Here is a 57,671-nt window from a genome sequence, read left to right as displayed (position 1 = left end):
TACTAAATAATGGTGAGATAGATCTCCATAAGCATGTTCTCCATGGATATATGATCTCCATTGAGGATCGGATGTTTTCGCTAACGGAATAACACTCTCCCCTTCAACCGTTTCAGGAATAGGCGCCCCTGCCGCATCCAATAATGTTGGCATGATATCCCGTAATTCAACGACTTTATCGCAAGTTGTTCCTTTTTTTATATTTAATAGATTACCTGGGTCAGCAAGAATAAAAGGCACTTTTGCACTTCCTTCGTAAGCCAACGCTTTGCCCAAAAAGTGATGGTCACCAAGTAGTTCACCATGATCGGCTACAAATATAACGATGGTATTATGATAGATTTGATATTCAATCATTGACTGAATAAATCTACCAATTTGATCATCCAAATGAGCAATTAACGCATAATATGCAGCTCTCGCTCGTTTCAAACGTTGTTCCGGAACGATCCCATTTCTAGTTGTCGGCAATAATCCATTTGCAGTCTCATCTGTCTGCTTCGCCCAGTCGCCAATTACCGGGTCATCTATATCCTTGCTCATATAATAATCAAAATAAGCTTGTGGCGGATCAAATGGCGGATGTGGACGAACAAATGACATTTTCAAGAAAAATGGTTTGCGCGGATCACGTCGACGCAAAAAGTCGATCGATTGTGTGACAACCCAATTTGTTGGATGATACTCTTCTGGCAGATGCCATGGCCGACTCATCGCTGATGCATTACAATCTAAACCAAGATCTATTAAATCTTTATGCCCACCTAATCTCTCTCTAAGCCATGGTAAATAATCATCTGTTTGTTCAAATGACTCTTGATATGGTGTGTTTTTGAATCGGTTATGATGTAAATACCCATCATGTAAAATCACGTTGTGAAATCCACATAAATTCCTCGATGGATAAACATGCATCTTCCCAATACTTTGAGTATGGTATCCAGATTGGCTCAATCTCTCTGGTAACATATGGGGATAATCCCACGGAACACCTTCTTGGTAACCAACCCGTCCATGTGATTGCTGTGACATACCAGTTAAGACAGCAGCACGTGCCGGAACACAAGTAGGTGTTGCTGAATAAGCGCTTGTAAATCTCACACCATCACGTGCCAATTGATCGATATTTGGTGTTTCTACAATTGGATGGCCAGCTGAACTTAAACAATCAAAGCGCATTTGGTCAACCATTACTAGTAAAATATTTGGTTTCATTATGTCCCCCATTGAACAAGTATTTAATCTATCTTACAAAGAATAATATAAACGATGGCCGGCATCTTTAAAAGCGCATACATTTATATTAAGAGTATAAATAAAGGGGACTTTGATCAAATCACCCCTTTTTTCAATATAATATTGGCATACTGAGCCGTTTCACTAGTAGCGACTACTGCATATGCGTTTTTAGTACGTTCATAGAATTCGAATCTATCAATCAGTTTAATTGGGAAGGAATAATTAAACTGCTCGTAAATAATTTCTTCATATTTCTCCCAAATAATCGGTTCTACTGTGTCCCCCGATACAACATCCATGCCAACTACAGGAAATTCAACATAAGTATCGATAGGAAGAAACTCTAAAATTGCTGTTAATAGTTCCGGTATTCCATGTCCATCACATCGAATAAGATGATTGGCATGGCTGGCAGATGGAAAATTTCCATCTGCCAACACTATCTCATCGCCGTGCCCCATTTCCATCAATATCTTGATTAAATCTGGTGAAATAATAGGAGGAATCCCTTTAAGCATCGCTGTTCAACTCTTTTCTTTAGTTTTCCTCTACAAAATAATTTGTTAGCGAACCTAGTTTTTCAATTTCAACTGTTACCTCGTCACCAGGCTGCAAATATACCCTTTGTTCTTTTGGAAGACCAAGCACCACCCCTTCAGGTGTTCCAGTTAAAATAATATCCCCAGGTTCGAGAGTCATATAATCAGAGATATAACTAACAATCTCAGCACAGTTAAAAATCATATCAGATGTATTCGAGTCTTGTCTTAGCTCTCCATTTACATATGTTTTTAAATTTAAATCATTAGGATTTCCAATTTCGTCCGCTGTAACAAGATACGGGCCAACAGGACTGAATTTATCACAGGTTTTCCCTAGTAACCATTGTGGTGTTCTCATTTGCAAATCACGAGCTGATAGATCATTTACTGTACAATAACCGAATACATAATTGAGTGCCTCATCTTTTTCAACATACTTTGCCTTTTTACCAATTACAATACCTAGTTCCACTTCATAATCTAGTTCCTCCGTCATTTTAGGTACTGCTATCTCACTTTTATGACCAGTTAATGTATTATCAAATTTATTAAATAAAATTGGCACCTCCGGATACGGAGCATTCGTTTCATCCGCATGTCTGCGATAATTTAATCCGACGCAAATAATTTTATGTGGCTTTGTGACAGCAGGCCCCCACGTAATATTATCTTCATCTACAAATTCCGCTTTATTCTCGGCGATTACTGTCTCAATAAAATCTTCCAACTTAGAAACTTCATCTGTATTAGAAATAACAGACATCACATCCGTCTTAATATCGGTCCTTCCAGCCTTCTTAACAGAAGCAACTATATCAACGATCCCCTGTTCCGTCTTTACCCCTAACTTATGTACCCCATTAACTTCCATATTCAATAGTTTCATAATAAAAAACTTCCTTTCTTTTTTATCTTCTTTTTGTTTGGGTGCTAGGTTTGTGTGGGTGCCAGGCACTCAAACAACTCTAATTGTGTGAGTGCCTGGCACCCACACAATTCGCACACATCTCAAACAACTCCGTTTATGCGTTTTTCCCGAATACTACTCCTCCGTCGATATAGAGCGGGGATCCCATCATAAATTTTGAGTCGTCAGATGCTAAAAATAAAGCAGCATCGGCAACATCTTCTGGTCTACCTAATTCACCGCTTAATTGTCTTGTTTTAATGTTCTCAATCGCCTCTTCTGGGTCACTGTAAGCTGTCTTCAAATAATTCTCTACAAATGGAGTCAAGATCGTGCCGGGAAGTAATGCATTGACACGAATATTATATGGTGCATAATCTACTTGCATCGCCTTTGTAAGTGAAAGAATCGCGCCTTTTGTAGCAGAGTACAATGCTCGTTTCATTAAGCCCATTTCTGCTGCACAGGATGACATATTAATCACACAACCACTTTTTCGCTCCATCATGTGTGGGATAATATATTTAGAAGGTAAATAAACGCCTTTCACATTTACGCTCATTACCTTATCCCAAACATCAGGCTCCACTTCATCGATACGTCCAACATTACTAATCCCTACATTATTAAATAAAATATCAATCTGCTTATATTCCTGAATCGCATACTCGGTCAAAGCTTTTACTGATTCTGGTTGTGTCACATCAGCATGAAAAAACGAGGCGCTTCCTCCATTGCCTTTAATATCTCCAACTGTCTTTTCTCCATTTTCTTGAGATATATCATTCACAATCACATGTGCGCCTTCATTTGCAAAGCGAAGTGCGGTAGCTCTCCCTATACCGCTTCCAGCTCCGGTAATTAACGCTATTTTACCTTCTAGTCTCATATACTCAACTCCCGCTCTGCTTCCATATGATCTTCCGGTTGTGCAGCTTTTACAGTTAGCCCACCATCTACCATTAACAGATGACCGTTTACTTGCATCGCTTCATCAGATGCTAAAAAGACGACCGCATCACCGATTTGCTTTTCAGTTCCTAGTCTTTTCATTGGATTAGCTTGAATCTCTTTTTCAAGAATCTCTTTATCTTCTAAATAATCATGGCACATATCTGTAGCGACTGTACTCGGTCCTACTGCATTTACATTAATATTATATTTCCCTAGCTCGATTGCCAAAGCTTTTGTTAAATGACTAGCTGCAGCTTTAGATGATATATAATGCGGGATAACAGGACTAGTGACTAGTAAGCTTGCAGTTGATGTAATATTAATAACTTTTCCATATCGCTTTTCTATCATTTTTTTGGCTACTCGTTGCGTTGTTAAAAAGATAGACTTCACATTCGTTTGATATGTTTGGTCCCATTTTTCTTCTGTAAGCTTCATAAATGGTTCGAATGGAGCAATACCAGCATTATTTATAAGTATATCAATTGCACCAAGTGTTTTTTCTACTTCATCAATCATTGTATCTACTTCTTGTTTGATGCCGACGTTGGCTTTTACAACCATAGCTTGTACATGGTATGTTTCTTCCATTTGCTTTTTTAATTGTTTTGCTTTCTCCAGTGAGCTCTCGGAAGTATAATTAATGGCAACATGTGCCCCTTCCTCAGCAAGCCTTTGGACAATTGCAGCACCTATTCCTCTACTACCTCCTGTTACAAGAGCCACTCTGTTTTCCAGTCTTTTCATATCTTTTCCTCCTTGACGTAAGCTCTCCATTTACAGACTAATCCCAATCCGACTAATACTAAATTCTTCATGACCTAAAATTTCTGCTTTTGTTTGCTCTCCACTCGCTACACTTGTAATAAATCGATATATATCTTCACCCGATTGTTCCAAAGTTTTCTTTCCTTTTAATACATCGCTCGTATCTACGTCCATATTATCTGCCATTCGTTTAGCAGCTACTTCATTTCCTGTTATTTTAATAACAGGTACAATCGGATTACCTGTTGGTGTTCCTCTTCCAGTCGTAAAACAAACGACGTGAACTCCGGCTGCTGCCATTCCAGTTACACATTCAATATCGTTTCCTGGTGAATCCATGAAATAATACCCCTTACCTGGAATCTCATCTGCAAAATCTACTATTCCTTGTAACGGGGCAGTCCCTGCTTTACTAATACATCCAAGTGACTTTTCTTCAATAGTAGATAATCCACCTTCAATATTGCCTGGGCTTGGATTTCCACCACGCATATCTACACCCATCCGCTCTATTTCATCTTCAAATTGTTCCACACAATGATATAACTTATCTTTTACAGCTTGGCTTACAGCCTTCGCAGCAACTAAATGTTCTGCGCCAATGATCTCCGTAGTCTCGCCCATTACGATTGTTCCGCCTTCATTAAGAAGCTTATCTGCGGCTTTTCCAAGGGCAGGATTACTACATAAACCAGAAGTAAAGTCGGAACCTCCACATTTCACTCCCACAATCAGCTCAGAAACAGGCATGTCTTCCAGAGGAGTATTTTCAATTAACATCATGAGCTTTTGTGCTTCTTCGATTCCCTTTTGAATCGTTTTAATCGAGCCCCCCTCTGTTTGAATATCAATCCAAACAACCGGTTTTCCAGTTTCCTCAATCTCGGCCTTTACGTCTTCCGCATTGATTACTTCACAACCAAGACTGACAATGAGCACAGCACCAACATTCGGATTTTTCCCCATGCCAACCAATACTTTATGTGTTCTGTCTTTGTCTGATCCAACTTGACTACAACCATGTTGATGAGGGATGGCAACTGATCCGGGAACTTGCTGTTGAATTCGTGAACATACTTGATTTGCACATACAACTGTCGGAAGGATTAATAAATGATTCCTGACACCAATTTTCCCATTTTCCCTGCGATATCCTTTAAATGTTTGCATTTAATTACTCCTTTCGCTTTTTATCTCCACGTCCTCTAATGCCTTCAATATTATGAATATGAACATGATCACCAACTGGAATCTCCACAGTTGCAGCACCGATTACTTCACCATATTTGACCACTTCTTCATGCGGCTGTATGTCCGTAATAGCAACTTTATGGCCAAAATTAATATCTTGATTCAAGATGACCTGATAAGTCTGATCTTTCTTTGTATACGTTAACATTTCTCCTTGTTTAAAATCCTTAAGAAGGGTTGCAACATTATCCTTTTCATCCATCACAATACTCGTTATTCCTGCTACGTAAGTTTGTTCTGCCATTATATTTACTCCTTTCTTAATTTTATGTTATCGATAACACAATAATACCAAATTAATAAATAATATGCAAACTTACAAAATATTAAAAAAGACATGAACACAAGGATAATAGATCTCTGTGTCCATGTTAACCATTAGTTTTTTAGAAAAACTTCCACAACAGGGACAATAATATTTGGTTTTTGTACTGGAAGTTCTAATATAACTGATCCAGGTCTTATAGTAGTTGACATATGCGTGTGTTCTTTATCTGGATCATGCTCTTTATAAAATATTTCAGAACCATCGTGCAACATTTGCGCGTAATCTATCTTCCCGGCCAGTCCATCTAAATGGATATGCTTAAATGGCCAAGAAAAAATATGAAGGTATAAGCTATTGCCCTTTTGAGTATAACGACAATCTATTGGTGCAGTATATTCACTATTCTTTGCACCGTATATCGAACGTGCGTTTACTCTCATCCACTCACCAATCTCACTCAAACTATTAAGGGATCTCTGATCCATTTCTCCGCGCCCATTAGGTCCAACGTTTAGGAGGAGATTCCCCCCTTTTGAAACACTGTCAATTAACATTTTAATAAGCATATCACCAGATTTATAATCAAGATTATCTCTATCGTATCCCCAGCTACCATTAAGTGTTTGACATGCCTCCCATATAACTGGTTCGCCATCTTCCGTCATTGCTTCTCTCGGTTGATATTGTTCAGGTGTTACTACTCCGCGTCCTAAATCAAGACGATCATTGAGAATGATGTCTGGCTGCAAATCGAGTATCATTTTCTCTAACTTTTCTGATTGCCAGTCATTTTTCCCCTTACCTGTTGACCAACCCCAGTTTCTATTTGCATAGGAAAAATCAAACCATAGATAATCAATCTTTCCATAGTCAGTTAATAATTCACGAACTTGACCATGCAGATATTCTGCGTAATTCTTCATATCTCTATTTAATGCTTCCTTTTTATACTCTTCATCATCACTTTGAGGATGTACCCCATCGATTGGAAATTCTGGATGATGCCAGTCTATTAAGGAATGATAAAAACCCACTTTTAAACCTTCCTCTCTAAATGCATTTACCATTTCTAGTAATAAATCGCGCTTAGCAGGCGTATTGGTAACCTTATAGTTTGTTAATTTTGAGTCCCAAAGAGCAAAACCTTCATGATGTTTAGTAGTTATAACAAAGTACTTCATACCTGCATTTTTTGCAGCTCTTGCCCAGTCTTTTGGATTATACAAATCTGGATTAAAATATTTAAAGTATTTTTTGTATTTATCTGGATGAATCTTCTCATGTTTCATGACCCACTCATGGCGAGCAGCATTGGAGTATAGCCCCCAGTGAATGAACAATCCAAATCGATCATGTAGTAACCATTCTGGATTTCCATAATTGCTTGGCCAATTTTTGGTATATGTAACTTCATTAATAACATTCATAAATGAATTCTCCTTTTTAAAATGTAGTTTATTTTTTAACTAATATTTCAAATACATGCCGAGATACCTACAATGAAATTGAGCTTGCTAATTTTATCCTTTTAAAGAACCAATCATAACCCCCTTTACAAAGTGCTTTTGCACAAAAGGGTAAATAGCTAATACTGGGACACTAGCAACAACAATTAGTGCATATTTCAATTGCTCTCGTAATCCATCTCGAGCCACCATCGTTTCTACGTCCACTAGCATTGTTGGATCCACTTCATTCTGGATAAGAATATCTCGTAAAATCAGTTGCAACGGGTATAATGATTCACTTCTAAGGTAAATTAAAGCTTGAAAATATTGATTCCAATGGCCAACTGCATAAAATAATGTCAATACAGCAATAATCGGTGCTGATAAAGGAAGCACTATTTTAAAGAAGAAACTTAAATCGCTACACCCGTCAATTTGCGATGCTTCTAACATCTCATCCGGAATAGAGGATTGAAAAAAGGTACGAGCAATGATCATATTCCATACAGACAGTGCTGTCGGTAAAATCATAGCTAAACGACTATCCAATAAACCTAAATCTCGGACCACCAAAAAATTGGGGATTAGACCTGCGCTGAAAAGCATAGTAAAAACAAAGAACATCATAAAAGTATTACGAAATGGAAAGTCTTTTCGCGATAATGAGTATGCCGCCATGATGGTAATAAAAACATTGAATAAAGTTCCAACTCCTGTATAAAATAAAGAGTTAACAAACCCTGTCCATATTTGTTTATATTCGAACACAGCTTTGTAACCACCTAGTGAAAAATCGACTGGCCATAACCATACCTTGCCTGACATAACTGCTCCTGGAGAGCTGAAAGATGCACTAACAATATAAATCAGGGGGTAAAGAATAATGACCATAACGATTGAAAGCAAAGTATAGTTGATAATCGTAAAAATCCTATCACCGAAAGAATCTTTAATTTTTGTTGTTTCCATTTATTCATCACCTCCATTGCTTCTTTACCAAAGACTAGCTTGATTCGTTTTTTTGGCTAACTTATTCACTGATATAAGTAATATCAGACTAACTATCGATTTAAACAATCCAATAGCTGTAGCGTATGAAAAGTTTCCAGCTTGTGACACCAGTCCGGTTTTATATACATAAGTGTCAATAATTTCGGAAGTTCTTACATTCAATGGATTTTGCAATAGTAGTACTTTTTCAAAACCGATATTAAGCATTTGGCCAGTATTTAGAATCAACAATATAATGGCAATAGGCATGATACCAGGAATGTCAATATGGAATACCCGTTGCAATTTTGATGCTCCATCAACGACAGCAGCTTCATGTAAAGATGGATCGATCCCAGATAATGCAGCCAAATAAATAATGCAAGAGAAACCTACACTTTGCCAAATACCAGACCAAACATAAATGGACATGAACAGCTCTGGATGAGCCATAAAATTAATTGCTTCAAATCCAAATAATGTTAAAAAATTATTGACTATTCCTGAGCGTGGATCAAGAAATTGTAAAATCATTCCGCCCATAACCACAACAGAGATAAAATGTGGTGCATAGGTAATCATTTGGACTGACTTTTTAAAAAAGTGTTGCCGGACATAGTTAATACTTAATGCTAATATAATCGGAAATGGAAAACCTGCGATTAATTCATATACACTTAATCCAAGTGTATTTCTCATAATTCTCCAAAAATCATATGAAGTGAAGAAACGTTCAAAATGTTTTAACCCCACCCAAGGACTATCCCATATCCCAAGTGTTACTACATAATCTCTAAATGCAATCTGCGCTCCATACATAGGGTAATAATGGAAAACAGCTATGTATATAATCGCAGGCATGATCAGCAAAAAGAGCTGCCATCTCTGTTTGACTTGTCTCCAAATGGATTTTTTCGGATTCAGAGTTAACTTTTTAAATTTTACTGGATTTTCAATAGATGAATTATTATTTATATTTGCCATTTGTGTTGCCGTCACCTCCATATCCATGTTTAATGTTTCATCGCTATGAAACATTTGCACTTATCGTTAACAGTTCTATATTTTCTATGATTAATAGCGAATTGGCTGTTGAAGTTGTTAGTTTACAAGTAAAAAGGAGATAATTTATTATCTATCCCCTTAATTTACTCCTTCATCCCTTGCGATTAATTAATTTCCGCTAGCATCATATACTGTTTGATAAAGCTCGAGATAACGACTTAAATTCATACTCTCCAATGTTTGAATATAGGTATCCCACTCACTATCAATATCTACATCACCGGTAGTAAATCTAGCGACCATTTCATCCACATATTCATCGATTGTCGTCTGGATATCCGTTAGTTCGGCACTTTGCTCGTCTGTAAAGAATAATGGTGGTAAAGCCATTTCTAAATCAGCATGATAAGGCTCACTATTTTCAAGTGTCTCTTTGTAAAGAATACTCTCTAAATCTTCTTCAGGATTGTCCGTTACCCATCCCAACCGGAATTCATTTGTTCTATAGGTAGGTGCAGCTTGATCCCAATGATTAGACTGAGTTGTTCCACCTGTGCCAATTATTTGAAGTTTAGCTGGATTTCCGTCGATGCCTATCGCTCCCTCTTCTGCTTCTTCCCAGTTTTCACCCGGAACACCATAATTCATTCTAAGCATAATTTCTTCACTAAAAAGTCCATCTGCCCAACGAAAAGCTACCTCAGGATGTTTCGCTTGATTAGTAATTACAAATTTTGTTAGACCGATTTGATAAGGTTCATAAACACTTTGCCGCAATCCGTTAGGTCCTTCTAATGGAGGTATTGTTTTGAATTCCTTAAACCTCTTACTCTCCCCTCCAAATTGAGTAAATGAACTAACCGTTCCAGCAGGCGCAGCACCTAGAATGGGAATATCAGGATTTTCAGCCATTTGTCTAAGCTGTTGTGTATCTTGCGTAAATGATTCATCTGCCAACAAACCTTCAGAATACAATTTATTCAAATACTTTAATCCTTCCTTCCAACCTTCTTGATTAAAACTTGCGTTTACTTTTCCATTATCTAAGTAGATGCGAGAAGGAGGGTTGTAGACAAATGAATTCATAATAAACTGTTCCACCTGCCCATTCCATGTTTGTGTATCTCCTGCAAAGGGAATTTCATCTGCTTTCCCATTCCCATTTGGATCCTTTTCTTTAAATGCTTTTAGCATTTCATAAAAGTCATCTGTTGTTGTAGGAACATCAAGTCCTAACTTATCTAGCCATGGCTGATATACCCACATTTTCACTGCCATTTTACAATGAAAACAGTCATTCTGCTCTGGCAAAGTATATATATTGCCATCAGGAGCTGTAGCTACTTCCTTCACAAGTGGTTCAGCTTCAAACATTTGATTGACATAATAACCATACTTATCAATATAATCGTTTAATGGAAGAAACATTCCCTGCTGTGCTCCGTAAATCATTTGCTGGGTTGGAGATACGCCCATATGTAATAAAACATCGGGCAAATCTCCACTCGCCAATCGTATATTAAGCACTTCCTGCACACTTTGGATAGGAGCAACTTCCCAGTTAATCCTTACATTCGTCAATTCTTCATACCATCTTGTAAATTCGTTATCTTCAAAACTCTCTACCGTAGCAATCCCAGCTACCAGTACGTTTAACTCAACTGGTTCTTCTACAATTGGAAATTTACCAGCTTCAGTCATATTTGATAAATCGCTGCTTGAATCTGTTGATTTTTTTGAATTAGTTTTATCTGAGCATGCACTTAATAACCCTACAGTCAAAACAAACATTATGAAAATAACAAAGAATATCTTCCTTTTCATAATCCACCCTCCATATGTTGTCTTTCCATACTTTTTATTTTTAATACCACTTGGAAAACGCTATCAATTATAAAAAATAAGTTATCAGTAGTATTTCAAATTAAAAGGACTAGTCAGCGGTTATCAATTATTGATCTCTAACCTAAACCCTAGCTGTATTATTTAGTTCTTATTACTCCTCCATTAATTCTAATTCTATTACTGTATCCGATTCATCAGGTAGTCTTGCTCCTGGTAATGTAATAAACGCTCCGCCTTCAATGTCTGAGTATTGTTCTGCCATCCAAGGCGTTTGAACTTTAAGTTCCGAACCATCAGATAGCAATCTTGCTTTTTTTATCTTTCCTCTTAATCCAGCAAAATAGATCGGTCCAATTCCTCTATCAAAGACATGAGCATATAGTTTGTTTCCATTTTGGGTGTAGCGTCCCCACTCCGGTTTTGTTAATTCGGCTGCTTTACAACCGTATATACTGTCGCCGTTTCGTTTCATCCATTTGCCGACTTCGGCTAAAATATCTAAAGATTCCTCTGGTATTATTCCTTTTGCATCTGGTCCCACATTCAACAGTAAATTTCCGTTCTTGCTAACGCATTCTACTAAGGTTCGAATTACTTGTTTAGGAGATTTATAGTTTTTATCCTTCGCGTGATAACCCCAATTGTCATTTAATGTGATGCAGGCCTCCCAAGGTATCTGTTCACCATTTTCATTTAAAATTCCCTCTGGAGGAACAATTTGTTCCGGTGAATAAAAGTCTCCAGCATAGATCTCTGGTTTGCTCGCTTTTATATTTCCACCTAGTCTGTTATCAATGAGAATATCAGGCTGGATATCTCGAATCATGCTAATTAATTCTGTTGCTTTCCACTTTTCACCTGTCATATCGTCATAAGAAAAGTCGAACCACATAATATCAATTTTTCCATAGTTCGTAAGTAATTCCTTTACTTGTCCATGCATATATTCAAGATATTTTTCAAAATCTATATTTTTGTCTTTATATTTCTCATTTTCCCTCATGGGATGAATTCGATCGCCATACGCAGGATAATGTTCATGATACCAATCGATAATAGAGTAGTAGAAGCCCACTTTAAGGCCCTCCTCTCGGAAAGCGCTTACATATTCTTCAATTAAATCTCTTTTAGCCGGAGTATTTGTAGCTTTGTAATCCGTCAGTTTGCTGTCAAATAGACAGAATCCATCATGATGCTTCGTGGTGAGTACTACATATTTTTGCCCTGCGGCTTTTGCCACCTTCGCCCATTCCCTTGGATTATATTGAGTTGGGTTAAACTCTTCAAAAAAACCTTGATAGTCGTCTTTGCTTATTTTTTCAAAGCTTCTAACCCATTCTCCTCTTGCCGGAATAGCATATAATCCCCAGTGGATAAACATTCCATACCTTGCATCCAAAAACCAATCTGTGCGCTCACTTTTACTATTCACCTTGACACCTCTTCCAAATTTTTAGTAAGAATCAAAAATATTAAACTTCTGCTCCACGTGTATTTGATACTTGATGTTATCGGTAATATTACGATAACATCATTATATTTATCTGTCAATTCAATCTTTTGAATTTTACCTCAATTGCTTTATGTTTTTTTATAAAACAAAAAACTCCTATTAGACTTTTTTAAAAAAAGTGTCCAATAGGAGTTTACTTTACTAGATTACAATATAAACATTTCTTTTATCTCTCCGACTATCAAGCCTGCATCATTTTTTACTACAGATGGCCGCAATTCTCTCAAGGAAGTGATAGTGTGTTTGTTCTTATAATTAATTTGTTCAAGAGTTGAAGCTACAATATTTGGCCAGACATCTTCAGAACCACTTAATACCTTTAAGGCGAATGCCTTTCTTTCATTTTTCAAGCCAAAACAGTATACACCTTGCGCTCCACCTTTAGCTACGATATTCTCGTCTCTTAATAAAACGGAACAAATAAAATGCTCAGATGCAACGATATTTGGTTGAGCGTTCATTACTTTAGTCATTGTGATCACTGCTTGCCTAATATCTTTATCCTCAATTAAATCAGGGCAAGCCAATTTCAAATAAGTAATCGCCATGTTCTTCAATGGTATGGCAAAAACGGGAACTCCACAACCATCTATTCCAACCTTTATTTTTAAAGCAGGAACTTCGGATAATACAGATAATATTGATATAATTTGTTGCTGTAATGGATGATCCTTCTCCCAATATCCTTGAATCGGATAACCTTTATCGATACACAATGCCATGAAACCTAAATGCTTGCCAGCACAATTATGATAGAGTTTTCTTTTAGCTCCGTGATTGCCGATCATTTCTTCCTTAGGTTCCGCATTTAAAGGATAAGCAGCAGCACAAAATAAATCCTCTTCTTGCAGAGGCAACTTTTTTAATAGTGATTCTAACGCAGCTATATGATACTTCTCACCGCGCTGTGATGCAGTAAATAAAGCTGCTTCTTCATCCGTTATATCATATTTAGAAATAACATCTGATAAAAATATAGGTAGTGCCTGAATCGGTTTTGCTGCTGAACGAAAATAGACATACTGCTCTTCATTGCCCACTTGGTAAAGAGATTGAAGTTGATCATTAACACCACTTATCAATCCTTGATGGACATTTTCAACTAGTCCATTTCTTGTTTCTTCAATCAATGTCTCAGAATCCATGATGTACGACTTCCTTTCCGTACTGAGCGTAGCTTTTACTATATAATTATGCTTCTTCCCACAATCTTCTTACATTGTCCATCCCGATTTTCGAACCAATCTTACAATCTTCCATTCCTTCAAATTCAATCGTGAAATAACCATCATATCCGGAACCTTTTATCAATTTCATAATTTCGCGAATATTGATATCACCATGTCCTACAATCGCTCCACGCAAATAGTTTTCATTCACTGTGCGGAACCAGTCGCCACCACCTGGATTTTCATAGTAAGGACGTATATAGAAATCTTTAAAATGAATTGTAGCTGCATATGGTAGATTTTTCTTCACACCGACTAGTGGATCTTCATCAATACACAGGAAATTCCCTACATCTAGCGTCGTTTTGAAGTTATCGCGATTTACTGCATGAATGACACTTTGTACACGATCACTGGATTGGACATTAAAACCATGATTTTCAATTGTTGTTGTAATGCCAAATTGCGCCGCATAGTCCGCAAGTAATTGACTTCCTCTTACTAGTTTTTCAAAATGTTCGTTAAAATAATGGATCGTTTGTGCTTCCGCTGGCAAAGTAAATGCTGTAACATCATGGCGCATGATTTTAATACCCATGCGATTGACAATGTCGACATGTTTCTTTAGACGCTCGACCTCTTCAAGAAAAGCTTCTTCTGTTTCTTGAACAAAATTAGCCGGTAGTGAATATGCTGATAATTCAATTCCTACTGCAGCTGCTTTCTCTCTTATTTGGTCGGCTAGCTCCTCATTATCTACAACAGTGTAACCATATGGTACTAGTTCTAAGTGTTCTCCACCATTATCTTTCACCCATTGGATTACATCCACGATCGTCATCTTTTCATCTCTAAGTTCTCTTACCAAGCTATAACTACTTAATCCTAATTTCATATTTTTCGCCTCCAGTTTTTTTAAAAAAATGTTTATAGAATATCATTCTATCTGCATCATAAAATGTCCTTCGATTCTATCAATACTAATATTTAAATAGTTATCCTTTAGACTATAGTTAACGTCTGTTAATTCAGGAATTACTTTAACAGATTTCACATTTTGTTCCCCGACAAAAATGCTGAATTCAATATGATGAAGTGGAATAATGTCTTCAATTGTATAGATATCTTCTGAACGTTTTTCTGTAATATAATGCAGTGCATGTAGTATTTTTTCCTGTGAACCTTCTTTTCCATTTAGAGCTGTCAAAAGAGTAGAAGGACCGTTATGGCGAACGAGCTTATGGTCGAGCAGATTTTCAATCGCGTCTCTCATTATAGACTTGCACCATGATGGACTATTTTTTCGATACAACCTAAAGATCGGATGTGAGAAATAAATGACTTGGTTATGCTTAGTCACCGCGGGATATCCTAATTCCTTAGATGAAGGGGCATGCTGATGCGAACAAAAAGTCTCTCCTTCCCTGTTGAAATAAGGTTGGACTGTTTGCATTAATACCTCAGACTGAACAGACTTAATTTCTGCCCCTTTTATGTACATGATATATTCTTCTTTGTAAAGATCTTTTCCAATCGTATCGTTGGGCATAATGAAATTTCGATCGTATGGAGAATCGCCTATATATGCATTTCCGTACAATTTGCTTTCTTTATTTTCTTTATCAATCAGTGACTCATATGTGCCAATGACTTTCCCGCCTTGCTTTACATATGCTTGCAGCTTTTGCTCCAATTCTGGCGAATAATCGATGACATCTGGCAAAATGACTAGTTTATATTTTTCAAAATCCATTTGGCTATCAATGATATCAAACTGGTAAGACAGCTCTTGTAACATTCTAACAGCCCCAATTAAGGCCGGATGAATCCCAAGATTATGTTCCCCCGGAATATAAAATTCTTCTGGTGTAAAAACACCAATTTCTGATATAGGTTTCGTATCAGCACAGTATGCCTCTACTTCCTTCACCCTTCCATAAACATGTCCGATTAAATCATAAGCTGCTTTTGATAATTTACCACTTGGGTGAAGCTGGTCACCAATCGAACAAGCTGCCCCCAGAGCAAGCATATTATAGACTTCGAATTCCATCGCTGCCTTATTTTTCAGTGAATGAAAGTCTCCCCAGTAAGTATGAAATTTCCCAGTCATACCGATAATATCCTTGCCCAAGTTGCGAGAATATCTCATAGTTGCAGGAAAGTGGTCATACCCCCAACCACCACTTGGTAAAGATTCTAACTCTAAATGAGTGTAACTATCCAAACTTTTTTTAGCTGTTGGACCAACATGAGAACTATTATAAAAGATTCCAGCATGTGGTACTCTTTCTTTGATAAATGCACTGATTTCCGATCTAAACTCATCGAGCATAATCAATGAATAAGCGATTCTATCTCTCTTAATATCTGTGTTAAGATCTTTTTTCTTCATTTCTTTAAAGCATTTTTCACAATGACAATCAACTTTAAATAAAATATCCAAGAAAAAGCCGTCAATATTATCACTTTTCACTACATTAATAATATCTTGCAAATGTTCTTTAAAATATTGTCTATAATCACTATTTAAGCAAATAGTATAATAAAAATGCGGTTCAGGTACTCCTTGACTATTAATAAATCCACCATCTTCATCAATAGCAAGCCACTCAGGGTGATTTCTCATAATATAAGCATCCCATTGCACGGTCGTATAAATAGGTACCTTGATGTCATTTTGATGGCAAGCTTCTATTTGTTCCAAGAGGAGATCCTTATTTTCAAGGTTCGGATGAATCAGATCAGGCCGATTTTTCGAAGGGTAATATAACCAGCCATGATGACATCTCGCAAAGCAAGAAATAGAATTAACATTTGCTTCTTTTAAGGTCTTCACAAACTCCTCTGCTTCAAAATCACTTGCTACATTAGGAATATATTCACTCGTATGAAAATCTAAATGTACTTGTCTATAGCGCGTTTTTCCCAAATTCTAACCCCCATTATATCAACTAACCTATTTTAGATTGCTATAACATCTAAATCGCTTTCATTTAATCTCAGTATTGTGGATAAATTATTACTAGCACTATCTCCGTCATTAATTAATGATCCATATCCATATTCAAAACCTCTTCCTCGTTAAAACTTAATCTTCTAGCACCATTTTACTTAGCATGTCCATTAATAATGCGTCACTAGATACGGGAAATTACTAACTAAGTCTTTATTGAAACAGTATAGATGTTATAACAGAGATACCGATAACACAAATACTAACAAAGCTATAATTTTGTGTCAACTTGAAATTTTATATAAAATAAATGTAAGGTCAAATTTACCTTTGCATATGATCTATATTCATCATACATACTAGGATATACCGTTTAACAGAACCCATTATCTTAAAGGATCCAGTTAAGCATTTTGGACATCAAGTCATATCCTGAGACAGGGCGTCCATAGTAATTCCATTTACCAAATGAGGAAAGTAGTGTATTCTTATCCATAAGCTTGGTCCTTTATTTTTGATTTGGACAGGAACCACCTGGACCTTTCATGATAAAGGATTTTTTCATATACACTTGTAAAATACTTGTTTTTTAAAAAATTGATCATCATTTATACAATATATTGAAGTGGCTTTAGCTGTATAAATTATAGGTATATTTCAATTTTAGGAGTGGGAATATTGGTAACTATTTATGATATCGCTAAAAAAGCGAATGTATCTGCTATGACAGTTTCACGAGTGATTAATCAGGCAGAAAATATAAGTGATAAAACAAGAAAAAAAGTGGAGGACATTATAAAAGAGTTGAATTATGTTCCTAATAACTCTGCCAGAAGCTTAATTTCGAAGAAAACAAAAATACTATCTCTAATGATTACAGATATAGCCAATCCTTTTTTTACAAACGTTGCGCGCGGAGCAGAAGATAAAGCAATGCAGATGGGCTACCAATTGATGCTTTGTAATAGTGATGAAAGTGTGGAGAAGGAATCAAAATATGTTGATATGTTGATATCTACGGGAGCGGACGGTGTACTAATAGCGCCAGCGAACGACTCTTCCAAAAAGAACATTCGTAAACTGACGAAATATAATATTCCAGTTGTATTAATTGATCGCCATATTAAAGATCTGAAGTGTGATCAAGTTCTAAGTGACAATGAGACGACCACTCGCAGATTAATGGAGCATCTCATAGGGCAAGGCCATAAGAATATCGCAATCATCAATGGTCCCCCAGATGTCGCCACTACGCAAGATCGTTATCGGGCATATCATGATACTTTAACTTTGCATGGTTTGCCAGTAAATAGAAAACTGATACATCATAGTCATTTTTTCCGTGATAGCGACCTTTCAACTACGATCAAATTAATGATGGAGTTACCAAAAAATGAGCGTCCAACCGCCATGTTTGCCACAAGTAACTTTATCGGACTTAATATTGTTAAATCATTACAAAAAAATAATGTTAAAGTTCCCGAAGACGTAGCAGTTGTTTGTTATGATGGAGTGCCGAATTATACAGGCAGCGAACCTTTTTTGACGGCCGCTGAACAACCTTCTTATAATTTTGGCTATATGGGAATGCAAATGTTAATTGAAAGAATTGAAAATACTGCGCCAGAGCAACCTAGAAAAATTGTGCTTCCAGCAGAATTTAATATTAGAGCTTCCTCACTTTATAAACGTAATTAATTAAAAAATGATAGAGAAGGACCTCTTGTGAGTTTCTTCTCTACCACTAAATCAAATAACCATTCATTCCACAGTCGACTATAACATTTTCTGCATATAGGTTACAATTTCTGTTTCAATACCTATATTTCCGTTCTTGTCAGTATATTCCCAGCTAATCGTAAATTCACCTTGACCCCAATCTTGATAACCTAACTTTTCATATAATTGCTTTGCTTCCCTATTTTCTATCCCGACCTCTAGACCTATATGTGTGCAGCCTCTCTCTTTGGAAATCCGCTCAGCTTCTTGAATAATAGCAGTTGCTACGCCCTTTCTCCGAAATTCTTCGTTCGTGTGCCCCGCTTCCAGATAGCTACGAGAAGCAATATCAACAAATCTCGTAACAGCGGCATCTTTCGGACCACTCCAGCGCAGTAAAAAATGACCAGCTGGTGTCTTACTATGCCAAGCAATGAGGTATAGTCCTTCTCCCTTCTTTTGTACCTCATATCGGTTATATTGGAATAATGGATTATCTGGTGAAAACTGAGTTACAAGGAAATCCAATTGGGACTCTTCCGCTACTTTGATGTCTATGCTTAGTGCATGTTTGTACATATCCATTCCCCTTCAATAAAAAGATTTCTAGTCATCCGCTTGTAAAAAAAAGCGACACCATATTTATTAGAGTGTCGCTCCAAGTAGTTTAAACAACCTATAATTTATAAAAAATCTGTGCATTCCCTCCGAATAATAGCTTTGAATCTTCCTTTGCCATCGTTTGTGGCAAATTGCTTTCTACAACTTCCACCACTTTATCATATGAAGCTGCTAAGAGGCAGACAGGCCAATCACTACCAAACATAAGCCGATTCGTGCCAAAGTTTTGCAGCAAATGTTCAATATACGGTGTAAAATCACTTGTTTGCCACGCTTGATGATCTGCTTCGGTCACAAGCCCAGATATTTTGCACATAACAGACGCAAATGCAGCCACTTCGGCGATTGAATCAGCCCATGGCTCCCATTGGCGATGCTGAATATCTGGCTTGGCACAATGATCAATCACTGCTCGTAAAGTAGGAAATTCTTTTAATAATTCCACAATATATGGCAGATGTTGTGGATAGATTAATATATCCATCGGGAAATCATTTTCAACTAAAATATGAATATTTCTTTTTACCTCAGGCCTTAATATCCACTGATCATCCTCTAGACCTTGTAGCATTGGCCTAATACCAATGAATTTTGGATGATTAGTTAACTTAGCAAATTGTTCTGGAAATTCTGGTGATGACATATCGATCCAACCGACAACACCACCAATAAAATCATATTGGGTTGCTAAATCTAGCAAAAATTCGGTTTCCTCTATAAGTGGAGCTGCTTGGACAAGTACTGTTTTGTCGATATGATGTGCTTGTAAATGAATGGCTAGATCTTCCGGTAAAAAGTCCCTATAAATCAATTTTAAATCTGGTGTTGGCCAATCATTCAGTTTGTTGTCCATTTTCCAAAAGTGTTGATGTGCATCGATTCTCATTTAATCCTTCCCCTATCAATATAATAAACACTATTTTCCAGTGAAATTCTGCCTTTAGGGTTAACAACTTAGCTCTTTCTCACCATTGAACGCGATATCCGCCAGATCTATCCAGCCTTTCTTAGAAAAATCGCGACCTTTGATCACAACTTTATTTTTATACAGTTGTACATATAACCCTTGACTTCCCTCTGCATTCACAACCGTTTCTTCACCGTTATCACCTATCCCATATGTATCATAGATGGCCCCTGTGTTGACCATTGAGAATACTTTTCGCAAATACGTTCCTGGTAGTGACAAATCCCAATGGGAATGCCCAGAAAAATAGATTGCTTGTGGGTATTGTGAAAGTATATCAATTAATTCCTTACTTTGAATAATTCCATTTTGATAATATTCTAGATCAGTCGCTGGTATCGTATTCGGAATTGGTTGATGTAAAAACACAAAAACTGGCTTTTCTGACCCACGATGTTCCTCTAATGCACTTTCTAACCAAGCCAACTGAGCCTCACTTAATACAGCAGAATCCTTTGTCGGAGCACCAATCGGTCCCCAACTTTCCGTTCCAAGAAAGATAAATGCGTAATCTTCTAGCACTTGCTTATAATACACTTGATCCAAGTTTGCAAACGACAAAAATCTCTCTATCGACGGCTGATTACCGTCATTTAGGAAATATTCATGATTGCCGATTGTAAAAAATGTACGTTTCGCATATGCATTACTTTCCAGTATTTCTTTAAGCTTCAGATAACTTTCACTTCTTCCATCACTTATCAAATCTCCATTTATGATTATTGCATCTGGATTGGGATTGATTGCATGTATATCTTGCAAGGCAAACTTTAATTTCTCATGTGACTTTTTATTATTCACTGTTAGTTGGATATCACTTATTACAAAAAACTCAATAATTGGATTTTTAGACATTTTACACCTCTTTACCATGCGTTTATTTTCCTTATCGCTTCTCGCTCTCTAAAGCGAGCTATCAATAGGTACTGCCATACCAGACCATGCTTTTTTAGATGTCCATTCTGCTTCTCCTTGCCAAAATGGATCATTCTCAGGCAATCCGAGCGGTAAAAAAACAGTTGCACATAAATATAAACTGCCAGTGGATATATAGGCTTCCCCTAATTCAGGTTGATGGCCACATAAACCGATACGGAGCCAACCAGCTTCATCAAAAGTTCCCGGCATTTCAATTATTCTCCGAATAACAGCCGTCAGCGCACATCTAATTTGGGCAGGTTGAAGATTTTCTTCCACCTTATGCTGGAGCGCCATTTGCGCTAAATGTTGAAAAGCGCCAAACCGATATGCAAGTGATCTACCAACAACCGGAAACGTCCCTTCAGGAGAAATACTACGTTCTTGAATAATAGCAAATCTCTTCGCTCTGCTAATTACACGTTCTTTCATTTCTTCCCAGTCTGCTGAATGATCAGCTAGACGCTCAATAATGTCCACCATCATCGGTTGGATGACGAAACTATTATAATAATCCATATGTAATTCTGGTCCATCTTTATACGTACCATCGCCAACATACCACTGTTCATGTTGTTTTAAGGCATAATCTATTCTCATCAGATCCCACTCTTCACCAACTTGAAATAAGGCGGTTTCAATCATAGCAGAAAATAATAACCAGTTATTAAAAAATGGTTTGCGTGTACGGGTTAATTTCAATGCTCGCACCAAGTTTGTCTGAACACGAGGTTCAAGTTTCTCATACAATTCTTTCGGAGCACGAATAATAGCATGGGCAAGAAAAGCTGTATCGACAATCGGTTGATGTCCTTCTGCAAAATTCATGTAATCCTCTGAATTGGGATCCGTTGCTGCATCTATGCAAAGTCTAGATAATTCAGCATACTTTTTTCTCGTTTGACCTTCCTTTCCAACAATTGGACCGGTTTCAAGCCATGGTGCTATACCAGATAATAGTCTAGCAAAAGCTTCTAAATGACTATACTTGTCTCTGTCTTGCATCTTTGCTTCTATTGGCATTTGCGATTTTAATCGTTTTTCAGATAACGCAAGAAGTACAGGATCTGCAATTTTACACATTGTTTGTAGCCAATATGTTCGATCATCTTTCGCTTGATCTTTTATTCTTATCATTTTTCTCACCCTTTATTAGAAATTACCTTCCTTTAAATTAGATAGGGACGATTGTATATACTTTTCCTTTTATAGCTTCAAATTCTAGAATGGAATCGCGATAACTTGTAGGCACCTCTTTCTGCTCACTTTTAACCAATAGTAGTATATCTGATCTTATCCGGCACAAACCACTTTGCTCCGCTTTCATTTCTGCTATAACCAATTTACCTGCTTGCCAATTAACAGCAATTTCAAATCCACCGCGTGCTCGCAACCCCTTCACTTCACCTTCTTGCCATACTTTAGGCAATGCAGGCAGAAAAACAATTTCCCCCAGGTGAGACTGTAACAACATTTCCGCAATGCCAGCTGTTGTTCCAAAATTGCCATCAATTTGAAAAGGCGGATGAGCGTCAAATAAATTCGTATATACAGATGTTGTCAGTAGTTGCCGTATATTCTCATAAGATCTATCCCCATCCCATAGTCGCGCCCAAAAATTAATGATCCAAGCCCGACTCCAACCTGTATGACCGCCACCATTGGATAACTTTCTTTCCAATGTACGTTTTGCCGCTTCAGCCAACCTAGGAGTATACACCGGATGGATTGCTTCTCCAGGATGCAATGCAAACAATTGGGAAATATGGCGATGTCCTGGATCTTCTTCTTCATAATCCTTGACCCATTCCATGATCTGACCATGTTTTCCTATTTGTGGTTGTGGGATTCGAGCTAATACTTTCATCACTTTCGAACGGAACACCCGATCGACCTCTAACTTTTGACTGGCTTCAAGCACTGCACGAAGAAGTGACTCTAGGATCTGAGTATCCATAGAAGGCCCCATACAAACATTACCAGGTGTTCCATCTGGAAGTATAAACGTATTTTCAGGGGAGATAGACGGACCTGTAATGAAGCGCCCTTCACTATCTTCCACAAGATAATCCAGAAAAAATTCAGTAGCTTCCTTCATTACTGGATAAGCTCGACTAGCTAGAAAACTTTCATCGCCGCCAAACCGATAATGTTCCCATAAATGTAATGACAACCAGGCTGCACCCATCGGCCAAATAGATGCGGAGAGCGGAATCCCTTCAATATGTGTTTCTCCCCATATATCGGTATTATGATGTGCCACAAACCCTCCGCAGCCATACACTTCCCGAGCTGTCACTCTACCTTTTTCTCTCATTCGGTCGAGCAAATCAAAAAGTGGTTCATGACACTCCGCAAGATTACATACTTCAGCAGGCCAATAATTCATCTGTGTATTAATATTAATCGTATATTTCGATTCCCAGGGCGGTACAAAGCTATCATTCCAAATTCCTTGCAAAGTTGCTGCCATACTACCAGGCCTTGAGCAAGAAATAAGTAAATATCGCCCATAATCAAAAAGTAATGATATTAATCCTAGATCTTCTTCCCCGTCCTGAAAACGCTTCAAGCGAACATCAGTAGGAACCGTTTGAGATTCTTCTATTATACCTACTCCAGAAAACTCTAAAGACATACGACGAAACTTTTCCTGATACTCAGCAATATGTGCTGATTTTAATTCGCTATACGATTTTTGTGAAGCGGATTCAATTTGTTCCAAACACAGCTTCTCCGGATTGTCATGGCGAAATGTGGTTGCCGCAGCAAGATACAGCGTAACTGCGTCGGCATCTTCAATGGATAAGAAATCACCAACGGTACTCACCTGACCTCCTTCATTCATCGCTTTTACTACAGCGTGAAACTCCACACCGTCACGCCCGCACTCACCAAACATCATAATTGTATCGGGTGCGATTACCTGACTTCCAAGATCAAAAGGACGACGCATCAGGTTTAAGCTAAAGTTCAATCCACCTGGCTTCTCACTTGTCAATCGAACGATGAATACTTCGTCGACTGCACTGCTGAAATATTCCCTGTAAAATCCCGAGTTGTTTAATTGATAGCTAATGCTTGCAATCGCCGTATCTAGATTTAAATCCCTTTGATAATCCTGAACAGGGCCTTCTTGACCAAGAAAATATAAATACATATCTCCAAGTGGCTGATATGGGTGTAAATATCTCGGTTGTGAGAGCATAGCCATTCTAGTTAAATGTTCTGCCTCGCGTTGCTTTCCTTCAAACAATAATTGACGTATCTTTGGTACATATTTTTTTGCATCCAAATTATTTGAATGTTTCGGCCCTCCGTACCAAACAGAATCCTCGTTCAATTGTATTTTTTCCTGCTGGATATCACCTGAAATCATCCCCCCCAATCGGCCATTACCGACAGGAAGTGCATCTACCCACTTTCGGGCAGGCTGATCATACCAAAGCCGCTTGTTTGTATGCATTTTTTCTTATCTCTCCTTGCGCCGCTATTCTCATTCAATGTTTTATCCAATCCTGCATTCAGTTAAAATTTTATCTGTTAACTTGCACCCCAAACCAGGTTCTTCAGGTAATGTGTAATAACCATTAACAACTTGAATAGGATTTTCCCATATATCTACCAGCGATTCATAGCAATATTCAACCATTGGGACATTCGATGATGCGGCAGCAAGCTGAACATGAAGCTTTTGTTGAACATTTGTATGTGGGATAACTTCAAGATTATAACAACGAGCAAGAGCAGCAACATCTAACCATTCATCAATCCCTGATAGTTTCGTAGCATCCGCTTGGACAATATCTACAGCACCCATTTCTATATAATCACGAAAATCATATTTTGTATAAATCGTTTCACCAACAGCAAGTGGTATATTGATCGAACGGGCTAATTCGGCATGGGCCTTTTTATCAAATGGATTCATCGGTTCTTCTAACCAATACACATCCAACTCCTCCAATCTATGTCCCCATACCTTTGATGTTTTTAAATCCCACACAGTATTCACATCCACCATTAGTTTAATATCATCACCAATTGCTTTCCGAACAGCTTTTACTCTGTGATAATCTTCTCGTGGGTCTGGTAAGCCTATCTTCATCTTAACTGCATCAAACCCACGTTCCACTAAGAAAGCCATATCTTTCACCAATTCACTTTCTGTCCCTTGCAACCAGCCGCCGTCTGTATTATATGCCTTTACTTTACTTTTCACTGGCCCTAAATATTTCCATAATGGCATATTAACTATCTTTAACTTAATATCCCATAAAGCTAGTTCTATAGCACAAAGACCAACACGAGTGACACCAACTTGGCCAATAAAATGATTCGTGTAATGAAGTTCCCGTAACACATTTTTATACATAAGTGGATCTTTACCAATAAGCATAGGTGCATACGTATCATCAATAATTGCTTGGACTGCCCTCGTCCCTTTCGTATAGTTCCAGTTAAAACCCCAGCCGCTAATTCCTTCATCGGTATCTATTCTGACGGCGATAAATTCAACTGATTCGAGCTTCGTTTGCGAGTCAGTAATCGCTCGTTGCTTTAATGGCACATCCAACAAATAGGTTTCTACTTTTGTAATTTTCATTTCTTTTCCTCCTCGTATGAATGCTTCATCTATTACTAATTATAGGAAAATTTGAGCAGATAAACATAGATAAAGTTAATATACATTAGCACAATACTAAGATGGTCAAAAGATTATTTGTTCTACTACCTATTAGTATGGAACTCGAAAAGCGGGTGCTCATCTTACAGCCCCGCTCAAATTTCTTTTAGTTTACTATTTTATTAGCGATTGCATTCATATAATTCGCATATTGCTTAAATGCGATATCCGGCTCTTCAATTTCTGGGCACCAAACCTTTTCCCATTCAAGGGTATAATAGCCCTCATATCCTTCGTCTTGTAAAAGTCGGTACATTCGTTCTAATGGAATATCACCTTCACCGAGCAGACAAAGTTGATACCCCCGACTTGTGTCTTCCTTTATATAAGAGTCCTTCCAATGAGTATATTTTATCCTATCACCAAGGGTTTTCCATGTGAGCTCTGGATTCTCCCCAACTGTACGGTATGGATGATGTACATCCCATAAAACAGCAAAGTAAGCGGAATCAACTCCTTGCAAAACATCACGCACATATTCGCAATTTGTCCAATCATCATGGGTTTCTAACAGCAAGGTCACTTGATATTCTTCGGCTATCTTTAGCATCTTCTGCAAATTACTAACGACTATTTCAATAGCATCCTGGCGTGCTGTCCTGCCGATCGCTCCACCAAAAACACGAATATATGGTGTATTAAACACACGGCATAATGTACCATATTGTTTTAGTTCTTCTAAATAGTTATTTAGCTCCGTTTCTGATGTAGTAAATAATCGGACTGAGCTTGAAAAACAAGGGATTTCTAAAGTTGCATCAGCAAACTTTTTCTTTGTTTCCTCTATATTCGACGAAAACTCTGGCAATGTATAAATTTCCATTTCACCTAAGTACCCACGAAAATCAACACCATCATAACCAAACTCAACTGCTTTTGTAATAATCGTGTCCATATCCCATTTCGGACACCCTAAAGTAGTAAATGCTAATTTCATATTTCCCACCCCTTCATTTACAATTCATTGCAATTATTTTGAGCTTCCATCATTACTTGGTATTAACTTTACAGAGCGCAATTTTACCGCGTTAGCTTGCCATATTTCTGTAGTCTCCAATTTCCTTTGAATTTTATCAGATGTCAATGATAAAGTGTATTGGCCACTCTTATTTATTTCTACCTGACCGAGCTTAGAGTGAATCTCCGTATAGGGATATTGACATGATTGAGATTCTTCTAAAATAATATCTTCTTTAGGAATACACTCTAGTTGTTGTTTGCCCAAGTTCAATTCAACCGTCTCATTATATTCCTTCTCCCAATCAGTTCCTGCCTTTTTAAAATTTACTAGGACAACATCAAAAGTGCCAGGATGAACAACTTTGAATCCCCATTCCGCTTTGGTAATTCTTTCGTCTATTTCCGCATGTACCAAGTCAAGTGTTATCACTCCGGATGCCTGTTGACTGAAACTTTGATCTACTTTCACTTCTCCAGCTATCTCTAGGGCAACGACAGATATGTATTGGCCTGGCAACTGCTTGGGTAGTTTTATCGTTAACGCATGATGATCACTTTCTTCATTATACACTTGATCTATATCTAGTTGTTCCTTCGTTTCATCTGCCAATATATATGATTTTATTACCTTATTCTTTAAACCATATAGTTTCAACTCACGACCAGGACAATATTTGTGGTAGAGATGGAGAAACATTTTCCCAGACCTAACCGTAATGGCTCCCCATTCAAATTCATATGGATAAGGATTTGGATTAGATTCATAAATGGCTTCACCATTTGTACTTAACCATTTCCCCACATCCCTCAATCTTTCAACTGAAGTTTCAGGGATCAGGCCTTCTGCTGTAGGCCCTACATTTAATAATAGATTACCTCCCTTACTAACAATATTAACCATCTTAAAGATGATGGATTCCGTAGTCTTCCACTCTTGATCATTATCACTGTATCCCCATGACTTGTTTAAAGTCATCGGCGTTTCCCAAGGCCGGGAATCTTCACCATACATAGGAATTTCATTATCACCTTTTGATTGATAATCTCCCATATTAGGCCAATGACTCACTCTGCTGTTAATTAAGCAATTAGGCTGAAGTTTATGGGCAATATCTATGATTTCTTTACTATCCTTTTTAGATAAACCACCTGCTGTATCAAACCATAGCAACCCTATTGGGCCATAATCAGTTAATAATTCGCGTATTTGCGGTTTAGCGAGGTTATTCCAATAATTATAAAACGACTTATTTTCTAATTGGTAATCCCATGTATTATTATAATATTCATGAACCGAATGGGGATGATGCCAATCGATCACGTGAGAGTAGTAGAAACATAGTTTAATATCTTGCTTCTGACATTCTTCCGCTAATTCTTTGAGCGGATCCCTTGCGAATGGGGTCGCATCCACGATATTAAATTTCTCTGTTTGTGAGTGGAACATTGCAAAGCCATCATGATGTTTTGCAGTAATGACGATATATTTCATTCCTGCACTTTTAGCAATACTCACCCATTCTTTCGCGTTAAATTTAAGTGGATTAAATTGTTTCGCTAATTTTTCGTACTCAGTGACTGGAATTTTTGAAGCAGCCATTGCCCATTCCCCTCTTGCCAGCACTGCATAAAGCCCCCAATGAATAAACATGCCAAACTTTGCTTCTTTCCACCATTTTAATCGCAATTCATCATCTGTATTCATTTAAATTCTCCCACTTTTTGTTTATTTCACCCATTATTTTCGTCATTTTTATTATGATAGGAAACATATAGATTGAATATTTTACTCTTTTACCGATCCGATCATGACACCTTTAACAAAATATTTTTGCAGGAATGGGTATAAAAAGAGAATAGGTAAAGTTGCAACCATAATCGTTGCATATTTAACCGTTTCCCCAACTGGATATCTATCCCCTCCTCCTACACCAGATATAAAGTTATCGGTACTGTTTGTGATCAAGATTTCTCGAAGGATAAGCTGTAATGGAAACAGTTCTCTATCACGCAAATAGATCATTGCATTAAAATAGGAATTCCAATGGCCAACACCATAAAATAAGACCATAACAGCAATAACAGGTAAGGATAGCGGCAAAATAATTTTAAATAAGATTGTGAAATCGTTAGCTCCATCCATCCTAGCCGATTCTTCCAAGCTTACTGGTATTGCCTTAAATGACGTTCTCATAATAATCAAATTCCACACACTCATTGCATTAGGAATAATAAGAGCCCATCGTGTATCCATCATGCCCAACTCGCCAATTAACAAATATGTAGGAATCAAACCGCCACTAAAGAACATTGTGAAAATAATCATCATCATAATTGGTTTCACTAACATAGCGTTACGGCGTGATAATGCATATGCCCCTAAACTTGTAAGAAAAATATTAATCGTTGTCCCTACGACAACATAAAATAATGTATTCATATACCCTACCATCACCATGGAGTTACTAAAAACCAATTCGTATGCTTTCAAAGTAAAACCAAGTGGCATATATAAGATACCTCGATTTTTAGCAAGAAGCCCCGGATCACTCACGGAAGAGAATAATACATATAAAAAAGGATAAAGAGTAACGATGATTAAAATAATCATGAATAAAACGTTTAAGTAATCAAATGTTTTTTCTCCTACACTTTGTTTCATTTTCATTGTGCCAGCCCCCTTACCATAAGCTCGTTTCACTTACTTTTGCACTTATTCGATTTGCCAAATACAGCAAGGTTAAGTTGATCACAGCGTTAAATAAACCAACTGCCGCACTAAAGCTAAAACTAGCTTCCAAAATACCCTTACGATAAACATAGGTTGAGATGACATCGGCTGTTTCATATGTCATTGGATTATACATTAATATGATTTTCTCAAATCCGACACTCATCATTGAACCTATTTGAAGAATAAGCAGGATAATAATAATTGGTGCAATTCCAGGAATCGTCACATGTAATGCTTGCTTGAAACGACTTGCACCATCAATCCTTGCAGCTTCATACAGTTCCGAGTTAATATTGGACATAGCAGCAAGATAAATAATCGAACCCCATCCTATCCCCTGCCAAATACCTGAACCAATATAAACAGTCCGGAACCATTCAGGCTTCTGCAAAAATGCAATTGGTTCTATTCCAAAAATACCTAAAAATTGATTAATTAAACCGTTTTGTGTTGTAAAATCAACTAACATACCCACTACAACAACAACCGATATAAAATGTGGTAAATAACTAACTGTTTGGACAACACGCTTAAACCACATTCTTCTTAGTTCATTTAGTAGCAACGCTAAAATAATCGGAGCTGGGAAGGCGAATATTAATTCAAATAAGTTAATCAAGAAAGTATTTTTAATTAGACGCCAAAAGTAGAAATTTTTAAAAAATTCAACGAAGTAATCTGTACCAACCCAAGGACTTGACCAAATTCCTTCTGTGATATTAAAGTCCTTAAAGGCGATTTGTACACCGTACATCGGTCCATAATGAAAAATTAAATAATACACAATAACCGGCAAAGCCATTATATAAATATATTTATTTCGCTTAATATCCTTTTTTAGTTTCTTCCAATAACTCTCTTTCTTTCCCACTATCGGGTTAACTGCAGGTCGCTGTTTTATTATCTCCATTTTTATTACCTCACTTCAACCAAAGTATCATACCAAGTTTTAAAATGTAGATGGGGTAATTACTTTTTTATAAGCAATATAATAGTTGTGTTCTATTATTAGATAAGCGCCTAGTCTAAAGGACATAAGCGCTTATCTTCCGTTTTTATCGTTTATTATATCTTTCTAATGCTGCTTGCTGTATTTCTGTTGCTTTATCAATTCCCATTGAATTGATTGTCTTAACAAAATCATCGAACTTAGAAAGTGGTTCTTCTCCCATAATAAACTTGTTAATCATCTCTGATTTGTATGTGCCAATATCATTCATAATGGAGGCATATTCAGAGCTTTCCTCTTGTGTTGGTGACACCATTGGCATAATACGTTCATTAGAACCTTTTTTCCAAGCTTCAATGGCCTCTTGTTGCTCTGGCATGCTAGTATATTGTTCTGCATATTCTTTAGCTTGGATAAAAGGCCCACTCCATCCAGCTGGAACATACATAGCAAGTCCTTCAGACATTGATTTTCCATCTGGGTTATCAGTAACAATTTCCGTATATGTTGGATAGCCATCAATCATTTCATAGCTTTCACCTTCAATACCGAAATTGAATAGTTTGAACCCTTCTTCCCCGTACTTATAATCCATCCATTTCACTGTTTCTTCGATGTTTTTGTTGGAAGTCGTTATCGCTGCCCCAACACCATTATAATTATTTTCTCCAAGATTAAATGCGGGTACCTCCCCTTTTTTAAATACAGGGTATTGTGCTCCAGTCAGTTTAAAATCTGGATTTTCTCCTTCTTTTAACTGCATATAGCGCATAATACTTGAACCTGTGTAACCCATTAACGCACCAAGTTGATCATTGGTTACTTTCGCATCTTTCAAATTATCATCTGTAGCAACATACTCTTTATCAATCAAACCTTCTTCGTACCACTTATTCATCAATGTCAAAAATTCTTTATATTCCGGTTGAATAGGACCGTATTTTACTTTACTATCTACTTGATAAAAGCCATTCGTAATTCCAAATGCCCCAACAAAAGCATTAGATGTTAGCGCATCCTTATCTATTAATAGTGGAATTTCGTCCGCTTCACCGTTTCCGTTTGGATCTTGTTCCTTAAAAGCAGTTAAAACCTTATGCCACTCATCAATCGTTTCTGGAGTTTCTAACCCAAGTTTATCCAGCCAGTCTTTTCGAAGAACCGGACCAAAGAAAGTCAAATTCACTTCATCTTGTCTTAAAAATGGGAAAGAATAGATACTCCCATCGTCTGTTGAAATCATTTTTTTCCACTCTGGATTTTCTTCCAATATCTTTTTCAGGTTTGGAGCATGTTGATCGATATAATCATTTAACCTAACAATCTTTTTATCTTTAATATATTTCTCTGGACCGCCTGGAACAGATGGCCATATTCTTTCAATCACATCAGGCAGCTCACCAGAAGCCATCATTAAATTGAATTGCTGATCCGCTTCTCCAGAAGCTGGATGTTGGAATTCAACTTTAACATCTGTCACTTCCTGCAATTTTTTATATGCGCCCATTTCGTTATAATCCTTCAATGTATCAGGTCTGTTATTTGACACCCAATAGCTCAATGTAAGAGAACCGTCATCTTTTCCACTCGATTTCTTCTCCACTTCTTTCGAACTTTTACATCCAGTTAAAGCGCTTACAACTAAAAGTAGAAATAATAACATGAATACCGATGTTTTTCTAATAGCAATCTTTTTCATATGATCTGCCCCCCTAAATTGGATAGTACACGGTAATCTGGATATGTGCTGTCCTCCTTTTACACGATTGACCCGTAGGTCTTATCATCATACTCACATATGCATTGCTTCCTGTAAATTACTCATTCTTATGATTTGCTATACAGTTTTATAATAGTTGACTATCATATTTTAATATTAACTATCTTTTATTAAGTTTTGTCTGTATGTAGCATAAAGTCCCTAGTTAGATACCGTATCTTGATCATAATATAGTAAATATTTAAAGGGCACTTTCTTAATATAGTTATTATTGAGATATGAATAATAGATAGTTTACTAGAAACAAATTCCTTGAATAGCTAATATACTAGAACAAACGATAGATATACCGAAGCAACTCTTTTTCGAACTAAAAATTACAGGTATTCATACAAAACATTCCCTCTATATTACCAATAAAAAAGTCCTTCTGTGGAAAATCCATGCCACAGAAGGACTTTTTATTTCATTCCCATTTCTTAATTAAAGAATCCGCACCAGTTTGAAGACTGTTATACGCTTCCTCTGAAATTAAATTTGCCTTTTTCTGCTGATCAAGCAATAATTTAAAACTTTCCATATGTTTGACTACCTTTTTAGCTACTTTCTGATTTTCGAATTGACCAACTGCTGTTAAATGTATTTTCAACGAACGAGGAGCGCTAACGTTCACGAAAGCTGCCTCTTCCTCAAATTTCTCTACAAGCTCCTTCATATCTTTAGTACTAATATCAGTCGGAGTATCTTTAGATGTAATAATCAGTTGCGGTTGATTTATTCCTTTTTCTTTTGAAGCAATAGAAAGATCATTAAATTGTGTATTTGGCCCCGTATTCTGTAATAGGAAGGAAATCTCTTCTTTTAAGTCAATTGACTTTATATAATGCGTGACGTCAAACTCGTACCATTGACCTGCTTGCATTATTTCCTTACTTGATAAAAGTGTCGCCTCGTCAGGCGCGTTATTCCATGTGATGGCCGGCTCCGACCAATTATTATTAGTAGCATATACACTCAGAGTTCTTTTCGGGTCTCGATTGAACCCTGAAACAAATAATCTGAGTACCACAGATTCTACATCGTTTTTGTCGATGTTGTCCACATTAAATTTGAGATATGATTTCCGAGCATATCCGGCCACATCACTTTTCACACTTAAAGAAGGATCTGCACCATAGTTGGTATTAGCATGACTTCCATTTCTGACAAATGCATCTTCACTTACAATATACAAACCTTCCATTTCCTCTACAGTGATCGAAGCGGTAGCCTTCAATTCTGGATTAGCTATACTTTTAACCGTTACAACTGCAGTACCCGCGGAAAGCGGCATTATAAAACCACTAGCATCAACTGAAATAATAGAAGAATCACTACTAGACCATTCGACATCCTTAACCCAAGCATTCTCCGGTAATACAGTTGGTTTTAAAGTAACTCCTGCATAGTTTGCAAAAAGATTTAACTCCTTTTGATCAAGCGTAATATCAGTCGGCAAAATCTCTGTAGGAAGCTCGCCCCCTTCTGGAGCGATTTTAAACTTTACCTTGTGAGAAGCCCCTAGGGAGCCTGATACATCAACTTCGATTTCGGTAAATGCCTTCATGCGTGAAACATCAACAGAATCATCTTTACTAAGAACCGATAAGCTAATTTTACCTAACTCTAACTTTATCTTACTTTGAGTATGTGTCGGATCCGATACGGAAATAGTCAATTCATCTCCTTCCTCCTTCACCATCACTGATGCCGGTCCGTAAGAACGGATAAAATCAACATGATATGGTTTGGATTCAAAAAAGTTTGCAGCTATGATTCCAAGCTTGTTTTCTTTTACAGCATGGGCACTTTCGCTGTTTTCAATGATCACGATATCTGGATCTTGAGCATATTTATCAGTTTCCTCTATATTTTTACTTGGAAGTAATACATATTCGTAATTAGCTCTTTCAGGATTTCCCCCATGATCAACCGCCAAACTTAAATAATTGCGAGTAATCTGGTCTGTTGAACCTTGGAAATTAATATCCTCCCATGCCCCTGTTCTTGATTCTCGTAAACCTAATACCGTCGAGGGCTTCGGGAAGAAATAGCCGATTGCCGAATGATCCGTGTTCCCTTCCAAATGCGCCCACTTAACAGATTTCATTTGCTCCTTCCAACCGGATTTGTTTGGTTTTGATTCTTTGTTAACTGTCAAAGCATTATCACCTTTGCGGTTCAATTGCCGATTTTCAATAATGGTTTCAGTTTTTCTATTTTCCGAACCAGTTATCCCAGAGCCAAGTGCAACAATCTCATCATCAAACATAAACCATGATTTTTTACCAGTTAAAGTACTGTTCTCAATATCAAATTCCATGCCAGCAGCTCCATATAGGCCATCTATAGATGACCCGCCGACCCATGATTTTGTACTGAGGTATGGACTCCACGATTGAACTGGTTTTCCTTCCGTTCCATCTGTTGTTGTACCTGGGAGTCGAAGCATATCTATTGTAGGCCAATAGTCATTACTAAATTGTTTCAGGTCATCATTATACAAATAGGTCATTCCATATCCAGTATACCAACCTTTAGTATTTTCATAACCGCTATGTGTCCCCATTTCGATACCGGAGATGCGGCTTGATGACATACTGATCCCCAATGCAAACTCTGGTCGTTGATGAACGACTCGATCCATTGCACCAAATATTTGATTCTTAACCAACTCACCACGAGTTTCTATACTGTCATCATTCACCACACTTTTTGCCAAAATCATATCATAAATATTTATACCTCGATAATATTCATCAAACGTCTTATCTGATTGGATCCATTCCTTTGCCATGCTTTTTAATTCTAAAGCTTGGTTTGCTGGGACTCCTTCAGCTAGACGCAATATACTCAAAGTAATACTTCGTCCCGTCGTATGATCAGATGAATTTTCCCTTGATATCGCTCGTCCCCTCACCATATCCATCATTGCACCTTTATACATCAATGGCTCAAATGAATCTTTTATCCAATTATATACATTAGCTGCATTTGGATCGGTTACGCTCCAAGGCGAGTCGTTCAACAAATATAATACATTAGCAAGTCCATTTACTAAAACAGACCCGTAACTCCCGTTATATGGAACATGATTATGTTGGATAAATGAACCATCTCGATAGAAGCCATCGCCTTTTGTTGTATACAGAAATACTTGGCTCAATGCATCTCGAGCTTCTGCAATTTTATTACTATTCTCCCCAATAATTCCGCTGATCGTAACAATTAGTGCCTTATCCGTCCGATTGGCACCTGTTTCAATCACCCCTGGAAATCGATCTCGATTAACTGAATCAGGCACAAAGCGATGAATTGCGTTAAGGTAATTTGTGATTTCCTTTTCTTGTAGATCATCATACATCAAAACGAGAAGATCTTTAAGTGCCGTCGGTGCACCTATTTCCCAATTCCACCAATTACCGTATTGTGCTTTATTTTCATTGTAATGTTTAACATACATCCATTGCATACCATCAATGATAGCATCTCTCAGTTTTGTATTTTGATAGTGTGTTGAACCTTCCATCGCATAAGCATAAGCCATATCCCTTAACCGATAATAATTGGTGGACACATCGTCTGAATTGGTAGTGCTTGTTAAGTCACTCCATAAATACGTGCGATCTTTCGATTGTTCCATTGTATCCCAGTGCCCATTTTCTTTATCATTACTAACAAGTGAAACGATTCCTTCTATATAAGTTACCATATCTGTGTCATCAGCATTATATTGATCATTGCCAGTTAAACGATTAAACCATTTTAAACGCATTTTTTCATACGCTTCGGTTTCTGTAGTTTCGTTACCCTCTGCTTCGCTTTTAATTCCTGGAAAGAATACACTTAATAATAAGATAACAGTTAACATTGCAGAGAATACTTTTTTCATGGACTCACACCCCGATTTTTAATGATAAAACGTATCTTACTTAAATATATTTCCTCTGAACAATCGTCGACCTAAATTCATGAACATCGTTGCGTAGCTAAAGAACTCCATGCCAATCTCGTTTCAGCAAACATCGGAAATCAGGTAGGGTTTCTGCCCCACCTGATTGGTAACTCCCACCTAAGTTTCGCTTTAGGTGGGTCTTTAACTTATTACACTTCATAATTAAAGAGTCAGCACCAGCCTGAGGCCTGCTAAACGCCTCTTCAGAAATTAATTCGTTTTTTTTCGGGTCAAGCAATAATTTAAAGCTATGCATGTGTTTGACAATTTTTTAGCTACTTCCTGCTCTTCATAACGAGCCACCGCTGTTAAATGTATGGGTAAAGCGCGAGTGACGTCTTCCGATAAATCTTCTTTGTATTCTTCAAACACATCAAAAAGCCATGATACACTTATGTCTTCACAGATACTAACAAACCAATCAACTGCAGCTTCAAGATCTCCTTGAGATTTGCTGATTTGCAGCGCTTCTTCTGCTGACTGGGTTGCTTGTTATAAATATTCATAAGGTTTTTCTGTATACTCGCCATTATCGTTCGATATGGTTGCGACCGTTTTTAGTAACTCTTCCATCTACCACTAATCGATTTCAGGATTAGGTGCATCCTTGTCTTCCCTTAAAAGCCAGATTTCTGATTCAGGTTTGTCCAAATGTAATGCTTCAATATCGCGGGCAGCTTCATCAGAAATATATATTCCCCATTTGGAGAAATACTCAATTAAATTCTCTCCTGATTTTGTAGAAGCTGTAATGACGAACGTATCTATCATATCCTGATTTGCTTTCGGAAGTTGTTGGTCATCCATTTCCCTGTAAGCAGTAAAAATCTCAGTGTATAGATCCCAGCCGTAGACCATTCTAAGTTGCTGGAACATGACCAATCTTTCAAAGTTTCCTATTTGTTTATAAAGCTTGTCTGGATTAGGATCCGTAACAAACTCCAAAGCTCTATCATATGAATCTTTTCCATTGGTTACATCTAGTAATCGTGATGGGTTATTAAACTTTTCATCTGTTAAAAGAGAGAATAGATTCACTGTAACCTCACTGAGATCTCCCCAGGTCCACGGTGCCTGCTGATATTCATGTCCTATTTCATGCCAAAATCCCCATGCATTATGTTTGATATATGACTCATCTACAATAGAAGAAGCATAATTCGTCGAACCATATTCAATATGTGCCATGATAGGATTTCCTGCGTGCATTAATCCTCCCTTGATTTGTTTATCCAAAACAATTCGAAATGGGATGGGATGCTTCTTATTTGGCATTTTATTATTAACGTCCAGCCCCGCGAGCTTATCATAATCTGAAATGATATCATCCCATAAGCCAGCGATGCGTTCTGGATCCTCCAACTCTAGTAAATACTCAGAAGGAAGAGTAATAATCAATTGATCAGCTTTTAATTCACCAAATGGAGCGACTGCCCCTCTAGCCTGGATTTCCTGCCACTCTTGGTCAGTTGTTTTTCCAATTTCATAATAAGGTGCTTCTATCGCGCCGCTAATTGAAAAATCAACGATCTGTTCCGGCGTATCGGTCATCATCGGAATGAAGTAAATCAAACCTCCATAAGGACTACTAATAACATTTTCCCCTGGAACAAGTTTCTTAAAATGAACGATATTAGGTACTCTTTCCCACTCAGATAATCCATTTATCTCATCATCATGTGAACCAATTTGCACACTTACGTTCTGGACACTTTTTGGTACATGAATCGTGATATCTTTACCTGGAGGAGCGTACAGACCTGTGCTTTTCCAATTTTTGCTCGGCAAGGCCCGGGCATACATAAGATCAGGATTTGTAATGTTTACAGATACTTTTTTATTATGAACAAGCTGTGCGTCCTCATATACTTTTCCTGGAAACTCATCAGCATATGGAGACTTTTCATTTCCAGCGTCAATTGTGAAGTGTGTGAATTGAAAGTTTAAAAGCGAATTACGATATGGCATGTCCACTCTTTTAATAGGAAACTCAACTTTTCCATATGAAGCGGCTTCCTCCATTGCCCATTCATAAAGAGGTGAATCCTCTGTCATTGTTTCTAGCGTTTCATTTAATACATCTAATAACAATTTTTGTTTTTTCGCGCTATCTGTTCCAGTAGGCCCCAGATTAATATCTTCATAGCCCAAGGCACCTTTCTCAATTGACTTTCCTTCTTGTAACCTATTTATAATATGGTTATCTTGAATCTCCTCTATCGTTAAATTACTTGAGGATACTGTTGGACTGGTTTTGCTGTTGAGCAACGATAAACCGAAACGATTCAATAAATTTTGTATTGCGTAATGCTGGTTAATACGGACACCTCTCCAGTTCCCGAGTTGCACCCGCTTCTCTACTGGCGTATTTCTTGTGATTCCTTCTAAATCCCCTCCATTTACCGCAACGATGATATTTCCACCTTGTTGTATATATTTTTCTAGTATCGGGAGCTCATCCTCCTTAACCGTTTCATCAATGAAAGCTACTGTATGCTTATTAGGATTTAATTCACTTCTATTCAATTTTTTAACTTTAACAATTTCGATAGGGAGGGATGGATCAACATTTAGCTTTTCAGAACTCGTGACCAACTTTAACTTTTTCTTTCCGATTAGTGCTTCTGCATATCGTCCGGTGTATTTGCTTCCGTTTCCGTTGTTTATAACCGATTCATCAGTTAGCCATAACAGAATATTCCGACTGAGCAGACTAAGCGGTTCCTCATTATTTTTAAGTGAAAAATACCTTAAGTCACCCGCCAACACAATTCTTCCTTTATCATAAGTGGCAGCTGCAATATTTGGAATAGCTTCTGGAACATTGACGACAAACGCATTTTCTCCCAAAGCTGCTACTCCTCCACTTCCGGAAATAACCGGGATTCCAGCTTCCAAATCTTTGTTAAAAAAACCATAATCACTCTCTAACGAGGAGGTTTGATAGTCCACCTCATGATCCTTAGTATTAGCTATTACTTTTTCTGTAAAAAAGAGTACCGAACTAAATAAAAGAATTGTTGAGTATGAACATAATATCTTCCTTAACATCTAATCACCTAATCTCCATATTAGTTTTAAAAAAGGAATAGTGTAAAAACCTAAGTTTCGTGTTTTTTGTTAAGGTCCCCCCTGTGATAGATTAATAATTACCACAAGGGATACCCGATTTTATTGCCACTTCTTAATCAAAGAGTCAGCACCGGCCTGAAGCCTGTTATACGCCTCTTCCGAAATTAAATCGTCTTTTTTCTGTTGATCAAGCAATAATTTAAAGCTTTTCATGTGTTTAACCACTTTTTTCGCTACTTCCTGTTCTTCGTATCGAGCCACCGCTGTTAAATGTATGTTTAAAGCACGAGTGACATCCCCCGATAAATCCTCTTTATATTCGTCAAGCACATCAATAAGCCATGATACGCCTATGTCTTTCGCCGGTACTAACCAATTAACCGCTCTTTGTAAGACTTTTACCGCCTCATCTAGATCTTCTTGAGATTTGCTGCTATGCAGCGCTTCTTCTGCTGACTTGATTGCCTGTTGTAAAGATTCATAAGATTTTTCCGTATACTCGCCATTTTCGTTTGATATGGTTACGACAGTTTTCAGTAACTCTTCTATTTCGAGCTTATCCAGTTCGGGATCAGACCTATCCTTGAATCTTACATTATGTGTTTTCCCAATAGAACCAGCTACATTGATCTCTAGCTTTACTGTGGGAGATGTCTGCAGAACGTCAACTGTCTCATCTTGACTAATGATAGAAACCTCTTTTTTATCCAATTCAATGGTAATCTTCTTTTGTTTTTGAGTTGGATCTGAAACAGCAAGCGTTAACTCTCCGTCCTCGTCCTTCACCATGACAGAGGCCGGGTTATCTGCTGTAATAATATCTACAGTTCCCGCGCTCCAGAAATTAGCCGCCGTGATTCCAAGGGTATCCTCTTTAACTGCATGTATCTCTGCAGTATCACTGAGTATGCTAACATCCGGAGTTAAACTGTACTGTTCTGTTGCAGCCGTATCTTTGTTAGGCAAAAGCACATATGAATATGTTGCGCCCGCTGGTTTAACACCATGATCAACAGCCAAACTTAAATAATTCTCTGTAACTGGTGTCTTAGATCCGCCGCTATTAATATCATTCCAAGAACCAGTTCTCGATTCACGTAAACCATATACTTCCGAATCTTTAGGGAAGTAGTAGCCAATGTCTGAATTTGAAACTTTACCTTCCAAATGGGCCCATTTGACCTGCTCTACTGTTTCCGACCAACCTAATTGGTCTGTTTTTATTTTTCCATTTATCGTTAACTGATTATCTCCATCCTCATTCAGTTGCCGATTCTCAATAATCGTTTCTACTTTAGCGTTATCTTTACTTGTAATTCCAGAACCAACAGCAACAATCTCATCATCAAACATGAACCATGATTTTTTACCTTGTAATGAGCTTCCCGTTGATTTGTCTAATGAGAAGTCTATCCCTGCTGCACCATAAATGCTATCTATGGATGATCCCCCAACCCATGTTTTTGAATTATGATAAGCCTGCCAATCCTTCAATGTTCCTATCGTACGATCAGTTGTGGTTCCGGGTAAGCGGCCACTATCGATCGTTGGCCAAAAGTTATTACTATAATGTGTGAGATCGTCATTGTATAAATATGTCATACCTACACCGGTATACCATCCTTTTTTATTTTCCGCATTTCCGTATGAAAATGCTGATATCCGGTCAGAAAACATACTTATGCCAAAACCAAATCCCTTCCGTACATGCACAACTCGATCCATACCAGCAAATACTTGGGTCTTTACCAACTCTCCCCTTGGTTCAATAGAAGAATCCGTTATAAGTGATTTAACTAAATTCATTTCATATATTGGTAGACCTGCAGCATAATTGTCCGTCAAACTATCCTTCTCTATCCATTCTTTCACCATGCGTTTGATTAATATTTCTTTTTCTTGCGGCGCCGCTTCTGCTAAACGGAGCAAACTAAGGATTGTACCTTTACCACTTTGACGATCGCGTTCATTTTCTCTCGAAATGGCTCGTCCACGAACCATATCCATCATGGCCCCCTTATAAATGAGAGATTCAAAGGAATCTGTTACCCAATTAAACACATTATTTACATTAGGATCTGTAACAGCCCACGGAGAATCTCTTAATAAATACAGCATATCTGCTGCACGGTTTACCCAAACGGATCCGTAGCTACCTGTATAAGCTATAACGGAGTGTTGGACAAGCGAACCATCCTTATACACCCCATCCCCCTGCTCTACATACCGAAATTCATCACCGATGGAATTACTTCCTTGATTAATTTTTGCACCACTTTTACCAATCACACCTCTCAGACTTACTACAAGAGCCTTATCTAACAAATTGGCTCCTGTTTCAGTAACGTTAGCATTTGCCGTCCTCTTTGTAGGATCGGGTACAAACCGATCAATCGTCCCCATATAGTTGGATATTTGCGTAGGAGTTAAATCATCGTACATGAGAACAACAATATTATTCAAAATTTGTGGTGTTCCGATTTCCCAATCCCACCAATTTCCATACTCTTGTTTACGCTCATTGTAGCGGTTATCATACATCCAATCCAAAGCTCCGATAATATCATCCCGAAGTTCTTCATCATGATATAACTTTGAACCTTTAATCGAATAAGCAAGAGCCATGTCCCTGATAATTCCGTAAGCAGTCGAGATTTGACTTGAATCTGTCTCGCTTTGCAAGAAATCCCACAGGAAATCTCGATCGACATCTTTATTTAACGTATCCCAACGACCAGTATGAGTGTCATTCGTCAAACGCTCGTTCAAGCCAGTAATATATGATGTAATATCCGAATCCTCTGGATTGTATAAATCATTACCAGTTAATTTATTGAACCAATTCAGTCGCACTTCACTGTAAGCCTGTATCGTTTCAGATGATTCAACGCTTATTTGTGTTTCACTTGTGAAGCCTCCATCACGTGTCTTCGCTTTAATTGTGACATATCCAGTATCCTTTGCCGTAACATTCCCTTGATCATCAACTGATACTACATTAGAATTTGAAGACTCCCAAAATATAGTTTTGTCGTTGGCGGTAACTGGTGTGAAAAGGGGTGTCAAAGCAACAGACTCACCTTTCTCCATTGTGATAGTACTTTCCTTCAGCGTAAAACCTGATAAGAACACCTCATCCGTCTCCTCCAAACTTACTTCATCAAACCAAGCAGTTCCCGTAGCGGTTTCCAGAAAAAGTTCGACGCGTAACCTGCGAGCATTTTTCGGGGTAGCCACATTCATTTCATGTAATGCCCAATCATTCGTACCTGTTAATTTATTTGTACTCGGTCCGTCACTTAGTTTCTTGCCTTGATTATCTAAATACTGTGTTCGGACAAACACTCCCCCCCACGAGGCTTCCACACTATCTGTTTTAATCGAAACTTTAAATTTATAATTATTTTCAGGGGTGATTGGCACATCTTGTAGAACATCTGCCCGGCTGTTTGTTGGCGCATCAATCCGGATCGACTGACTGCCCTCATGATAATCCACTTTGTCGATAGATAATTGCGGTTTCCCGCTAGGTATCCATACTTTCCATCCGTCTGGTTCCTCGTTTCCACTCCAAATATTATTTTCTGTAATATTTGTTTTCTCAAAATTGCCATTAACGACTTGATTCTCCTTCCCACCTTCCTCTGCACTCGTGATTATGTCCGGGAACAAATGCATTAATCCATAAATGAAACAAACGCCTAATAAGATACTTACTACTTTTTTCATTAGTATTCACCTCCAAATTATATCCGCAACGTTTCTAGCCCTTACCATTACTTATTTATCTTGTTAATAACATACCTCTCCATATTTCAAAAAAAGCAACGGTTTTTTATACAAAAACGTTGCTTTTTGCCGATTCTAGTTTGAGAGTTACATAGCTATTAATATAGTTAATAGGATTAATGAGTTTCTATCCGGTTATAAACAAATGAATACATGCATCGGATTCATACATCCATTATCTTTGTTCCCCAGCTGTTTGCTGTGCATTAAATGTCCATGTTAGATTTAATGAATCACCTTGAAATTCATTTTGATCTTTTTCATTATCAATAAAATTAAACTTAACAACTAAATCATCAGTAGCACCGACAGGCAAACCTTTCTCGCCAAACATCGGATAAAAAATATGTTCATTTACCGCTTCTGGTTTCATGTTTTGCAATTTGTCCAAGGTAGTTTCATAAATTACCTCATCCAACTTATCAGCATTATATAAAAACTCTACCTCTATATATTTGCCAATGTCTTCTGTATTGTCACCTTTCGCATCATTAACTGTATAAGCTGTCTCCAACAAAACCTTTCCAATATCTAAAGTACCATTATTTTGAATTTCAAAGTCACGAATAAAAGAGTCTCCAGGTTTCATGTTATCCACTTCTATTATTTGCGTTGGATTGACAGATAAATCCAACGTTCCTGCTGCAAAAGTGTTATTTGTTTCTACACTATCGCTGAAATATGCGTACGTTCCGCCTCCGATTAATGTTACCCCAAGTAAAGCAGACATTAGACCCACGCTTAATTGTTTTTTGATATTCAAAATTCTTCCCCCTCAGTTTTACATTCCTATTATTTACAGCATTTATTTTTCTTCCGTTGTCCATTTTTTCGGCGTCTCAATCATGCGTAAAGCTCGATGAATCACGAAAAACGCATGTCCAAGAAAGAATAATCCCGGTACGATCAATAAGAGCACTGCACCTAATTTCGTATTAAGAAAATGAAGCACATAACCGGCATATGGAACCGTAAAACCCGAATATTTCCCAACAATATTTTGTGCAAGCACTGGCTCCACATCCGGTTCGTTGTTATTATCTCCTTTGGTAATATACCTTTGACCATTATTTTCTACTTTCATGATGCGGTGAGTAATTAAAATATTTTCTTTTGTTTTAAACGTAATCACATCACCTTGCTTAAAATTGGCTGTCCCCTTAACTGACTCGACTAAAATGATCGAACCAGTCTTCATGTTTGGCTCCATAGAACCGGATAGAACCGTTTTTAATTGATAACCTAAAATACTTGGTTCTCCCCCTGCAGCTTTCGAAGATATCACTATGAAAACGAGGCAGACAAGCAGGATAAACAGCAAGTTTGTCACAATATTACTAATCCATCTAAGATTGGTCTTCCCTCTCAATTTCCCCGTCACCCCGATCTTCTTCTATATCTAGTTGATCAGTGCCAGTCTGCCCTTCTATCTCCTGTTTACTATCTAATTCAGCGCCAGCCTGATGATCAAGTGTATTCGCTTGATCCGGCTCCTCCGAAGTTTCCGCAAATTCATGAACATCTTGGCCGTTAAATCTTTCATTAGAGTCGCTTGTTGCCTCTTTTGTATCGTCGTCTTCTTGTTTTACATCTATATGCCCGAAGGTTTCGGCACTGTTTTGATCGTCGCTACTCTCCACATTTCCCTGAAATGCCTCTTCCTCTTTGATATCTTCATTAAATTCCCTTTCAACTAATAATGTCCCTTCTATAATTGTTGTATCATGAAACAAGGCACCAGTTGGCGTAGTTAGCTGCGAGACGATTAGCACGAGCAAATATATTAAAGTAAGTATTTTCAATCGTTTTTTTGTCCATTTTTTACACACAACGCTGTCATTCTTGGAAATGTGCTCTCTCCCCACTTCACTCCCTCCGTTTAACAATTCAATTTCTATCATCCTCAAAAGCTAATCATCCGTTTTACTGTTGATGAATTCGCATGTACCAAACCTATTACTGCAATTTATTAAAAGTAGTAGGTTATTGCCACTTCATTAACAATAAATCTGCATCGGCCTTCAGTCGTTTATATGCTCTTTCGCTAATTAACTCTTTTTCCTTCTGTTGATCTAATAATAGTTTGAAACCTTCCATATGTTTTACTAGTTTTTCATCCGCGCCCTGCTCTTCATAATGAGACACCGCAGTCAAGTGGACCTTCAATGAACGTGAAGTATTACTACCTTTAAATTCCCCCTCTTTCTCAAATTGCTCAACACTTCTAATTAGATCATTCACAGTTTCGACAGGTAGTTCTCGTAAAGTCTCAATAGGGACTGTAGGTGTTGGCAAATGAAGAGCTCTTACCTTTTCGATCGCTTCATCCGTTATACTCCAACCCCACTTTTGGTAGAAGGAGACAAGGTCATGTCCAGATACCTTGGATGTCATATAAAGTAACATATCTTTCTTTTGCTGATCCGAGGTCGGAATATCTTTGCTATCCATTTCGCGATAAGCTATATGGAGATCTGTATAAAAGTCCCATCCATATGCCAATTGCAGCTGTTTAAAGAATACTAGTTGATCCATTCCATCTATATCGGTAAATTTCTTAGAAGTGGATGAATCGGCAACAAACTCCATTGCACGGTCATAATGTGATTTTCCATCGTCGCTTGTCTGTAAAAGTCTTTGTACATCAGTAAATTTCTCTTGAATATACAGCGTATAGATATTAACAGAAACCTCTGTAATATCTCCCCATTTCCAAGCGTTTTGTTGATATTCATGACCCATTTCGTGCCAGAATCCCCACCCTCTAACTAAAGCTAGATTCGGGTCTACGACATGAGATGCCGCTGGATCAATTGGTATCATCATTGGATAACCCGCGTGCATATAGCCTGCGCTTATTTGGACATCAGCCACATAACGATGCTGTCTATCCAAACCTGTATGTGGAAGAGGTGACTTTCTATCAATCCCTACAAACGTATTATAACTTTCCGCTATTTCATCCCATTGCTCGATAAGTGCTTCCGGGTTCTCCATTGTCAATAACGATTCCTTCGGCAATGTAAAAATAACATGGTCACCAATTAGTTCTCCCCAAGGTGCTGGGTTATTCTTAACAGAATTATGCCATTCCTCATTCGTTGTCCGCCCTCTTACAAATGAAGGAGTAGAAACCGCACCACTAACATTAATGGATGTTTTTATACCTGGCTTTGCAACTTTTGGTATAAGATATATAATCCCTCCATAAGGACTTTTAATTTGGTTTGTTCCAGATTTAGCTTTTCTTCCATTGCAACAATAGGCATTCGGCTCCAAGTAGTTTTACCAGTTAATACATCCGTATGGGAACCTACTTGTACATATAAATCTTCTATACCTTCTGGCACATCAATCTCGATTGTTTCACCTGCCGGGGCATAGAGACCTGTACTAATCCAAGTACCGGGCGGGTAAGCCATGCCTAAATGGCTTAAATCTTGATAATCAAAATCAACCTCTATTTCTTTATTTCCAATGATTGTCGCGTCTGAAGATACCGGACCAGGGAAATGATCAGCATATTGCGACTTTTCTCCATTGACATCAAGTGAAGCTTCGTTCACCTGATATGCTAATAAAGCACTGGAATATGGATAATCACTTTTGACGAATGGCCAAGTTATTTCAAGCTGATGTAAATCTAACTTCATCTGTTCTAATAATGGATGTTCTTCTACTAAACTACTGACGGTTCCACTAACGACTTGTGCAATGACTTCCTTCTTTTTGGTTGCATCAGCACCTTCTGGACCGATATTAAGAGTAGCAGCATCCAATGTGCCTTTTTCTATTGCTTTTGCCTTATCAATAAGTGTTGGCACATAATAGTTTTGTATTTTCTCTAATGGCAGCAATGGTAACGTAGCTGTCTTCGTCGTTGCAATGACATTACTAAGAGATAATCCAACTTCATTAAGTAATTTTTGAATGCCATAATCAGCAATCTTTGGTTTCAGGTTTATACTAGACATCCACTCTTTTGGATGTTCCGCCATTACCCAGCCCTTTTCACCAAAGATAACCGCGCCCCCTTGCTGTACATATGCAAGTAAAGCTGTAACCTCAGCATCGGAAAGCGGTTGATGAAAATTATTCACATAAATTACTTGGTGTTTTAATGGATTTAGTTTAATTGATAAAAAATTGTCAACATGTTCAAGATTAATTGGCAAGTCAGCACTAACTGGAACTTCACGATTGGTGACTAGTGTGATTTTCCCTTTCCCATCCAATGCATCTTCGTACGTTAAATGGTCAGCATGTATTTCTTCCTTACTTGTTACCCATTTGAGGATATTACTCAAAACTGCTGTTTTATCTGGATCTGAATTCGAGAAATCAAAATACTCACTAAACCCCGCCGCAAATACTCTTCCTTCTCCATACCTTGAAGCCCCCGCAAACGGAATCGTATCAGGGTTAATTGCAACAGGAAATGCATTATTTCCGATTGCACTGATGCCACCTGCGTGGGAGCTTGAATAAGTCGGGAATCCCTTCAAACCTTTATAAAATACTTCAAGGTCCTCTCGCAATTGTTCCTGAACTGCTAAATCAACTTTTTCCAAAGTAACTGCGTATGAATGGTTTCCCATTGTAAATGGCATTGCCACACTTCCAATCAGACTTCCAGCCAACATAACTGTAACCCATTTCTTTTTCAAAAAAATTCCTCCTTTTTTTGTCAGAAGACAAATGTCATGACCAAGGAGGCAATATACTCGCTTCTTCCTTCTCTTACCTATCATTAGAATTTACTGCCTTTATATTTTAAAGCGCTTTCAAAATACTTCATTCTTACAATCCAACTGTAATTAACTTGAATTTTGATATGCTAATATCGTTAGCAACGAAACATATCCTTCCTTCACTACAGTTAGGATTGGGTTGGAGTACCGAGGATGCAGGGCTCATACTTTCTCAACGTTACTATTTTCCTAGCTGATTCTAGCATAATTATTTTCTATAGACTTCTTGTTTCCAACGGAGCTTCTCTTTTTGCATTGATATTTGATCATTTCACTTCATATATATAATATGTTTATTCATTCCTCCCCTTCCATTATTAGCCTTATGAATCACACCCCTATCCTTACATATACAGTGAGTTCTGTATATTATATTTTTTTACGATTCACTATACAGTTTTACAATTTAGGACTAACAATTATTAATATTGACTATTTTTTTTAACCTTTAACTAAATAATTTAAATTTTAAACCAATTATTCATTAGATATCTTATTTTGATCATGAAATTGTGTACGATAGTTACCAGGTGTAACTCCTTCGTATTTTTTAAATAAGCGTATTAATCCGATGTCATTGGAATAGCCTATTTGTTTGGCGATTTGTAAAATTGTTAAAGTTTCATCCGCTAGCATACTTTTTGCACAGGTCAATCGTACCTTAGCAATGTATTCCGTAATATTCTCTCCTTTATGCTTTTTAAAAAATGCAGATAAATATTGTGGTGTGATATTCATCTCCGCTGCAATCGAAGTCAAACTTAATGTATTATCAGCATAGTGCTCCTCGATATACTGAATCACATTATTCACTAAACGCTCACTTTGATTGGAACGGTTATCTTTCATATAATTACAAAGCCTTTTATAAATTTCTTTTATTTTAAAATGCATTTCCTCAACTGTCTGGCATTCAAGCAATTGTTTCACAGGATCCTGTTCCTGTTGAAAAATAGTATTATAATTAATTTTGATATCATTTAAAATCTTCAATTGGGTGTTCATTATATTAAAAAATAGGCATTTTCCAATTTGTAGTGTAATATTGCGTGATTCAAAGTTCACACTAAATAAGTTATCAAGAATCTTCTCGACATTTTTAAAATCGGCAATTTTAATAAAATTAATTAGCTGACCTTCAATTTCTGGTGGATAATAATAATCATCTTCTGCCTCATTCGTTTCAGAAAAATAGATTATTCTACTATTCCCTTTAATCATCCGATACTTTAAGGCTTGAACAGCTTCTCTATACGTTTTAACGATATTTTCCATTCCTTCATAAACATTGCCTATACCAATTGAGATAATAATATCAAGCCTTTCTTCAATTATTTCTTTTAGATTTATTGCCACTTCATCGATAGTAAACCGTGAATTTTGCGCATCATATACATTCAAGATAACTCCTAACCGTTTCTGATCTAATTCAACAATAAATCCTTTATGGTACTCATTTACAAGTTCCTCACTTATATTACTAACCATAAACCTAATAATCGCCCATTGCTTTTCAGAATCCTCTTGTGCAAAACGTCCGCAATCTTCCACATCAATTACAAAGACCGCGAATTTTTTGCTATTAAATGAGATATCCATAAATTTCAATGATTCTCGTGTAATTGTCGATTGGTCAACAAAGCCATTAATTAATCGGATGAAAAAGTTAGCCTTAATTTGCGGCGTCTGTTCTACAAGGGCATCTTTCAACTTTTTTTCAGCTTCCCAAGTGTCATTTAGCGATGCTTTAATCATATGATATTCATTTACATGTAAAACTTTATCTTCTCTTTTTTTAACGATAGAATCTACAAGATCCTTAATCGGAATATAATGACGTTTAGCAAGATAATAAGAAGCAATAAAACCACCTATCAAACAAAAGATTAATAGAGACATAGCCCATAGCTTAACGGCGTTTACCTTTTGCATTAGCAATGACTTTGGAACAATTGATATATATTTCCAGCCCGTTTTCTTTGATACAACATAAGACACAATCATATTTTTATTATCAATCTTCCGATGCAATATACCGTTCATACCGTTCAACTGAAAATCCATATTTGAGAGTTGAAGATCACTTTCTGCCGTAGTCATAATTTCATTATTCTGATTATCGAGAATATAAATATCTCCTTGATTTGCCCATTCAAGACTCTTCAAAATATTTCGGATGCCTTGTTCATTAATGAGAATAGCTAAATAACCTCTTGGATTCTTGGTCTCTCCATATGGAAGTGGCTGTAAATAAGTTATAACCGGTACAGGACTTAACGATCTCCCCTCTAATACAATCGATGAAGGGATATACCTTTGCACTTGATTCGTTGACATCATTTCCTTTTTCCAAGCATCATAATTCATTTCCTGATAGCTATAAAAATAATCATAAAAAGTTTTCAAATCCGTTTTTGCTGTTGGTGTAATGATCACTTCTTTTGATGGCAGATAAACATAATAATCATAAATAAAGGTGTTTGAGATATTATAGTTTTTAATATCCTTCATAAAATTATAATACTTCATAACATTTTCTTCATCCGTCACATTGATTTGACTTAAAATAAAATGTAGTTTTGGATTAAATGATATTTGTTCAGACAGATGCGTTATTTGTTGAAGTTCATTATCCACAACATCGCTTGTCTGCTTTAACATAGCCATATTAGAACGATCAGCATTTTCTTTAATAATGGACTCCATCCTTTTATAAAGAAAAGTCTCCACTGTGATTGGAAATAATAGAACGATTATAAAAGATAATAATAACGTGATAAATACACTTTTACGATTATATTTCTTAGGCATATTTATCCCCCCTCACATAATAATCCTCTCTCCCTTATCTAGATGATTCAGGAAAAATACCAAAACATGAAAAACTAAGAGACGCATGAAATTGTTCATGCGTCTAGTCCAAACAGTTCTAGACACTGTTCGCATTATTAGTCTTATATTGCAACTAAACCCTTTTACAGTTGCAATCCATTATTCTTAGTGAAATGCAAATCTACCATAACTGGAAAATGATCACTTGGAAATAACCCATTGACTTGGTCATTGATAATTTTAATGACTCCTATTTGCATATTCCCGCGCACTAAAATCCAATCAATTCGTTCTTCTCCACCTGTAGGATCTTTAAAATCGTTGAAAGTTCCCAAATCCTTGTTTATCCTATCAGTTGCAACATCCCAAGTATCTATGAATGTACCTTTTTCTAAAAATACCTGATGAGGCTCCGAGCCTGATTCAGTGTTAAAATCACCAGTAATAATAATCGGTAGATCTGGATTAAAAGTGCTAACTTTTTTTAGGATTAGTTCTGCACCTTTTACTCTAGCATTTACCGATATATGATCCAAATGCGTGTTCAAATGATAAAATTGTTGACCTGTTTCTATATCTTGAAAACGAATCCAGGTTACCATTCGCGTGACATCATTTCCCCATGTGCAAGAAGCAATGGTATCAGGTGTGTCAGATAACCAAAAATGATTGTATGCTAGAACTTTTAAACGATTCTTTTTGAAGAAAATCGCCATGAATTCCCCTTTGCTTCCGCCATCTCTACCCAAACCTATTGTGTCATAATCGGTAAGCATGGTATTCATATCTTGTACTTGTTCATACATGCATTCTTGGGTACCAATAATATCCGGAGTCTCACGCTCAAGCAGTTCAAGTATTAACTCTTTACGCTCCGCCCAAGAATTAGGTGGTACATCACTATTATTACGTAAATTATATGTCATTATCCGAAGGTTCTTTCTATTATCCATCGTTACAACTCCTAATTAACGAGCATTAAATTTGTTTTTGCTAAGCGCATATATCACACACGATCAAGCTTCACAGCTTTTTTTAATTCATTAGATTGATAAGCGGCTTTGACTACTTCCAATGTGCGGAGCCCATCAGTACCAGTGATCGATGGATTTCCATTGACTTTCACACAATGAATAAAATCATTGATTAAACCTTCATCCATATCTTCTGACCATGGAAGTTCCTGAATCTTTTCTTCGCTGTCATTATAATAAAGTGAATGTTGTTTGAATGCGTCCACACTTAAATTGCCTTTCGTACCGACAAAATGCATGACAACATTCCCCCATGTAGGGTAAGTTTTCGGTCTTGACCAACTTGGATCAATAGACACGATCATTCCAGATTCCAGTTCAAGTGTTACCATACCGCAATCCTCTACATCGATATCATAAAATCTTGTATCGAGTTCTGCATAGACACTTTTTACTTCATCTTTAAAGATCCAGCGAATCACATCCATAATATGAACTATATGATCTGTCGCTGATCCACCGCCTGAAAGTTCTTTCTCGATAAACCAGCCACCTGGCATTAATCCATGATTGGTAGCATTAATAGCAAGTACTTCTCCAATCGCACCACTTTGGATCGTTTCTTTCACTTTTTCCATGACTGGTGCAAATCTAACAGGATAAGCAACTTGTAAAATAACACCCTCATCTTCACACGTTTGAATCATCGCTTCTGCATCTTTTATTTCAGTTGCAAGTGGCTTTTCACATAAAATATGTTTCTTTGCCTTTGCTGCTTTTATCACTTGCTCTTTGTGATTCACATTTTCCGAGCAAATTACTACCGCTTCAATATCTGTTTCTAAAAGCTTGTCTAAATCTGCAATAAAAACGCAATTGTATTTTTCGGCCATTTCTTGCCCTCTTGCTGCATTATCATCCCAAATATAGGCTAACTCAACATCTGTATGTTTATTAAGTCCTTCTGCATAACTATGTGCATGCATATGAGCAAAGCTTATCATACCTATTTTCATTTCTCGTTTCCTCCTTTTGACAAAGTTACAGGTTGCCCCTCTTCCGCTGATTTTCTAGCAGCTTCAGCAATCCTAATTGCCTGTAACGCATCGGCAGCGGTTACAACGGAATCTGTTTTGCCAGTGAGACATTGTATAAAATGTTCCATTTGCCGTACATATGGATCTCTTCTTAACATGCTTTTTGGAAGGGTTACTTGCGACTCTTCCTCATGAATATCAAGTGTTACTGGGTTGCTATCGTCATAATTATATGTAATCATACCTATGTTGCCTGTGATTTCAAAAGAGGAGCGGAATTTAGTTTCAGCCCATGAAAGTTCAACTTGTACAATCGTTCCATCTGCTATTCTTAACGTAACAAGGCCGTATTCGATTGATTTACCAGTTGGTTCTGTATGCTTTACATGCTTAGCCATCACTCTTTGAACATCACCAAATGTAGCTTGAATCCATTCAAATTCATGAATACCTAAGTCAAGAAAAAGTCCGCCACTTCTATTTTCATCTGTATACCACTGTCTATCATTCGTTGGGTATGGTACTCCTCTAGACATACGAATAACACCAGGACGACCAATTGCACCTTTCTCAATCTGGGCTTTTGCATTTTCATATTCTGGGAAAAAACGTAGAGTGTGACCTACTAGTAATTGAACTTTATTTTGCTCACAAATATGGATCATTTCCTCTGCTTCCACACTTGTTAATGCAAGTGGTTTTTCACAAATGATATGTTTATTCGCTTCAGCAGCTAACTTTACAAATTCAACATGCGTGTCAGTTGGGGTACAAATATCAATAACATCAACAGCTGTTTCAGCAAGCAAGTCTTGAAAGCTAGTATAAGCTGTTGTTCCATATCGTCCCGCGACTTCTTGCAATTTTGATTGATCACGTGCAACGATACCGACAATCTCAACACCCTCTAATTGTGACCAAACATTTAAATGTCTTTGCCCCAACTTCCCTATTCCAATAACTGCAATTTTCATCTTATCCACCCTTTCATGACCTCTATAAAAGAAAAGAAAGCCCTTTGTATGACCTTCTTTTCTTGTGATACAACGGATATTATACTAAAGCCTAGTATTCATATATTTTCATATTCTATGAAAATAAAAGATTCCTTGCATAATCAAAAGATGCTTTTGCACCAAATCGGCATTCTTCTACACCTTCAAATTCAATTGTAACGTAACCATTAAAATCAGATTCCCTAATTAATTCAATAATTTCCGGCATCGGAAGATCACCATGGCCTACGATCGCTCCTCTTAGTTGATTGCCAAAATGGGTATTGAACCAACCACCAAATCTATTGACCTTATCTTGACGATAGTAAAAATCTTTTAAATGCACAACAGAAGCAATTGGCAAATTATTCTTCACGGCTGTTAAAGGGTTTTCATCGTAACATAAAAAATTACCGATATCTAAAGTCGTTCTAAAGTTTTCTCGATTCACTTGATGGACGATAGCTTGTACACGATCGCTGGCTTGCACATAAAAACCATGATTTTCAATACTCGTTACGATTCCTTTATCTTTTGCATAATCTGCAATTCTTTGGCAAGCTTCTACTAATTTAGGTAAATCCTTCGTAAATTGATCCAAAGTACGTTCATTTGCTTCCCGATTTGCAATATCATGCCTCATAAATTTCACACCGAGTTGATGACAAATATCAACATGTTGCTTCACTCTCTCGATTTCCTGTTCAAATTTTTCATCTGTATCACAGATGAAATTTGCACCGATTGCATAATTAGATAAATCAAGCCCAAGTGAAGCTGCTTTTTCTTTTACTTGACCAATTAATTCGGGAGTTTCAATAAAGTCATATCCCATTGGCACTAATTCAAGATGCTCACCGCCAATTTCTTTTACCCAATCCAACACATCCAAAATATCCATTTCACCTTTATGCATTGCTTGAAATAAACTGTACGAACTCATTCCTAGTTTCATAAGGTAACCTCCTTTATTATTCAAAACTTATTTCTTGTTGTTTCTCTGCTGATTCATAAATAGCTGTTAATATTTTCATCATTTCCACGCCATCATCAATCCCACCAATAGGATTCTCCCCTGTTAAGCAGCATTGAACAAAATGATTGATTTCATTTTGGAAACCTTCCCCAAAATCAAATGTTGCGTGATCAATCTGTGGAGAGCTATTAAGAATAATATCATTCGCTTCATGAACGATAGATAAATTGGGCTCTACCTCTGCTCCACCTTTATCTCCAAAAATTGTTACACTGCTTTGGTCATTTTTAATATGTAAAGAAAAACTCACATCAACCATTAGAGAAGCACCATTTTCAAAACGAATTAAAGCGTTCGCCAAATCCTCTACATCATTTTCTGGGGAATAATCCGCTGCTTTATAAAAAGATAATGATTTTATATTTGAACGATTGCCTAATTTATTGTAAGTGTTCGCACTAACGGATTTCACTTTTGGTCTTCCCATCAAATACCAAGAGAGATCAATAACATGCACTCCGATATCAATTAAAGGTCCACCACCGGAACGTGATTTATCAGAAAACCAACCGCCTGGATTTCCTAATCTTCTTAAAATCGATGCTTTTGCATAGTAAATGTCACCTAAAGTTCCTTTGTCGATAAAATCTTTTAATATCACTGCATTGGAAGCATGACGGCGAACATATCCAACCATGAACTTCTTATCACTACGCTCTGTAGCTGCTTTAATTTCTAATGCTTCCTCATGATTCATACATAATGGTTTTTCACAAAGTACATGTTTCCCAGCATCAAGTGCTGCTATCGAAATTTCTTTATGTGTATTATTCCAAGTTACAATGCTAATAGCATCTAATTCGGGATTTTTCAGCATTTCATTATAATCCGTATACACATGCGCAATATTGTATGCTTCAGCCTTTTCTTGCGCGCGTTCCTCTATTAAATCACAAATTGCAATTAACTCTACATCTGAATTCTTCTTATATGCGCCTAAATGAGCTTCCGATAATGAACCTGCACCAACAACACCAATTTTTAGTTTTTTCATTTTTCTCTCTCCCAATAATTATTATGTATTAAAACGCTTTCTTTCATATTCTATTATAGTAAAGATTGAACCATTAATATAGTAAATATTGATTAGCTATAGTTAAAAAACTTAATGTTTTTTCATTTTTTCTTTTCCTGCTAAATTTCTTACTTAATATTATTAAAGATACGGTCAGTCCTCTCATCTTGGTTTTCCGTTTCACTAGTCTACGAAAGAAAATATAAATAACTAGTCTCTTTTACTTTAAGTTTAACCTATTATATAAAGGGGTACCTTTTACTGCAACACCGCACAAGCTTAATACATATTCACTAAACATAGAATTCGACCATGAGAACCATTCTCTCGTAAAACGTTCTGGATTGTCGGCATGAAAACCTTCATGCATGAAACCTGTCCCACCATCAGTCGTTTTTAATGTTTCCAGAATTCTTTGCTTTTCTTTTTCTGATGTTGCTGACATTCCTTGAATAGATAATGCGATATGCCATACATATTGTCCTGGTGTATGTGGACTACCAATCCCTCTCGCCTTTTTCCCTTCATAATAGTAAGGATTTTCTCGACTTAAAATAAAGTTACGCGTATTTTTATATGTTTCTTGGTCATAGTCGCAATAGCCTAAATATGGCATAGATAGCAAACTTGGCACATTCGCATCATCCATTAAATTATATTTTCCTAGACCATCGACTTCGTACGCATAAATATTTCCGAAAATCGGATGTTCAAACACGCCAAACCTTTCAATCCCTTCATTAATTTCTGCTGCTAATTGCTCACATTGCGTCTGTATCACTGTATCAGCAAGTACATCTCTGCTAATTTCAGCAGCATATTTTAAAGCGACTACTGCAAACATATTAGCAGGAACTAAATATCCGTATAAACATGAATCATCACTTGGTCTAAAACCACTCCATGTCATACCTGTCTTTCCAGTTTCGCTGCCTTTTCCCGCCCTAGTAAGCGTATCGTAATATCTCCAATCATCCCGTTCGAAGGAATATGGTGATTCATTTTCATGATTCTGTTCTACTTTCCATACATGGAGTATTTTCCCTAAGGCATCTTTGAATGATTGATCAAGATGATCCGTTCGCCCAGTTGCTTTCCAGAAAAGATAGGCAAGTTGGATTGGATAGCATAATGAATCTATTTCATATTTTCTCTCCCAAACAATCGGCGACATATCTGTGTCATCTGTTTGATAACCTTGTCCATTTGCAGATTCATTGAAGGCATTTGCATATGGATCTTGATTAATATATTGAAATTGACGAGTGATCACACCTTTGATCATGTCTGCAATCACTGGATCTTCTTCCGCTGCTATTAAATATGGACGAACTTGCGCCGCTGAGTCACGTAACCACATTGCAGGAATATCGCCAGTTATCACAAAAGTCGTACCATCCTCTTGCGATTTTAGTGTTGTTTCATACGTATTAATAAAACATTGCTCAAACATTGCTAGTAATTTTTCATCTTTGGGAAACTTTTCTTTTACGATGTTAATTATATTCATTAATGATGTTGGGATCGTTAATTTATTCGTCATTTTACAATGCCTCCAAGCTACAGCCTGCTGAAATTATTTTATAAGGCAATACTCTTTTTATTGCATCGTCAATTAATGCATCATTTTCCCTGTTTCTTCTATTAACATTTACGCCTCATATTATTTCGTTTTAATCGAAATTTCATTTTTTCGATAGATACCAATAATGTTGCCAACTTTATCTGTTGCAAATAAAACCGAGCGCTCTGCTTCAAGTATAAATTCATAGCTTGCTTGATTAGTTGGATTTGTAATTTCTACCGTTGTATCATCACCAAATTCAGATACAAACACGAATAAATCGGCATCTGCTAATGATAGTTTTCTTCCATATACACCAGGATAATCTCCTTGAACCCATTCTAAATGTGAGGAAATATGCGCTTGGTCGATTGCATAATTATATAGAGCTATTAATGGCTCCGTTCTTTCATTTAATTCAATTGGTGCTGGACTCCAAATCAGTTTTCCTTTACCGACTGCATATTCTTTAACTGTATTTG

43 protein-coding genes (2 of these 43 only partly in view) are annotated in these 57,671 nt (G+C 37.1%); 1 reads left to right on the top strand and 42 read right to left on the bottom strand.

The window, feature by feature from the left end:
- The 15 genes from BLE01S_RS01250 to BLE01S_RS01180 form a co-directional block, all read right to left on the bottom strand.
- Positions 1 to 1,215: the 5' portion of an arylsulfatase gene (locus BLE01S_RS01250; RefSeq protein ID WP_174521700.1), read on the bottom strand. It extends 240 nt beyond the left edge of the window; the window shows 1,215 of its 1,455 coding nt (coding positions 1–1,215); its start codon is at positions 1,213 to 1,215; its stop codon lies off the left edge, out of view.
- 116 nt (positions 1,216 to 1,331) lie between these two features.
- Positions 1,332 to 1,757 carry an RbsD/FucU family protein gene (locus tag BLE01S_RS01245; protein ID WP_066136368.1) on the bottom strand — a complete coding sequence of 142 codons (426 nt, stop codon included), beginning with the start codon at positions 1,755 to 1,757 and terminating at the stop codon, positions 1,332 to 1,334.
- Between the two features lie 19 nt (positions 1,758 to 1,776).
- Positions 1,777 to 2,667 (bottom strand): fumarylacetoacetate hydrolase family protein, encoded by an 891-nt coding sequence (locus BLE01S_RS01240; RefSeq protein ID WP_066136365.1) that lies wholly within the window; start codon positions 2,665 to 2,667, stop codon positions 1,777 to 1,779.
- A 136-nt stretch (positions 2,668 to 2,803) separates the two neighbouring features.
- Positions 2,804 to 3,577 (bottom strand): SDR family NAD(P)-dependent oxidoreductase, encoded by a 774-nt coding sequence (locus BLE01S_RS01235; protein WP_066136361.1) that lies wholly within the window; start codon positions 3,575 to 3,577, stop codon positions 2,804 to 2,806.
- Entirely contained in the window at positions 3,574 to 4,389 is an 816-nt protein-coding gene (locus tag BLE01S_RS01230; protein ID WP_066136358.1) for an SDR family NAD(P)-dependent oxidoreductase, read from the bottom strand. The genes BLE01S_RS01235 and BLE01S_RS01230 overlap by 4 nt, the downstream gene beginning before the upstream one ends.
- Before the next feature lie 30 nt (positions 4,390 to 4,419).
- Positions 4,420 to 5,580 carry a UxaA family hydrolase gene (locus tag BLE01S_RS01225; protein ID WP_066136355.1) on the bottom strand — a complete coding sequence of 387 codons (1,161 nt, stop codon included), beginning with the start codon at positions 5,578 to 5,580 and terminating at the stop codon, positions 4,420 to 4,422.
- Positions 5,581 to 5,584: 4 nt separating this feature from the next.
- Entirely contained in the window at positions 5,585 to 5,905 is a 321-nt protein-coding gene (locus BLE01S_RS01220; protein WP_066136352.1) for a UxaA family hydrolase, read from the bottom strand.
- 134 nt (positions 5,906 to 6,039) lie between these two features.
- Positions 6,040 to 7,356, bottom strand: coding sequence for an alpha-L-fucosidase (locus tag BLE01S_RS01215; RefSeq protein ID WP_082788541.1), 1,317 nt, complete (start codon positions 7,354 to 7,356; stop codon positions 6,040 to 6,042).
- Positions 7,357 to 7,449: 93 nt separating this feature from the next.
- Entirely contained in the window at positions 7,450 to 8,346 is an 897-nt protein-coding gene (locus BLE01S_RS01210) for a carbohydrate ABC transporter permease (protein ID WP_066136351.1), read from the bottom strand.
- A 24-nt stretch (positions 8,347 to 8,370) separates the two neighbouring features.
- Complete coding sequence (locus BLE01S_RS01205) at positions 8,371 to 9,351, bottom strand: ABC transporter permease (protein ID WP_231955898.1); 981 nt, start codon at positions 9,349 to 9,351, stop codon at positions 8,371 to 8,373.
- 189 nt (positions 9,352 to 9,540) lie between these two features.
- Positions 9,541 to 11,196 carry an extracellular solute-binding protein gene (locus BLE01S_RS01200; RefSeq protein WP_066136348.1) on the bottom strand — a complete coding sequence of 552 codons (1,656 nt, stop codon included), beginning with the start codon at positions 11,194 to 11,196 and terminating at the stop codon, positions 9,541 to 9,543.
- 172 nt (positions 11,197 to 11,368) lie between these two features.
- The gene (locus BLE01S_RS01195) at positions 11,369 to 12,649 is read right to left on the bottom strand and encodes an alpha-L-fucosidase (protein ID WP_066136345.1); all 1,281 of its coding nucleotides are present in this window, start codon (positions 12,647 to 12,649) and stop codon (positions 11,369 to 11,371) included.
- 227 nt (positions 12,650 to 12,876) lie between these two features.
- Entirely contained in the window at positions 12,877 to 13,875 is a 999-nt protein-coding gene (locus BLE01S_RS01190) for an asparaginase (protein WP_066136342.1), read from the bottom strand.
- A 46-nt stretch (positions 13,876 to 13,921) separates the two neighbouring features.
- The gene (locus BLE01S_RS01185; RefSeq protein WP_066136339.1) at positions 13,922 to 14,794 is read right to left on the bottom strand and encodes a sugar phosphate isomerase/epimerase family protein; all 873 of its coding nucleotides are present in this window, start codon (positions 14,792 to 14,794) and stop codon (positions 13,922 to 13,924) included.
- Positions 14,795 to 14,836: 42 nt separating this feature from the next.
- Complete coding sequence (locus BLE01S_RS01180) at positions 14,837 to 16,831, bottom strand: alpha-amylase family protein (protein ID WP_066136335.1); 1,995 nt, start codon at positions 16,829 to 16,831, stop codon at positions 14,837 to 14,839.
- Positions 16,832 to 17,533: 702 nt separating this feature from the next.
- Here BLE01S_RS01180 and BLE01S_RS01175 point away from each other — a divergent pair.
- Positions 17,534 to 18,553: a LacI family DNA-binding transcriptional regulator gene (locus tag BLE01S_RS01175; RefSeq protein ID WP_066136329.1), complete on the top strand. Its 1,020-nt coding sequence runs from the start codon at positions 17,534 to 17,536 to the stop codon at positions 18,551 to 18,553.
- Positions 18,554 to 18,631: 78 nt separating this feature from the next.
- Here the strand turns inward: BLE01S_RS01175 and BLE01S_RS01170 are convergent, their stop codons facing one another.
- The 27 genes from BLE01S_RS01170 to BLE01S_RS01040 form a co-directional block, all read right to left on the bottom strand.
- Positions 18,632 to 19,153, bottom strand: a complete 522-nt coding sequence (locus BLE01S_RS01170) for a GNAT family N-acetyltransferase (protein WP_066136326.1) — start codon at positions 19,151 to 19,153, stop codon at positions 18,632 to 18,634.
- Positions 19,154 to 19,250: 97 nt separating this feature from the next.
- On the bottom strand, positions 19,251 to 20,081 hold the full coding sequence (locus BLE01S_RS01165; RefSeq protein WP_066136323.1) for an amidohydrolase family protein: 831 nt from the start codon (positions 20,079 to 20,081) through the stop codon (positions 19,251 to 19,253).
- Between the two features lie 60 nt (positions 20,082 to 20,141).
- Positions 20,142 to 21,017 carry a metallophosphoesterase family protein gene (locus tag BLE01S_RS01160; protein ID WP_066136320.1) on the bottom strand — a complete coding sequence of 292 codons (876 nt, stop codon included), beginning with the start codon at positions 21,015 to 21,017 and terminating at the stop codon, positions 20,142 to 20,144.
- Between the two features lie 48 nt (positions 21,018 to 21,065).
- Positions 21,066 to 22,217: a DUF2264 domain-containing protein gene (locus BLE01S_RS01155; RefSeq protein ID WP_066136317.1), complete on the bottom strand. Its 1,152-nt coding sequence runs from the start codon at positions 22,215 to 22,217 to the stop codon at positions 21,066 to 21,068.
- A 37-nt stretch (positions 22,218 to 22,254) separates the two neighbouring features.
- The gene (locus tag BLE01S_RS01150; RefSeq protein WP_066136314.1) at positions 22,255 to 24,546 is read right to left on the bottom strand and encodes a glycoside hydrolase family 95 protein; all 2,292 of its coding nucleotides are present in this window, start codon (positions 24,544 to 24,546) and stop codon (positions 22,255 to 22,257) included.
- A gap of 42 nt (positions 24,547 to 24,588) precedes the next feature.
- Positions 24,589 to 25,686, bottom strand: a complete 1,098-nt coding sequence (locus BLE01S_RS01145) for a mandelate racemase/muconate lactonizing enzyme family protein (RefSeq protein WP_066136311.1) — start codon at positions 25,684 to 25,686, stop codon at positions 24,589 to 24,591.
- A 187-nt stretch (positions 25,687 to 25,873) separates the two neighbouring features.
- Complete coding sequence (locus tag BLE01S_RS01140; RefSeq protein WP_066136308.1) at positions 25,874 to 26,704, bottom strand: sugar phosphate isomerase/epimerase family protein; 831 nt, start codon at positions 26,702 to 26,704, stop codon at positions 25,874 to 25,876.
- A gap of 33 nt (positions 26,705 to 26,737) precedes the next feature.
- Positions 26,738 to 28,432, bottom strand: a complete 1,695-nt coding sequence (locus tag BLE01S_RS01135; RefSeq protein ID WP_066136305.1) for an alpha-L-fucosidase — start codon at positions 28,430 to 28,432, stop codon at positions 26,738 to 26,740.
- A gap of 81 nt (positions 28,433 to 28,513) precedes the next feature.
- On the bottom strand, positions 28,514 to 29,395 hold the full coding sequence (locus BLE01S_RS01130; RefSeq protein ID WP_066136302.1) for a carbohydrate ABC transporter permease: 882 nt from the start codon (positions 29,393 to 29,395) through the stop codon (positions 28,514 to 28,516).
- A 13-nt stretch (positions 29,396 to 29,408) separates the two neighbouring features.
- A complete protein-coding gene (locus tag BLE01S_RS01125; protein ID WP_066136299.1) occupies positions 29,409 to 30,371 on the bottom strand; it encodes an ABC transporter permease in 963 nt (320 codons plus the stop codon).
- A gap of 145 nt (positions 30,372 to 30,516) precedes the next feature.
- Complete coding sequence (locus BLE01S_RS01120) at positions 30,517 to 32,109, bottom strand: extracellular solute-binding protein (protein ID WP_066136294.1); 1,593 nt, start codon at positions 32,107 to 32,109, stop codon at positions 30,517 to 30,519.
- 487 nt (positions 32,110 to 32,596) lie between these two features.
- Positions 32,597 to 36,061: a polysaccharide lyase family 8 super-sandwich domain-containing protein gene (locus tag BLE01S_RS01115; RefSeq protein ID WP_066136292.1), complete on the bottom strand. Its 3,465-nt coding sequence runs from the start codon at positions 36,059 to 36,061 to the stop codon at positions 32,597 to 32,599.
- Between the two features lie 642 nt (positions 36,062 to 36,703).
- Complete coding sequence (locus tag BLE01S_RS01105; RefSeq protein ID WP_066136286.1) at positions 36,704 to 39,175, bottom strand: M60 family metallopeptidase; 2,472 nt, start codon at positions 39,173 to 39,175, stop codon at positions 36,704 to 36,706.
- 120 nt (positions 39,176 to 39,295) lie between these two features.
- Positions 39,296 to 42,925 (bottom strand): polysaccharide lyase family 8 super-sandwich domain-containing protein, encoded by a 3,630-nt coding sequence (locus BLE01S_RS01100; protein ID WP_066136283.1) that lies wholly within the window; start codon positions 42,923 to 42,925, stop codon positions 39,296 to 39,298.
- Between the two features lie 235 nt (positions 42,926 to 43,160).
- Entirely contained in the window at positions 43,161 to 43,748 is a 588-nt protein-coding gene (locus BLE01S_RS01095) for a CalY family protein (protein WP_066136278.1), read from the bottom strand.
- A gap of 42 nt (positions 43,749 to 43,790) precedes the next feature.
- Positions 43,791 to 44,354 carry a signal peptidase I SipW gene (gene sipW, locus BLE01S_RS01090; RefSeq protein ID WP_066136275.1) on the bottom strand — a complete coding sequence of 188 codons (564 nt, stop codon included), beginning with the start codon at positions 44,352 to 44,354 and terminating at the stop codon, positions 43,791 to 43,793.
- Positions 44,332 to 44,850: a hypothetical protein gene (locus BLE01S_RS01085; RefSeq protein WP_066136269.1), complete on the bottom strand. Its 519-nt coding sequence runs from the start codon at positions 44,848 to 44,850 to the stop codon at positions 44,332 to 44,334. Before BLE01S_RS01085 ends, sipW begins: the two co-directional genes overlap by 23 nt.
- 118 nt (positions 44,851 to 44,968) lie before the next feature.
- On the bottom strand, positions 44,969 to 46,264 hold the full coding sequence (locus BLE01S_RS20280) for a M60 family metallopeptidase (protein ID WP_082788538.1): 1,296 nt from the start codon (positions 46,262 to 46,264) through the stop codon (positions 44,969 to 44,971).
- Positions 46,147 to 47,652, bottom strand: a complete 1,506-nt coding sequence (locus BLE01S_RS01080) for a M60 family peptidase N-terminal accessory domain-containing protein (protein WP_066136268.1) — start codon at positions 47,650 to 47,652, stop codon at positions 46,147 to 46,149. The genes BLE01S_RS20280 and BLE01S_RS01080 overlap by 118 nt, the downstream gene beginning before the upstream one ends.
- A gap of 561 nt (positions 47,653 to 48,213) precedes the next feature.
- Positions 48,214 to 50,547, bottom strand: coding sequence for a helix-turn-helix domain-containing protein (locus tag BLE01S_RS01075; protein WP_066136265.1), 2,334 nt, complete (start codon positions 50,545 to 50,547; stop codon positions 48,214 to 48,216).
- A gap of 164 nt (positions 50,548 to 50,711) precedes the next feature.
- Positions 50,712 to 51,521 (bottom strand): endonuclease/exonuclease/phosphatase family protein, encoded by an 810-nt coding sequence (locus tag BLE01S_RS01070; protein ID WP_066136262.1) that lies wholly within the window; start codon positions 51,519 to 51,521, stop codon positions 50,712 to 50,714.
- A gap of 53 nt (positions 51,522 to 51,574) precedes the next feature.
- On the bottom strand, positions 51,575 to 52,558 hold the full coding sequence (locus BLE01S_RS01065; RefSeq protein ID WP_066136259.1) for a Gfo/Idh/MocA family protein: 984 nt from the start codon (positions 52,556 to 52,558) through the stop codon (positions 51,575 to 51,577).
- Complete coding sequence (locus tag BLE01S_RS01060; protein ID WP_066136256.1) at positions 52,555 to 53,553, bottom strand: Gfo/Idh/MocA family protein; 999 nt, start codon at positions 53,551 to 53,553, stop codon at positions 52,555 to 52,557. The genes BLE01S_RS01065 and BLE01S_RS01060 overlap by 4 nt, the downstream gene beginning before the upstream one ends.
- A 115-nt stretch (positions 53,554 to 53,668) precedes the next feature.
- Complete coding sequence (locus BLE01S_RS01055) at positions 53,669 to 54,529, bottom strand: sugar phosphate isomerase/epimerase family protein (RefSeq protein WP_066136252.1); 861 nt, start codon at positions 54,527 to 54,529, stop codon at positions 53,669 to 53,671.
- 16 nt (positions 54,530 to 54,545) lie between these two features.
- Positions 54,546 to 55,604, bottom strand: a complete 1,059-nt coding sequence (locus tag BLE01S_RS01050) for a Gfo/Idh/MocA family protein (protein ID WP_066136247.1) — start codon at positions 55,602 to 55,604, stop codon at positions 54,546 to 54,548.
- Between the two features lie 241 nt (positions 55,605 to 55,845).
- On the bottom strand, positions 55,846 to 57,168 hold the full coding sequence (locus BLE01S_RS01045) for a glycoside hydrolase family 125 protein (protein ID WP_066136244.1): 1,323 nt from the start codon (positions 57,166 to 57,168) through the stop codon (positions 55,846 to 55,848).
- 120 nt (positions 57,169 to 57,288) lie between these two features.
- Positions 57,289 to 57,671, bottom strand: partial view of a beta-galactosidase gene (locus tag BLE01S_RS01040; RefSeq protein WP_066136241.1) — the 3' end only. 2,698 nt of this gene lie beyond the right edge of the window; the window shows 383 of its 3,081 coding nt (coding positions 2,699–3,081); its start codon lies beyond the right edge, outside the window; it ends in the stop codon at positions 57,289 to 57,291.

The organism is Lederbergia lenta NBRC 16444, assembly GCF_001591545.1.
Taxonomy (GTDB): domain Bacteria; phylum Bacillota; class Bacilli; order Bacillales; family Bacillaceae_C; genus Lederbergia; species Lederbergia lenta.
Note: the sequence above shows the minus strand (reverse complement) of the source record. Positions and strands in the feature narration are given on the sequence as shown.

Excerpts from the sequence above, each read along its gene's own strand:
- BLE01S_RS01125 (WP_066136299.1), bottom strand. The coding sequence starts at position 30,371 with ATGGAGATAATAAAACAGCGACCTGCAGTTAACCCGATAGTGGGAAAG.
- BLE01S_RS01215 (WP_082788541.1), bottom strand. The coding sequence starts at position 7,356 with ATGAATGTTATTAATGAAGTTACATATACCAAAAATTGGCCAAGCAAT.
- BLE01S_RS01060 (WP_066136256.1), bottom strand. The coding sequence starts at position 53,553 with ATGAAAATTGCAGTTATTGGAATAGGGAAGTTGGGGCAAAGACATTTA.
- BLE01S_RS01220 (WP_066136352.1), bottom strand. The coding sequence starts at position 5,905 with ATGGCAGAACAAACTTACGTAGCAGGAATAACGAGTATTGTGATGGAT.
- BLE01S_RS01160 (WP_066136320.1), bottom strand. The coding sequence starts at position 21,017 with ATGTCTAAAAATCCAATTATTGAGTTTTTTGTAATAAGTGATATCCAA.
- BLE01S_RS01185 (WP_066136339.1), bottom strand. The coding sequence starts at position 14,794 with ATGAAATTAGGATTAAGTAGTTATAGCTTGGTAAGAGAACTTAGAGAT.
- BLE01S_RS01240 (WP_066136365.1), bottom strand. The coding sequence starts at position 2,667 with ATGAAACTATTGAATATGGAAGTTAATGGGGTACATAAGTTAGGGGTA.
- BLE01S_RS01235 (WP_066136361.1), bottom strand. The coding sequence starts at position 3,577 with ATGAGACTAGAAGGTAAAATAGCGTTAATTACCGGAGCTGGAAGCGGT.
- BLE01S_RS01075 (WP_066136265.1), bottom strand. The coding sequence starts at position 50,547 with ATGCCTAAGAAATATAATCGTAAAAGTGTATTTATCACGTTATTATTA.
- BLE01S_RS01115 (WP_066136292.1), bottom strand. The coding sequence starts at position 36,061 with ATGAAAAAAGTATTCTCTGCAATGTTAACTGTTATCTTATTATTAAGT.
- BLE01S_RS01065 (WP_066136259.1), bottom strand. The coding sequence starts at position 52,558 with ATGAAAATAGGTATGATAAGCTTTGCTCATATGCATGCACATAGTTAT.
- BLE01S_RS01170 (WP_066136326.1), bottom strand. The coding sequence starts at position 19,153 with ATGTACAAACATGCACTAAGCATAGACATCAAAGTAGCGGAAGAGTCC.
- BLE01S_RS01245 (WP_066136368.1), bottom strand. The coding sequence starts at position 1,757 with ATGCTTAAAGGGATTCCTCCTATTATTTCACCAGATTTAATCAAGATA.
- BLE01S_RS01140 (WP_066136308.1), bottom strand. The coding sequence starts at position 26,704 with ATGAAATTAGCATTTACTACTTTAGGGTGTCCGAAATGGGATATGGAC.
- BLE01S_RS01150 (WP_066136314.1), bottom strand. The coding sequence starts at position 24,546 with ATGCATACAAACAAGCGGCTTTGGTATGATCAGCCTGCCCGAAAGTGG.
- BLE01S_RS01145 (WP_066136311.1), bottom strand. The coding sequence starts at position 25,686 with ATGAAAATTACAAAAGTAGAAACCTATTTGTTGGATGTGCCATTAAAG.
- BLE01S_RS01165 (WP_066136323.1), bottom strand. The coding sequence starts at position 20,081 with ATGAGAATCGATGCACATCAACACTTTTGGAAAATGGACAACAAACTG.
- BLE01S_RS01120 (WP_066136294.1), bottom strand. The coding sequence starts at position 32,109 with ATGAAAAAGATTGCTATTAGAAAAACATCGGTATTCATGTTATTATTT.
- BLE01S_RS01155 (WP_066136317.1), bottom strand. The coding sequence starts at position 22,217 with ATGATAAGAATAAAAGATCAAGCGAAAGATGATCGAACATATTGGCTA.
- BLE01S_RS01100 (WP_066136283.1), bottom strand. The coding sequence starts at position 42,925 with ATGAAAAAAGTAGTAAGTATCTTATTAGGCGTTTGTTTCATTTATGGA.
- BLE01S_RS01225 (WP_066136355.1), bottom strand. The coding sequence starts at position 5,580 with ATGCAAACATTTAAAGGATATCGCAGGGAAAATGGGAAAATTGGTGTC.
- BLE01S_RS01205 (WP_231955898.1), bottom strand. The coding sequence starts at position 9,351 with ATGGCAAATATAAATAATAATTCATCTATTGAAAATCCAGTAAAATTT.
- BLE01S_RS01070 (WP_066136262.1), bottom strand. The coding sequence starts at position 51,521 with ATGGATAATAGAAAGAACCTTCGGATAATGACATATAATTTACGTAAT.
- BLE01S_RS01230 (WP_066136358.1), bottom strand. The coding sequence starts at position 4,389 with ATGAAAAGACTGGAAAACAGAGTGGCTCTTGTAACAGGAGGTAGTAGA.
- BLE01S_RS01135 (WP_066136305.1), bottom strand. The coding sequence starts at position 28,432 with ATGAATACAGATGATGAATTGCGATTAAAATGGTGGAAAGAAGCAAAG.
- BLE01S_RS01105 (WP_066136286.1), bottom strand. The coding sequence starts at position 39,175 with ATGTTAAGGAAGATATTATGTTCATACTCAACAATTCTTTTATTTAGT.
- BLE01S_RS01190 (WP_066136342.1), bottom strand. The coding sequence starts at position 13,875 with ATGGATTCTGAGACATTGATTGAAGAAACAAGAAATGGACTAGTTGAA.
- BLE01S_RS01210 (WP_066136351.1), bottom strand. The coding sequence starts at position 8,346 with ATGGAAACAACAAAAATTAAAGATTCTTTCGGTGATAGGATTTTTACG.
- BLE01S_RS01050 (WP_066136247.1), bottom strand. The coding sequence starts at position 55,604 with ATGAAAAAACTAAAAATTGGTGTTGTTGGTGCAGGTTCATTATCGGAA.
- BLE01S_RS01055 (WP_066136252.1), bottom strand. The coding sequence starts at position 54,529 with ATGAAACTAGGAATGAGTTCGTACAGTTTATTTCAAGCAATGCATAAA.
- BLE01S_RS01130 (WP_066136302.1), bottom strand. The coding sequence starts at position 29,395 with ATGAAAATGAAACAAAGTGTAGGAGAAAAAACATTTGATTACTTAAAC.
- BLE01S_RS01200 (WP_066136348.1), bottom strand. The coding sequence starts at position 11,196 with ATGAAAAGGAAGATATTCTTTGTTATTTTCATAATGTTTGTTTTGACT.
- BLE01S_RS01045 (WP_066136244.1), bottom strand. The coding sequence starts at position 57,168 with ATGACGAATAAATTAACGATCCCAACATCATTAATGAATATAATTAAC.